At 71.0% G+C, this 46,882-nt stretch carries 48 protein-coding genes, 1 tRNA gene and 2 pseudogenes; 22 read left to right on the top strand and 29 right to left on the bottom strand.

Annotated features, from left to right (window positions below; all coding sequences use genetic code 11):
• Positions 1-310 precede the first annotated feature (310 nt).
• Entirely contained in the window at positions 311-1,291 is a 981-nt protein-coding gene (locus ABFX51_RS26665) for a DHH family phosphoesterase (RefSeq protein ID WP_346055261.1), read from the bottom strand.
• Positions 1,292-1,366: 75 nt separating this feature from the next.
• Here ABFX51_RS26665 and ABFX51_RS26660 point away from each other — a divergent pair, with 75 nt between their 5' ends.
• Positions 1,367-2,389 (top strand): TRM11 family SAM-dependent methyltransferase, encoded by a 1,023-nt coding sequence (locus tag ABFX51_RS26660; RefSeq protein ID WP_346055260.1) that lies wholly within the window; start codon positions 1,367-1,369, stop codon positions 2,387-2,389.
• Positions 2,390-2,435: 46 nt separating this feature from the next.
• Here ABFX51_RS26660 and rbfA read toward each other — a convergent pair whose 3' ends face one another.
• The 6 genes from rbfA to rimP form a co-directional block, all read right to left on the bottom strand.
• On the bottom strand, positions 2,436-2,891 hold the full coding sequence (gene rbfA, locus ABFX51_RS26655) for a 30S ribosome-binding factor RbfA (protein ID WP_091515979.1): 456 nt from the start codon (positions 2,889-2,891) through the stop codon (positions 2,436-2,438).
• Between the two features lie 17 nt (positions 2,892-2,908).
• Positions 2,909-3,202, bottom strand: a complete 294-nt coding sequence (locus ABFX51_RS26650) for a DUF503 domain-containing protein (protein ID WP_091515982.1) — start codon at positions 3,200-3,202, stop codon at positions 2,909-2,911.
• Positions 3,203-3,265: 63 nt separating this feature from the next.
• Positions 3,266-6,205, bottom strand: a complete 2,940-nt coding sequence (gene infB / locus ABFX51_RS26645) for a translation initiation factor IF-2 (RefSeq protein ID WP_346055259.1) — start codon at positions 6,203-6,205, stop codon at positions 3,266-3,268.
• A gap of 154 nt (positions 6,206-6,359) precedes the next feature.
• Positions 6,360-6,659 (bottom strand): YlxR family protein, encoded by a 300-nt coding sequence (locus ABFX51_RS26640; RefSeq protein WP_091515986.1) that lies wholly within the window; start codon positions 6,657-6,659, stop codon positions 6,360-6,362.
• A 23-nt stretch (positions 6,660-6,682) separates the two neighbouring features.
• Positions 6,683-7,708: a transcription termination factor NusA gene (gene nusA / locus ABFX51_RS26635; RefSeq protein ID WP_091515989.1), complete on the bottom strand. Its 1,026-nt coding sequence runs from the start codon at positions 7,706-7,708 to the stop codon at positions 6,683-6,685.
• Entirely contained in the window at positions 7,705-8,241 is a 537-nt protein-coding gene (gene rimP / locus ABFX51_RS26630; RefSeq protein WP_091515990.1) for a ribosome maturation factor RimP, read from the bottom strand. Before rimP ends, nusA begins: the two co-directional genes overlap by 4 nt.
• Before the next feature lie 105 nt (positions 8,242-8,346).
• Here rimP and ABFX51_RS26625 point away from each other — a divergent pair, with 105 nt between their 5' ends.
• Entirely contained in the window at positions 8,347-9,270 is a 924-nt protein-coding gene (locus ABFX51_RS26625) for a ferritin-like domain-containing protein (protein ID WP_346055258.1), read from the top strand.
• 170 nt (positions 9,271-9,440) lie between these two features.
• Here ABFX51_RS26625 and ABFX51_RS26620 read toward each other — a convergent pair whose 3' ends face one another.
• Positions 9,441-10,097 (bottom strand): TetR/AcrR family transcriptional regulator, encoded by a 657-nt coding sequence (locus tag ABFX51_RS26620; protein ID WP_346055257.1) that lies wholly within the window; start codon positions 10,095-10,097, stop codon positions 9,441-9,443.
• 81 nt (positions 10,098-10,178) lie between these two features.
• Here ABFX51_RS26620 and ABFX51_RS26615 point away from each other — a divergent pair, with 81 nt between their 5' ends.
• Positions 10,179-11,615, top strand: a complete 1,437-nt coding sequence (locus tag ABFX51_RS26615) for an MFS transporter (RefSeq protein WP_346055256.1) — start codon at positions 10,179-10,181, stop codon at positions 11,613-11,615.
• Here the strand turns inward: ABFX51_RS26615 and ABFX51_RS26610 are convergent.
• Positions 11,575-12,201, bottom strand: coding sequence for a hypothetical protein (locus ABFX51_RS26610; RefSeq protein ID WP_346055255.1), 627 nt, complete (start codon positions 12,199-12,201; stop codon positions 11,575-11,577). The two genes, ABFX51_RS26615 and ABFX51_RS26610, sit on opposite strands and share 41 nt — an antisense overlap.
• A gap of 23 nt (positions 12,202-12,224) precedes the next feature.
• Positions 12,225-12,812, bottom strand: coding sequence for a TetR/AcrR family transcriptional regulator (locus tag ABFX51_RS26605; protein WP_346055254.1), 588 nt, complete (start codon positions 12,810-12,812; stop codon positions 12,225-12,227).
• Between the two features lie 84 nt (positions 12,813-12,896).
• Between ABFX51_RS26605 and ABFX51_RS26600 the strand changes: the two genes are divergently transcribed.
• Positions 12,897-13,898: a Gfo/Idh/MocA family protein gene (locus ABFX51_RS26600; protein WP_346055253.1), complete on the top strand. Its 1,002-nt coding sequence runs from the start codon at positions 12,897-12,899 to the stop codon at positions 13,896-13,898.
• On the opposite strand, the gene ABFX51_RS26595 is transcribed toward ABFX51_RS26600, so the two are convergent.
• The gene (locus ABFX51_RS26595; RefSeq protein ID WP_346055252.1) at positions 13,882-14,904 is read right to left on the bottom strand and encodes an aminotransferase class V-fold PLP-dependent enzyme; all 1,023 of its coding nucleotides are present in this window, start codon (positions 14,902-14,904) and stop codon (positions 13,882-13,884) included. The two genes, ABFX51_RS26600 and ABFX51_RS26595, sit on opposite strands and share 17 nt — an antisense overlap.
• Positions 14,905-15,032: 128 nt before the next feature.
• Between ABFX51_RS26595 and ABFX51_RS26590 the strand changes: the two genes are divergently transcribed.
• On the top strand, positions 15,033-15,779 hold the full coding sequence (locus ABFX51_RS26590; RefSeq protein ID WP_346055251.1) for a rhomboid-like protein: 747 nt from the start codon (positions 15,033-15,035) through the stop codon (positions 15,777-15,779).
• 11 nt (positions 15,780-15,790) lie between these two features.
• Positions 15,791-16,567: a tyrosine-protein phosphatase gene (locus ABFX51_RS26585; protein WP_091516007.1), complete on the top strand. Its 777-nt coding sequence runs from the start codon at positions 15,791-15,793 to the stop codon at positions 16,565-16,567.
• 6 nt (positions 16,568-16,573) lie between these two features.
• On the opposite strand, the gene ABFX51_RS26580 is transcribed toward ABFX51_RS26585, so the two are convergent.
• The gene (locus tag ABFX51_RS26580) at positions 16,574-17,275 is read right to left on the bottom strand and encodes a FadR/GntR family transcriptional regulator (RefSeq protein WP_091516066.1); all 702 of its coding nucleotides are present in this window, start codon (positions 17,273-17,275) and stop codon (positions 16,574-16,576) included.
• A gap of 144 nt (positions 17,276-17,419) precedes the next feature.
• Between ABFX51_RS26580 and ABFX51_RS26575 the strand changes: the two genes are divergently transcribed.
• Entirely contained in the window at positions 17,420-18,736 is a 1,317-nt protein-coding gene (locus tag ABFX51_RS26575; RefSeq protein ID WP_346055250.1) for an MFS transporter, read from the top strand.
• Here ABFX51_RS26575 and ABFX51_RS26570 read toward each other — a convergent pair whose 3' ends face one another.
• The 3 genes from ABFX51_RS26570 to cysD are packed head-to-tail and all read right to left on the bottom strand — an operon-like array spanning position 18,737 to position 21,975.
• A complete protein-coding gene (locus tag ABFX51_RS26570) occupies positions 18,737-19,246 on the bottom strand; it encodes a pyridoxamine 5'-phosphate oxidase family protein (RefSeq protein ID WP_346055249.1) in 510 nt (169 codons plus the stop codon).
• A gap of 1 nt (position 19,247) precedes the next feature.
• Positions 19,248-21,062 carry an adenylyl-sulfate kinase gene (cysC, locus tag ABFX51_RS26565; RefSeq protein WP_346055248.1) on the bottom strand — a complete coding sequence of 605 codons (1,815 nt, stop codon included), beginning with the start codon at positions 21,060-21,062 and terminating at the stop codon, positions 19,248-19,250.
• A 1-nt stretch (position 21,063) separates the two neighbouring features.
• Positions 21,064-21,975: a sulfate adenylyltransferase subunit CysD gene (gene cysD, locus ABFX51_RS26560; protein WP_346055247.1), complete on the bottom strand. Its 912-nt coding sequence runs from the start codon at positions 21,973-21,975 to the stop codon at positions 21,064-21,066.
• A gap of 59 nt (positions 21,976-22,034) precedes the next feature.
• On the opposite strand from cysD, the gene ABFX51_RS26555 reads away from it, so the two are divergent.
• From ABFX51_RS26555 to ABFX51_RS26540, 4 genes are read left to right on the top strand one after another with little or no spacing between them, the layout of a single operon-like run.
• Complete coding sequence (locus ABFX51_RS26555) at positions 22,035-22,520, top strand: nuclear transport factor 2 family protein (protein ID WP_346055246.1); 486 nt, start codon at positions 22,035-22,037, stop codon at positions 22,518-22,520.
• Between the two features lie 9 nt (positions 22,521-22,529).
• Positions 22,530-23,693, top strand: a complete 1,164-nt coding sequence (locus ABFX51_RS26550; RefSeq protein ID WP_346055245.1) for a hypothetical protein — start codon at positions 22,530-22,532, stop codon at positions 23,691-23,693.
• Positions 23,693-24,469, top strand: a complete 777-nt coding sequence (locus ABFX51_RS26545; RefSeq protein WP_091516023.1) for an SDR family oxidoreductase — start codon at positions 23,693-23,695, stop codon at positions 24,467-24,469. The genes ABFX51_RS26550 and ABFX51_RS26545 overlap by 1 nt, the downstream gene beginning before the upstream one ends.
• Positions 24,466-25,617, top strand: a complete 1,152-nt coding sequence (locus ABFX51_RS26540) for a sulfotransferase family protein (protein WP_091516025.1) — start codon at positions 24,466-24,468, stop codon at positions 25,615-25,617. Before ABFX51_RS26545 ends, ABFX51_RS26540 begins: the two co-directional genes overlap by 4 nt.
• Before the next feature lie 240 nt (positions 25,618-25,857).
• Here the strand turns inward: ABFX51_RS26540 and ABFX51_RS26535 are convergent, their stop codons facing one another.
• From ABFX51_RS26535 to ABFX51_RS26510, 6 genes are all read right to left on the bottom strand, one after another.
• Complete coding sequence (locus ABFX51_RS26535) at positions 25,858-26,460, bottom strand: hypothetical protein (protein ID WP_143250004.1); 603 nt, start codon at positions 26,458-26,460, stop codon at positions 25,858-25,860.
• A gap of 177 nt (positions 26,461-26,637) precedes the next feature.
• Positions 26,638-27,348 carry an SDR family NAD(P)-dependent oxidoreductase gene (locus ABFX51_RS26530; RefSeq protein WP_346055244.1) on the bottom strand — a complete coding sequence of 237 codons (711 nt, stop codon included), beginning with the start codon at positions 27,346-27,348 and terminating at the stop codon, positions 26,638-26,640.
• A gap of 10 nt (positions 27,349-27,358) precedes the next feature.
• The gene (locus ABFX51_RS26525; protein ID WP_346055243.1) at positions 27,359-28,114 is read right to left on the bottom strand and encodes an SDR family NAD(P)-dependent oxidoreductase; all 756 of its coding nucleotides are present in this window, start codon (positions 28,112-28,114) and stop codon (positions 27,359-27,361) included.
• Positions 28,114-29,433, bottom strand: a complete 1,320-nt coding sequence (locus tag ABFX51_RS26520; RefSeq protein WP_091516033.1) for an MFS transporter — start codon at positions 29,431-29,433, stop codon at positions 28,114-28,116. The genes ABFX51_RS26525 and ABFX51_RS26520 overlap by 1 nt, the downstream gene beginning before the upstream one ends.
• A 28-nt stretch (positions 29,434-29,461) precedes the next feature.
• Complete coding sequence (locus ABFX51_RS26515) at positions 29,462-30,340, bottom strand: polysaccharide deacetylase family protein (protein ID WP_346055242.1); 879 nt, start codon at positions 30,338-30,340, stop codon at positions 29,462-29,464.
• A gap of 1 nt (position 30,341) precedes the next feature.
• Positions 30,342-31,361, bottom strand: a complete 1,020-nt coding sequence (locus tag ABFX51_RS26510; RefSeq protein ID WP_346055241.1) for an asparaginase — start codon at positions 31,359-31,361, stop codon at positions 30,342-30,344.
• 155 nt (positions 31,362-31,516) lie between these two features.
• Between ABFX51_RS26510 and ABFX51_RS26505 the strand changes: the two genes are divergently transcribed.
• Complete coding sequence (locus ABFX51_RS26505) at positions 31,517-32,530, top strand: LacI family DNA-binding transcriptional regulator (RefSeq protein WP_346055240.1); 1,014 nt, start codon at positions 31,517-31,519, stop codon at positions 32,528-32,530.
• Here the strand turns inward: ABFX51_RS26505 and ABFX51_RS26500 are convergent.
• The gene (locus ABFX51_RS26500; protein ID WP_346055239.1) at positions 32,490-33,341 is read right to left on the bottom strand and encodes a helix-turn-helix transcriptional regulator; all 852 of its coding nucleotides are present in this window, start codon (positions 33,339-33,341) and stop codon (positions 32,490-32,492) included. The genes ABFX51_RS26505 and ABFX51_RS26500 overlap by 41 nt on opposite strands.
• A gap of 102 nt (positions 33,342-33,443) precedes the next feature.
• Here ABFX51_RS26500 and ABFX51_RS26495 point away from each other — a divergent pair, with 102 nt between their 5' ends.
• The 3 genes from ABFX51_RS26495 (at position 33,444) to ABFX51_RS26485 (ending at position 35,146) form a co-directional block, all read left to right on the top strand.
• Positions 33,444-33,872: a nuclear transport factor 2 family protein gene (locus tag ABFX51_RS26495; protein WP_346055238.1), complete on the top strand. Its 429-nt coding sequence runs from the start codon at positions 33,444-33,446 to the stop codon at positions 33,870-33,872.
• Entirely contained in the window at positions 33,869-34,711 is an 843-nt protein-coding gene (locus ABFX51_RS26490) for an NAD(P)H-binding protein (protein ID WP_346055237.1), read from the top strand. The genes ABFX51_RS26495 and ABFX51_RS26490 overlap by 4 nt, the downstream gene beginning before the upstream one ends.
• 358 nt (positions 34,712-35,069) lie before the next feature.
• Positions 35,070-35,146 (top strand) — tRNA-Ile (locus ABFX51_RS26485).
• A 138-nt stretch (positions 35,147-35,284) separates the two neighbouring features.
• Here ABFX51_RS26485 and ABFX51_RS26480 read toward each other — a convergent pair.
• Positions 35,285-35,470, bottom strand: a complete 186-nt coding sequence (locus tag ABFX51_RS26480; protein WP_143250005.1) for a hypothetical protein — start codon at positions 35,468-35,470, stop codon at positions 35,285-35,287.
• A 104-nt stretch (positions 35,471-35,574) separates the two neighbouring features.
• Here ABFX51_RS26480 and ABFX51_RS26475 point away from each other — a divergent pair, with 104 nt between their 5' ends.
• From ABFX51_RS26475 to ABFX51_RS26465, 3 genes are read left to right on the top strand one after another with little or no spacing between them, the layout of a single operon-like run.
• Positions 35,575-36,423, top strand: coding sequence for a TIGR04222 domain-containing membrane protein (locus ABFX51_RS26475; RefSeq protein WP_091516046.1), 849 nt, complete (start codon positions 35,575-35,577; stop codon positions 36,421-36,423).
• Positions 36,423-37,226, top strand: coding sequence for an MbnB/TglH/ChrH family RiPP precursor modification enzyme (locus ABFX51_RS26470; RefSeq protein ID WP_346055263.1), 804 nt, complete (start codon positions 36,423-36,425; stop codon positions 37,224-37,226). Before ABFX51_RS26475 ends, ABFX51_RS26470 begins: the two co-directional genes overlap by 1 nt.
• Positions 37,223-37,558: an SCO6045 C-terminal-like domain-containing protein gene (locus tag ABFX51_RS26465; protein WP_346055236.1), complete on the top strand. Its 336-nt coding sequence runs from the start codon at positions 37,223-37,225 to the stop codon at positions 37,556-37,558. The genes ABFX51_RS26470 and ABFX51_RS26465 overlap by 4 nt, the downstream gene beginning before the upstream one ends.
• A 53-nt stretch (positions 37,559-37,611) precedes the next feature.
• Here ABFX51_RS26465 and ABFX51_RS26460 read toward each other — a convergent pair whose 3' ends face one another.
• Positions 37,612-38,469, bottom strand: coding sequence for an NAD-dependent epimerase/dehydratase family protein (locus ABFX51_RS26460; RefSeq protein ID WP_346055235.1), 858 nt, complete (start codon positions 38,467-38,469; stop codon positions 37,612-37,614).
• Between the two features lie 141 nt (positions 38,470-38,610).
• Here ABFX51_RS26460 and ABFX51_RS26455 point away from each other — a divergent pair, with 141 nt between their 5' ends.
• Together ABFX51_RS26455 and ABFX51_RS26450 are read left to right on the top strand one after the other, a co-directional pair.
• A complete protein-coding gene (locus ABFX51_RS26455) occupies positions 38,611-39,474 on the top strand; it encodes a LysR family transcriptional regulator (protein ID WP_346055234.1) in 864 nt (287 codons plus the stop codon).
• 264 nt (positions 39,475-39,738) lie between these two features.
• Positions 39,739-40,335, top strand: a complete 597-nt coding sequence (locus tag ABFX51_RS26450) for a TetR/AcrR family transcriptional regulator (RefSeq protein ID WP_346055233.1) — start codon at positions 39,739-39,741, stop codon at positions 40,333-40,335.
• Positions 40,336-40,459: 124 nt separating this feature from the next.
• Here ABFX51_RS26450 and ABFX51_RS26445 read toward each other — a convergent pair.
• Together ABFX51_RS26445 and nfi are read right to left on the bottom strand one after the other, a co-directional pair.
• Positions 40,460-40,672: pseudogene (locus ABFX51_RS26445) on the bottom strand (NUDIX domain-containing protein); the annotation flags it as partial.
• A gap of 21 nt (positions 40,673-40,693) precedes the next feature.
• The gene (nfi, locus tag ABFX51_RS26440; protein ID WP_346055232.1) at positions 40,694-41,353 is read right to left on the bottom strand and encodes a deoxyribonuclease V; all 660 of its coding nucleotides are present in this window, start codon (positions 41,351-41,353) and stop codon (positions 40,694-40,696) included.
• 134 nt (positions 41,354-41,487) lie between these two features.
• Here nfi and ABFX51_RS26435 point away from each other — a divergent pair, with 134 nt between their 5' ends.
• Positions 41,488-41,964: a hypothetical protein gene (locus ABFX51_RS26435; RefSeq protein ID WP_346055231.1), complete on the top strand. Its 477-nt coding sequence runs from the start codon at positions 41,488-41,490 to the stop codon at positions 41,962-41,964.
• A 112-nt stretch (positions 41,965-42,076) separates the two neighbouring features.
• Here ABFX51_RS26435 and ABFX51_RS26430 read toward each other — a convergent pair whose 3' ends face one another.
• Positions 42,077-42,637: a hypothetical protein gene (locus ABFX51_RS26430; RefSeq protein ID WP_346055230.1), complete on the bottom strand. Its 561-nt coding sequence runs from the start codon at positions 42,635-42,637 to the stop codon at positions 42,077-42,079.
• A 605-nt stretch (positions 42,638-43,242) separates the two neighbouring features.
• Between ABFX51_RS26430 and ABFX51_RS26425 the strand changes: the two genes are divergently transcribed.
• A complete protein-coding gene (locus ABFX51_RS26425) occupies positions 43,243-45,285 on the top strand; it encodes a DUF4236 domain-containing protein (protein WP_346055229.1) in 2,043 nt (680 codons plus the stop codon).
• Positions 45,286-45,479: 194 nt separating this feature from the next.
• Here ABFX51_RS26425 and ABFX51_RS26420 read toward each other — a convergent pair whose 3' ends face one another.
• Positions 45,480-45,938: a hypothetical protein gene (locus tag ABFX51_RS26420; protein ID WP_143250032.1), complete on the bottom strand. Its 459-nt coding sequence runs from the start codon at positions 45,936-45,938 to the stop codon at positions 45,480-45,482.
• Positions 45,939-46,075: 137 nt separating this feature from the next.
• Positions 46,076-46,667: pseudogene (locus ABFX51_RS26415) on the bottom strand (integrase core domain-containing protein); the annotation flags it as partial.
• Positions 46,668-46,882 lie beyond the last annotated feature (215 nt).

Genomic DNA, 46,882 nt, shown 5'->3' with positions numbered 1-46,882 from the left:
CGAGGGCACGGCGCAGTTGGCGGAGCGGCCGCCTGGCGCCGCCCCGACACGGGGCGGCGGCGCGAGCGCGGCGCGCTGTGGGGCAGCGGCGGCCGCCTGCCGGGGCCCGGCGAAACGGGGCGGGGGTGCCATTGGTGCGGCGCGAGGGCGGGGCGCACCGCGGAGCGGGACACGGAGGCCCGGTCGGGTGCGGCGGGATGGCTGCGGGGGCGAGCGCGCAGGCCCACCGCGGAGCGGCGGCGGACGGCGAGCGGCGGACGGCGAGCGGCAAGTTCCCGGGCTGCCGCCCGCGAAACCGCCGCCCCAACCCCTACAGCAGCGGGGCCGTCGCCAGGGCGTTGCGCACCGCGGTGAGTACCTCGTCCGCTGAGCCGTGCACCGTGCAGCCCGCTGCGAGGCGGTGGCCGCCTCCGCCGAGGGTGCGGGCCGCCACCGAGACGTCGATCTTGCCGACCGCGCGCAGCGAGACCGTCCACTCGTCCGGCGCCTGCTGCTTGAACACGGCCGCCACCTCCGCCTCCCGGACACCGCGCACGACGTCCACCACGCCCTCGACCTCCTCCAGCCGCACCCCCGCCGCGGCCTCCAGCGTGACGAACGCCGACACCAGGCCGTACCCCTGCGCCGCCTCCGGCTCCAGCCTCGCCGTGCCCAGCGCCGCCGACAGCATGGGCAGCCACGCGAACGGGTGGTCGTCCACCACCTCGCGGGTCAGCCGGTCCGGGTCCACGCCCGCTTCGACCAGCCGTGCGGCCGCCCGGTGCGTGGACGGCTTCGCGCGGCGGAAACCGCTCGTGTCCGTCATCAGGCCCGCGTACAGGCACCGCGCGATCGGCTCGTCCAGCTCGACGCCCAGCTGGTCCAGCAGGTCCAGCACGAGCACCGCCGTCGCCTCCGCCGTCTCGTCCACCACGTGGTGCGTGCCGTAGCGGGTGTTGGACGCGTGGTGGTCCACCACCAGCACCGCTCCCCCGGCGGCCTTCGTCGCCTCGACGCGGTCGGCGAGGAACCCCAGCCGCGCGGGCACCGGGGTGTCGCAGCAGATCAGCAGCGGGCTGCTCGCCGGGACCTCCGCGGCGGGCACCACGAGTCCGCCCACGTCGAGGCCGCGCAGGCTCTCCGGGACTTCGTCGGGGATCGCGAACGCCACCCGCACCACCGCGCCCCGCTGCTGCAGCGCCCGGCCGAGGGCCAGTGCGCTCCCGAGCGCGTCGGCATCCGGGCGGACGTGGGCGAGCAGGGTGACATCGGTCGCGGCACGGAGCAGGTCGAGCGGCGAGGAAAGGCTCATGACGGCAAGCTAGGCCCTCCCGTCACCCACCGCCACCCTCAACGGAGCACTGCGCGCGCAGTACCCTTCTCTGCGATGTTCGACTACGGGATCCTCCTCTACCCCTCGGCCAACCGCGTGTACGCCGACGCCTCCGCCGGCCTGCTGCGGGCCGAGCTGGCCGTGTTCGGCGAGGCGCTGAGCACGCCGCCGGAAGAAGTCGGCGAGCGGCGGCTCGGCGGCGTCACCTACGTGACCTTCTCCACCGCCAAGCGACTGTCCGAAGAGGACATCGCGCTGCTGTCGAACCTCTCGGCGCTCTATGCCCTGTTCGAACTGACCGACGGCCTGCTGCGCCCCGTCGAGGTCACCCCGCTCGACCGGTTCGGTTCGGACCTGCTGACGATCCAGAAGTACCCCGGCAAGACGAACGAGCTGTTCACCAAGCTGTTGCTCAACGTGACGCTGCTGTCCACAACGGACCCCACCGCGTTCCTGCACGGCCCCCTGCACGTGCTGGACCCGTTGTGCGGCCGGGGAACCACGCTGAACCAGGCGATGAACTACGGCCTCGACGCCACCGGGTTCGAACTCGACAAGCGCGATTTCGAGGCCTACGAGCACTTCATCAAAACCTGGCTGCGCGGACGCCGGATCAAGCACACCGCGGAGTCCGGGCAGTTGCGCCGCAACAAGGTCAAGCTCGGGCAGCGGCTGGAGCTGGGCTTCGGGCTCACGAAGGAGCAGTACAAGGCCGGTGACGTCCGGCGGATCACGTACTACAACTGCGACACCGTGACCGCCGCCGGACTGCTCAAGTCCGGTTCCGTGGACGCGATCGTGACGGACGCGCCGTACGGGGTGCAGCACGGCAGCCACCGCCCCGAGGACCTCTCGCGCAACCCGTTGGAACTGCTGGAATCCGCGGTCCCCGCGTGGGTGCGCACCCTGCGGCCCGGCGGCGCGCTCGGCATCTCGTGGAACACGCACGTGGCCAAACGGGACGAGGTGGCCGGGATCCTCACCGACGCCGGGCTCGACGTCCGCGAGCTGCCGGACTTCGCGCACCGCGTAGACCAGGCCATCCAGCGCGACCTGATCGTCGCCCGCAAGGCGTGAAAAAAAGCGGGCCACCCGCGAAGGGTGGCCCGCTTCCGAAAGGACCTCAGTCCTCGTCGTCTTCGTCGTCCTCGCGCGGCGCCTTGTACGGGTCCGGGTCGCCGGCGTGCTGGGCGCCCGCCGAACGGCGCGCCACCTCGGCGTCGGCCTCGCGGGCCTTCGCCAGCACCTCCTCGATGTGCCGCGCCGTGTCCGGCACGGTGTCGGCGACGAACGTCAGCGTCGGCGTGAACCGCACGCCCGTGCCCTGCCCGACCTTCGTCCGCAGCACCCCGCGCGCCGACTCCAGCGCCGCCGCCGCACCCGCGAAATCCGGTGCGGCGTCGAGGCTTTCGCCCAGCACCGTGTAGTACACCGTCGCGTCGTGCAGGTCCGCGGTGACGCGGGTGTCGGTGATCGTCACGTAAGTCAGCCGCGGATCCTTGATCTCGTGCTCGATGGCCGAGGCCACGATCTGCGAGATCCGCTTGGACAGCCTCCGCGCACGCGCCGGATCGGCCATCACATCTCCCCTACTTCCTAGTCTTCCGGTCCGAGCAGCCGGCGGCGCGCGGACAACAGCTCCAGTTCCGGCCTGCCCGCGACCGCCCGCTCGCACTCGTCGAGCACGTCGCGGACGTGCTCGCCGTCCGCCGCCACCACCGCGACCCCGATCAGGGCGCGGCGGTGCAGGTCCAGGTGCCCGGCCTCGGCCACCGACACCTCGAACCGCTTGCGCAGCTCGGCGACCAGCGGCCGCACGACCGAGCGCTTCTGCTTCAGCGACCGGACGTCGCCCAGCAACAGGTCGAACTCACACGCACCGACGTACAACGGGCTCCTCGTGGGCAGGGCCGGGGCCGGTCCCGCAGGACCGGCCCCGGCTCACTCGCGACTTCAGACGCGCGGCTTCTCGCGCTGCTCGTAGGTCTCGACCACGTCGCCGACCTTGATGTCGCTGTACGACCCGAGCGTCAGACCGCACTCGTAGCCCTCGCGCACCTCGACCACGTCGTCCTTGAACCGCCGCAGCGAGCTGACCGGCAGGTTCTCGGCGATGACCACGTCGTCCCGCAGCAACCGCGCCCTGGCGTTGCGCCGGATCTCACCCGAGGTGACCAGGCACCCGGCGATGGTGCCGAACTTCGAGGACTTGAAGACCTCGCGCACCTCCGCCTTGCCGAGCTCGACCTCTTCGTACTCCGGCTTGAGCATGCCCTTCAGAGCCTGCTCGATCTCCTCGATCGCCTGGTAGATCACCGTGTAGTACCGGACGTCGACGCCCTCGCGGGTAGCCCGCTCGGTCGCCTTGCCCTGTGCCCGCACGTTGAACCCGAGCACGATCGCGTCGGACGCCGTCGCCAGGTCGATGTCGGACTCGGTCACGCCACCGACACCGCGGTGGACCACGTTGAGCTCGACCTCGTCACCCACGTCCAGCTGCACCAGGGCCGCCTCGAGCGCCTCGACGGTACCCGAGTTGTCACCCTTGATGATCAGGTTGAGGGTCGAGGTCTCCTTCAGCGCGGAGTCCAGGTCCTCCAGGCTGACGCGCTTCCGCTTGGCCGCGTTCTGCGCGTTGCGCAACCGGGCCTGGCGGCGCTCGGCGATCTGCCGCGCGACGCGGTCCTCCTCGACGACCAGGAACGTGTCACCGGCGCCCGGCACCGAGGTGAACCCGATGACCTGGACCGGCCGCGAAGGCAGCGCCTCCGTGACGTCCTCGTTGTACTCGTCGACCATCCGGCGCACGCGGCCGTAGGCGTCGCCCGCCACGACCGAGTCCCCGATCCGCAGCGTGCCGCGCTGCACCAGCACCGTGGCCACCGGACCGCGGCCGCGGTCCAGGTGCGCCTCGATCGCGACGCCCTGGGCCGGCATGTCCGGGTTGGCCCGCAGGTCCAGCGTCGCGTCCGCGGTCAGCAGGATCGCCTCGAGCAGCTGCTCGATGTTGATGTTCTCGCGGGCGGAGATGTCGACGAACATGGTGTCGCCGCCGTACTCCTCGGCCACGAGGCCGTACTCGGTCAGCTGCTGGCGGATCTTCTGCGGGTTCGCGCCTTCCTTGTCGATCTTGTTGACCGCGACCACGATCGGCACCTTCGCCGCCTGGGCGTGGTTGATCGCCTCCACCGTCTGCGGCATGACGCCGTCGTCGGCGGCGACCACGATGACCGCGATGTCCGTCGACTGCGCACCACGGGCACGCATGGCGGTGAACGCCTCGTGACCCGGGGTGTCGATGAAGGTGATCAGGCGCTTGTTGCCTTCCAGCTCCGTCTCGACCTGGTACGCACCGATGTGCTGGGTGATGCCACCCGCCTCGGTCTCGCGCACCCGCGTCTTGCGGATGGTGTCCAGCAGTCGCGTCTTACCGTGGTCGACGTGACCCATGACGGTCACGACCGGCGGCCGGACCTGGAGGTCCTCCTCGCCGCCCTCGTCCTCGCCGTAGGTGATGTCGAAGGACTCGAGCAGCTCGCGGTCCTCCTCCTCCGGCGACACGACCTGCACGTTGTAGTTCATCTCCGAGCCGAGCAGCTCGAGGATCTCGTCGGACACCGACTGCGTGGCCGTCACCATCTCGCCGAGGTGGAACAGCACCTGCACCAGCGAAGCCGGGTTCGCGTCGATCTTCTCCGCGAAGTCGGTCAGCGAGGCACCGCGCGGCAGGCGGATCGTCTCGCCGCTGCCCTTGGGCAGCCGGACACCGCCGACGCTGGGCGCCTGCATGTTGTCCATGTACTCCTGGCGCTTCTGCCGCTTCGACTTGCGGCCCTTGCGCGAGGGACCACCGGGGCGGCCGAAGGCACCGGCCGTACCGCCGCGGCCACCGCCGCCGCGGCCAGCGCCGCCACCGCGGAAACCGCCACCGCCGGCGGGCGCACCGCCACCGGGGCCGCCGCGGAAGCCGCCGCCACCGGCACCGGCACCGCCGCCGCGGTAACCACCGCCGCCACCGCCACCGGGACGGCCGGCGCCACCGGGACCACCACGGCCCGCACCGGCGCCACCACGGCCACCGCCAGGACCGCCACGGCCCGCGCCGGGACCGGCGGGACGCTGCGTGCGGCCGGGCATCATGCCCGGGTTCGGGCGCGGCGGCATGTTGCCGGGGCTCGGCCGGTTGCCGCCACCGGGACGGGGCCCGGGGGCCGGCCGGTCGCCGCCGGCACGCTCGGCCGGACGCTCGCCACCGGGCCGCGGGCCGCGGTCACCGCCTGCCCCGCCACCGGGACGCGGCGGCGCGGGACGCGGCGCGGGCGCGCCGGAACCGACACCGAAGGGGTTGTTGCCGACCCGCGGGGTGCGCGGACCGGGCTTGGGACCGCCGGGCTTGGGGCCCTGCGGCTTGGGGGGCACCACCGAGCTGCCGCCGCCCTGCGCGGGCGCAGCACCGGGCCGCGGGCCCGGCTGCTGCGGCTTCGGCTCCGCCTTCGCGGCGGGCACCTGCGGCTGCTGCTGCGGACGCGGCTGTTGCTGCTGCGGCTGCTGGGGGGTCTGCGGCTGCTGCTGCGCCGGGGGCCGGGGGCCGGGACGCGGACCGGGCACCGCGGTGGGCCGCGGCCGGTCCTGGGACTCCGGGGTCCTGGCGGGCGCCGGAGCGCCGCCGTTGCCGTTCGACGGACCCGGCACCGGCTTGCGGCCGCCGGACTTGCCGCCGGGCTTTCCGCCGCCGGCGGTGAACGCGTCCCTCAGCCGGCGGGCAACGGGTGCCTCGACGGTCGAAGACGCGGACTTCACGAACTCGCCCTGCTCCTTGAGCTTGGCGAGAACTTCCTTACTGGTGACACCGAGCTCTTTCGCCAGCTCGTGCACGCGGGCCTTGCCTGCCACTGCTCTCCTCAACTGATGAGGCCAGCTGGCGGTAAGGGACCCGCTGACCTCGTCCTATCGTCGCGCGTTCATGGCTTCAGCTTCACGGCTGACTCATGACGGGTCGACCTGCTTCCTTCGTTTCCGTTCGGCCCGGGGAAGGTCCCCGGCCCGCTCAACCGGCGTGCCGCTCGAGGTAGCGCCGCACCGGTGCGTCGTCGAGTGTCCCAGAACTTCGTAACGCTCTGGGAAACGCCCGCCGCCGCCCGGCTTTGGCCAGGCAACCCGGTTCGGGGTGCAGCCACGCACCCCGGCCCGGCAGCCGCCGACGTTCGTCGACGACCACGTGCCCGTCCGCCGCGACCACTCGCAGCAGCTCACCGACCGAAGCCCGCTTCCGGCAGCCCACGCACGTCCGGACCGGTGCCTCCCGGTGTCCGTCGCGCGCGTTACCCGAACGCGGGCTCTCAACCATGTTCGAGTTTAGCCCCTGGCCTGTCACTCAGCCGAACCGGTTGTCGCGGCGCGCGGGGTGTCATCCTGCTCACTTCCCGCGGCGTCGCTGCGGATGTCGATGCGCCACCCGGTCAGCCTCGCGGCCAGCCGGGCGTTCTGCCCTTCCTTGCCGATGGCGAGGGACAGCTGGAAATCGGGCACCACCACGCGGGCCGTCTTCGCGCGCTCGTCCACCACCTGTACGGAGACAACCTTCGCGGGCGACAGCGCATTCCCGACGAAGCGAGCCGGATCCTCGGAGTAGTCGATGATGTCGATCTTCTCCCCGGCCAGCTCGCTCATCACGTTGCGCACGCGGGCGCCGACGGGCCCGATGCACGCGCCCTTGGCGTTGACGCCCGGCACCGTGGACTTCACGGCGATCTTCGAACGGTGCCCGGCCTCGCGGGCGACCGCGGCGATCTCGACCGTGCCGTCGGCGATCTCGGGCACCTCCAGCGCGAACAGCTTGCGCACGAGGTTCGGGTGCGTCCGGGACAGGGTGATCTGCGGGCCACGGCTGCCGCGGGACACGCCCACCACGTACGCCTTGAGCCTGCTGCCGTGCTGGTAGGACTCGCCGGGCACCTGCTCGGCCGGGGGCAGCACGCCCTCGGTGTCGCCCACCTGCACGATCACCATGCCCCGCGCGTTCGCGCGCGCGTCACGCTGGATGACGCCCGCGACGATCTCGCCCTCCTTGGCGGAGAACTCGCCGTAGGTCTTCTCGTGCTCGGCGTCGCGCAGCCGCTGCAGGATGACCTGGCGCGCGGTGGTGGCGGCGATGCGGCCGAACCCCTCCGGCGTGTCGTCCCACTCCTCGTCCACCTCGCCGTTCTCGTCGAGCGTGTGGGCGAGCACCCGGACGTAGCCGGTCTTGCGGTCGATGTCGATGCGCGCGTGCGGCTGGTGGCCCTCGGTGTGCTTGTAGGCCGTCAGCAGCGCGGTTTCGATGGCCTCGATGACGGTTTCGAAGGGGATGTCCTTGTCCCGCTCGATCGCGCGCAGCGCGGCGATGTCCACGTTCACTTCGGCTCTCCCTCCGTCCCGGTCGTGTCGATCATCCCCGAGGCGTCTTGCTCCAGCAGTTTCAGGTCCTCCGTCGGCGGTTGCTTGAACTCGATCTCGATGACGGCCTTCGCCACGTCGCGGTAGCGGACGTCGCGGAGCTGCCCGTCGGCGAGCACGCGGACCGATTCGGGCCCCGCGTGACCCACGCGGCCGAGGAAACCGGCGCCCTCGTGCGGGGTGATCCGCACGAGCCGGTACTTCGCGCGCCGCCAGTGCCGCGGGGTGGTCAGCGGCCGGTCCACGCCGGGCGAGGTGACTTCGAGGGTGTAGGCGCCCGCGATGAGGTGGTCGTGCCGGTCGAGCACGGCGGAGACGACGCGGCTGACCTCGGCCACCTCGTCGAGCCCCACGCCGTCGTCGGCGTCGACGACCACCTTCACCAGCTTGCGGCGCCCGGCCTGCTGGACGTCGAGCGCGTCGAGGTCGAAACCAGCACCGGCCACCGCTTCGGCCACGATCGGCTCCAGCTTGCCGGCGAGTTCTCCTGGCACCTTGGCGCTCTCTCTCCTGTTTGGTCCCTGTCGTGAGGGACCAGCTTAACCGGTTGGCCCCCGGCATCGCCCGTGGTCGTCGCCCTCCTGGCAATATGGCATCACGTGACCCCCCGTACGCGCCGCGACCTGCTGCGGCTGAGCGCACTGGCGGCACTGGCCGTCCCGCTCGCCGCGTGCCGAACCGGATATTCCGACGAGCCCGACCCGCTCGCGTCGCTCGCCGAGCAGGCGAGGGCCGACGCCGCGGCGGCGAACGCGCTGGCGTCGGGTGCGGGGGCGGAAGCGAGCCTGGCCAAGCAGGTCGCGACCGTGCGGGACGCGCACGCGCGGGCGCTGCAGGCCGAAGTGGACCGGCTCAACCGGCCCAAGGCCGCCGTGCACGCCGAGACCCCCGGCGGCAGTGGGCTCGCGGGGCTGAAGGAGCGGCTGGCGACCGCACGCGGGCAGGCGGAGGCGCTGGTGGTGCCGATGGAGCGGTACCGGGCCGGCCTGGTCGCCGCCGTCGCGGCGGGGTGCGCGGGGCTGCAGCAGCTGGACGACCGGCTCGGGCCGGGCGCGGACCCCGGGACCGTCAGCCCGGTGGGCTCCGTGCCGGAGGAGTCGGTCGACCCGCTGCAGAAGGCGCTCGACGCCGAGCACGCCGCGGTGTGGGTGTACGGCCTGGTGAGCGCTTTCCTGCCGGCCAACTACAACGCCGGGGTCGCGGAGGGGGCGGGTGAGCACCAGGACCGGCGCGACGCGTGCGTCCGGATGCTCGACGCGGCCGGTGCGACGCCGCACGGGCCGGAGCCCGCGTACATCACGCCGAAGCCGGTTACGGACGCGACGTCGGCGAAGAGCGTGGTGGCCACGGCGGAGGCGGACGCGGCGAACGCGTGGGCCGGGGTGCTGGCCCGCACGGACGACCAGGGCCTGCGGAAGGTCGCGCTGACCGCGCTGCTGGGCTCGGCCCGCCGCGGCACGCGCTGGCGCCAGGCCGCCGGGGAGAACCCGGCCGCGCTGGCGTTGATCGGCCTGAACGCCTAAGGCGCCCCGGGGCCCGCTTCGCGGGGTGTGGTGGGTGCCGGGGAGAAGCGGGCACTCGCCTGGTCCGGGTCGCCGCCTGACTGCGGTCATCCGGCCTCGGCGCCGCACTGGCGCGAGGCCACCAGCACGCCCCGCCCCACCGGCGTTGACCGGCATCACCGCCACGGCGGTCACCCGGCTTCGGCGCCCTCGCGCGGCTTCGGGGTGGCCAGGTGGGCGATCACCAGCGCCAGCTGGTCCGCGTAGTGCTCGACCAGCTGGGCGGTGTCGGCGTGCCCGCCGAAGATGCCCCGCACCAGCTGGGGGTAGACCGCGAGGGCGTTGCCCGCGCTCATCGCGATGAGCAGCAGCGCCGCCGGGTCGAACCGCTCGTCCAGCTCGCCGGCGCGCTGCCGGGCCCGCATGGCCTCGACCTCCTGCTGCAGGCGCGCGTTGCGCTCCCGACCCGCCTCGTCGTCGTCACCCGTGTCGGCGAGCCCTTCCCAGGCCAGGAGCCGGCCGCCGCGCACGCCGTCCACGCTCGCCCGCACGTACTGCCGCATCATCTCGGCGAAGTCCATGTCGTCGGGGAACGTCCGGGCCTCGTACTCCCGCCAGCGGCGACCGATCTCCCGGTACAGGCCCTCCTTGCCGTCGAAGTAGTAGGCGATGAGCTGCTGGTTCACCCCGGCCCGCGCGGCGATCGCGGACACCCTGGCACCGGCGAACCCCTTCGCGGAGAACTCCTCGGCCGCGGCCTCCAGGATGCGCGCGCGGGTGCGTTCGGGGTCGCGTTGCCGCTCGTGCGGGGCGGGAGCCCGCCGCCGGCCGGTCTTCTCCGTGCTCATGCCCGCATTCTGCCATCCGCGATGAGGAATTAATCATCCATCTGTTTGACAAACTCATGCGCCCTGTTGACACTGCTCGTCATGGAGGAAACGAGACCCGACCGCCGTCGCTGGACCGCGCTGGCCTTGCTGCTGACCGCGGTGTTCATGGACATGGTCGACAACCAGATCGTCACCATCGCGCTGCCGACCATCCAGCACGAGCTGGGTGCCCGGCCCTCGGCTCTGCAGTGGACGGCGACGGGCTACACGCTGGCGTTCGCCCTCACGCTCATCACCGGGGCCAGGCTGGGCGACCGGTTCGGGCACCGCGCCGCGTTCGCGCTGGGCACCGCGGGGTTCGGCGCCGCCTCACTGGTCGCGGGCCTCGCACCGGGTGTGGGCGTGCTGCTCGCCGCCCGCGTCGTGCAGGGGATCTTCGCCGGGCTGATGGTCCCGCAGGTGCTGTCGTTCATCGCCGCGGAGTTCCCCGAGGCCGAACGGGGCCGGGCGATGGGCTTCTTCGGCATGACCTTCCCGCTCGGCGGGCTGGCCGGTCCCCTGCTCGGCGGCGTGCTGACCGAGGCCGACCTCTTCGGCTGGCACTGGCGCACGATCTTCTTCGTCAACGTGCCGATCGCGCTCGCCGCCGCGGTCGGCGCACTGCTGGTGATGCCGCTGCGCGAGCGCGGCCGTGGGGGCGTCGACGGTCTCGGGGTGCTGGTGCTCGCCGCCGCGCTGCTCGCGGTGCTCTACCCGCTGGTGCAGGGGCGTGAACTCGGCTGGCCGGTGTGGACGTTCGTGGTGCTGGTGGCCGCACTCCCGCTGCTCGTGGTGTTCTTCGCGCTGCAACGGGGACGGGAACGGCGCGGGCGCGAGCCGTTGATCCGGCCGGAGTTGTTCCGCCGGCGGGGGTTGTCGGTGGGCGTGCTCGTGATGCTCGTCTTCTACTGCGGCATGGGCGCGTTCTTCGTGCTGACGCTGCACCTGCAGAACGGACTGGGCTACTCCCCGCTGAAGACGGCGCTGACCGTCCTGCCCGCGACCGTGGGCATCGTGGCGGGCAACGGGATCGGCATGCCGAAGGCGCCGGAACTCGGCAGGCGCCTGCCGATGACGGGGCTCGTGCTGCTGCTGGCCGCGTGCGCCGCGTTGATCGCGCTGGTGTCGGCGGCCGGGACGGGCCTCACGCCGTGGCAGCTCGTCGTCCCGGTGCTCCTCTACGGCACCGGGCTGGGACTCGGTTCGTCGTCGCTGACGCTGATCGCGCTGACGGGACCAGGGCCGGACGACGCCGGCGCGGCGTCCGGGGTGCTGAACACGGTGGTGCAGCTGGGGCTCGCCGCGGGTCCGGCCACCGTCGGCACGGTGTTCTTCGGCAGGCTCGCGGCGGACGGCGACTTCCCCGCGGCCACGACGACGAGCCTGCTGGTCGGCGCCGGACTGTTCCTGGTGGCGCTACTGGCCTGTTCCCTGCTGCCGCGAGCGGTGGCGGCGCCTAACCCAGCTGCGGCGACAGGTCCAGCGCCTCGGCGTTGACCCGGCCGAGCGTGCCGTCATCGGCGCGGCCGTCGAAGAACGCGGACAGCACGATCGTCACGCTCGCGCCCGTGGCGCGGGAGGCGTACTTGCCGTCGGCGAGTTTCGGGGCGTTCGGCAGTTTCGCGGTGCCGTCGCGGACGAGGTCGACGACGTTGCCCGTGCCGTCGCGGTCCACGAGCGCCTTCAGCTGCTGCGCCTGCGCCGCGTCGGGCATCGTGACCAGCACGACCGACACCAGGGCGTTCCCACCGCTCGCGGTCGTCGTGTACAGCGCCCGGGAGAGCCTGGCGCACGCGTGCTCGCCGAACCAGCGTTTGACGTCCTCGGTCGACTTGGCCACGCAGTCGGTGGACGCGACCGGCCCCTCGGTGAGGGTGAACGAGAACTGCTTCGCCGGCGGCTGGGCCACCGGGGCCGGGGTGCTGTCGCGCTGGACGAGCCACCACACGAGCCCCGCCACCACGGCGACGGCCACCAGCCCGGCGCCCTTGAGCAGCCAGCCTGCGCCTCGCCGCGGCTGCGCGGGGACGCGCGGCAGGGGCGCCGTGTCCCCACGGCCCGGAGGGTATTGCGGTCCGACCACGAGGGAACACCGTATCGGACGGTTCACCCTGACGTGTGACTGTGGCGCAATCCGTCGAGGGTCAGCCCCAGGTTGCGCCGCCACTGCCCCTTCGGCGTGACCAGGCCGAGCGTGTGGTCGCCGGGCAGCACGGCGGCCAGCAGGAACGCGACGTCGCGCCAGCCGACGTCCGGCCGCAGCACCCCGGCGCGCTGGGCGCGCTCGACCAGTTCCCGCAGCCGCCGCCGGATCCTCGCCAGCGGGGCGGCGAGGTCGAGCGCGGTCCCGCCGAGCGCTTCACGCACCCCGCAGCTCGTGGCCCGCAGCCGCACGTAGTCGTGGGCGAACCGCGCGAACCCCGCCCACGGGTCCGGATCGGTCAGCGCGTCCTCGGCGAGTGCGGCCATCTCGTCGAGCAGGTCGGTGAGCACCGCCTCCAGCAACGCTTCCCGCGAGGACAGGCGGCGGTAGAACGTGCCGATGCCGACGCCGGCCCGCCGCGCGATCTCGTGGGCCGTGACCTCGACGCCGACCTCCGCCAGCGCCTCGCGTGCCGCGTCGACGAGCCGCGCCACGTTCCGCCGCGCGTCCGCCCGCGCCCCGTCCTCCTGCAACCGCTCCACCGCGCCCACGGACCGACCCTAGCAAAGCGGACTCGACAAGTCCGGTTAGGCTTGAAACGGACTCAGCTAGTCCGTTTACTGGAGGTGGACACGATGACCATCAGGGTCGGGATCCTCGGCGCCAGCCCGGACCGCGGCTGGGCGGCGCGCTCGCACATCCCCGCCTTGCGGCGGCTGGACGGATACGAGCTCGCGGCGGTCGGGACGAGCCGGGCCGAAAGCGCCGCCCGGGCGGGGGAAGCGTTCGGCGTGCCCGCCTTCACCGATCCGCGGGCGCTCGCCGAGGCGGTGGACCTCGTCGTGGTGACCGTCCGGGTGCCCGCGCACGCCGAGCTCGTGCGGGCGGCGCTCGCGGCGGGCAAGGACGTCTACTGTGAGTGGCCGCTGGCCCGCACCGCCCGGGAAGCCGAGGAGCTGGCGGCGGAAGCGGAAGCCGCCGGGGTGCGGACGGTTGTCGGCCTGCAGGCCCGCTACTCCCCCGCCCTCGTGCGCGCCCGCGAGCTGCTGCCCTCCCTCGGGCGCCTCACGTCGATCACGGTGTACGCGGCACGGGGCAAGGGCGCGGAGGACGTCGTGCCGGAGTGGACGGCCTACACCTACGACGCCGCGTCAGGAGCGGGGCTGGTCGAGGTGTACGGCGGGCACACCCTCGACGCGATCGCCTTCCTGGGCGGGGAGATCACGGACCTGTCGGCCGCGGTGTCGGTCCAGCGCGCGCACCACGTCACCGACACCGGCCGCTCGATCGACGTCACCGCACCCGACCACTTCCTGGCACACGCCACGCTCGCCGGAGGGGCGGTGGCGTCACTGCACGTGCACGACGGCCGGGTCGGCGGCTCCCGCGTGCGGATCGAGATCACCGGCACCCGGGGCGACCTGACGCTGACCGCCGACGCGGACGGCGACCCGCTCGGCGGCCAGCTGCAGATCAGCCCGCTGCGCGGGATCGACGTGCCGGAGCCGGACCTGCCCGGGGAAGCGGTGAACGTGGCCGGGCTCTACCGCGCGTTCGCGGCCGGTGCGCCGGTGCCCGGCTTCGCGGCGGGCGTCCGGCTGCACCGGCTGCTGGAAACCGCTACCGCACGGCCTTGAGCACGAGGTCCAGGTCGTCGGTGGTGTTGTACAGGTGGAAGCCCACCCGCACCTTGCCCGCTCGGGCGCTGGCGACCACACCCGCGGCGCGAAGGCGTTCGGCGTCGCCGTCGAAGGAGACGATGGCGCTGCCCGCCTCCGGCAGGCCGAGGCGCACGCGCAGGGTGTCGGCCAGCCCGACGCAGTGCTCCCGGACGGACTCCAGGTCCAGCGAAGCCAGGTACGGCAACGCGGCCGCGGCGCCGACGTGCGCGAGCCACACCGGCGAAAGGTCGTACCGCCGCGCGCTCCCGGCGAGCCGCGCCGGCAGGCCGTACAACGCCTGCCACGGGTCCTCCCCCGCGTACCAGCCGGCGGCGACCGGGACGCCGCGGTCGAGCACGCGGGGGTGGACCGCGAGCCACGCCGCCCCGCGCGGCGACATCAGCCACTTGTAGCCCGCCGCGACCACCCAGTCCGCCCAGTCCAGCCGCAGCGGCCGCCAGCCCACCGCCTGCGTCGCGTCGAGCATCACGGGAACCCCCGCGGCCTCGCTCGCCGCACGCAGCGCGTCGAGGTCGAGCTGGGCGCCGTCGGCGGACTGGACCACGCTGACCGCGACGAGGTCGTACCCCGCCACCCGCTCCGGCAGCTGCGCGAGCGGGGCCTCGGTGACGGTGACGCCGCGGTGCGCGTGCGCCGCGAACGGGAACGTGACGCTGGTGAACTCCCCCTCCGCGACCAGCACTTTCGCCCCGTCCGGCAGTCCGGACGCCACCACGCCCAGCAGCTGCGAGACGGCGGCCCCGATGGCGACGCGTTCGGCCGGCACGCCGATCAGGTCCCCGAACGCCTGCCGGGACCGCGCCACCGGCTCGTCGAAGTCACCGGGGGTGGCGGCGCCGCGGCGCCAGTCCTCGACCGCCGCCGCCACCGCGTCGGCCACGGGGGCCGGGGGGACGCCGATGCTGGGGGTGTTGAGGTAGCCGTCCGGGACGTCGAACCCGGCGCCGAAAGCGGTGCGCATGCCCCCAGCCTGCCCGATCCCGGCGAGCGGATCACGGGATTTCGGCGCACAGTGGGAAAGTGCGTCTTCTCAGCGGACTCACAGCGCGCGGCTGGTTGGCTTTCAGGGTGAGCCACCACACTGGCCGCGTGCCCACAGACACGATCACCCCGCACGGCCGTCCGCGGTGGACCACCCGCGCCGCCGTACTGCTGCCCGGTCCCGGCACCACCCCGTTCACGTTCTGGTACCTCGCGGTGCTGCTGGCGACCACGGTGCTGCAGCGCGCCGTGGGCGACTCGGTGTCGGCGGAGCTGCTCGCGGGTGCCAGCACGGACGCCCACAACCTGTGGCACCGCCCCGTGTCCAGCCTGATCAGCAGTGCGCTGTGGATCGACGACTCGGGCTGGCTGGTCTACGTGCTGATCTTCGCGGTGGCGGTCGCGCCGCTGGAACGCCGCGTCGGCGCGGGCTGGACGTTCACGGTCTTCGCCAGCGGGCACGTGCTGGCGACGCTGGCCACGGAACTGCCGGTGATGGTGGCGCTGCGGGAGGGCTGGCTGCCGCCGACGGACGCGCGCTGGCTCGACATCGGCGTCAGCTACGGGTTCTTCGCGACCGCGGGCGCGATGGTGCCCGTGCTGGAACGGCGGCTGCGGCTGCCCGCCGTGGTGCTGCTCGAACTCCTCGTGGGTGTGATCTACGTCGCTGACGAGCCGGGTTCGCTGCTGTCGGTGGTCACGCTCGCGGGGCACGCGATCGCCGTGCACATCGGGGTTCTGGGCTGGTGGGCGTGGTTGCGGCGGCGCGGGCTGACCGGCACGCTGCGGCTGCCCCGGCGCCGCCGTGATCGGGTTCGCCCGGACGCTCCCTTGGCCGGCTCGATCGCGCCGTGAACGATGGGGGCATGCAGTGGCTCGAACTCGAAGGGGCGGCCAACGCCCGTGACCTCGGCGGCCTGCCGACCGCCGACGGCGGGGTGATCGCGGACCGCACGCTGTTGCGCTCGGACAACCTGCAGGGGCTCACACCCGCGGACGTCAAGCTCCTCGTCGAGGACGTCGGGCTGCGGACGGTGGTGGACCTGCGCAGCACGCACGAGGTCGAGTCGGAGGGGCCGGGGCCGCTGCGCGCGGTCGAGCGGGTGCGGCACGTGCACCTGTCCGTCCTGCCCGAGCTCGGCGAGATGACCGACGCGGCGGTGGACGCGTTGTTCTCGCGCCGTGAGCGCACGCTGGAGCGTTACCCGGACGACCCGATGTGCGCGCTGTACCTGGGTTATCTGGAGGACCGGCCGGAAAGCGTGGTGCGCGCGCTGCGGACGATCGCGGACACGCCGGGTGCGGCGCTCGTGCACTGCGCGGCGGGCAAGGACCGCACGGGGGTCGTGGTGGCGCTGTCGCTGACGGTGGCGGGCGTCGAGCGCGAGGCGGTGGTGGCGGACTACGCCGCGAGCGGCACGCGGATCGCGGGGATCATGGCGCGGCTGCGGGCGTCGCCGACCTACGCGCCGGACCTGGAAAAACGCGGCGGCGACGACGAGAAGCACCGTCCGCGCCCGGAAACGATGGAAGCGTTCCTCACCCAGGTCGACGAGCGCTACGGCGGACCGCTGGCGTGGCTGGCGGAACACGGCTTCGGCGAGTCCGACGCCCAGCGGCTGCGGGAGAAGCTCGTGGCGTAGCGCCGGTCAGTCCGAAGTGGACTCACCGGCGTACCGGTGCACCAGTGACTGCGCCTCGCGCAGATGACTCACCGTCAGCTCCCTGGCCCGCTCCCCATCGGATTTCTCGATGGCGGCGAGGATTTCGCCGTGCTCCTCGACGGCCTTGGCGATCTGGCCCGGCAGGCGCAGCGCGGCCCGCCGTTCCTCGCCGACGAGGGACAGCACCGAGCGCAGCAGCCCGGCCACGTCGTCGTTGCCCGCGTTCTCCGCGATGACCCGGTGGAACTCGGCGTCGGTGGCGATGACGCGCAGCATGTCCCCCTTGGCCGCGGCGGCCGCCATCTCCGCCACGTTCGACCGCAGCCGCGCGAGCACCGGCTCGGTGTGCTCCGCCGCCAGCCGCTCCGCGAGCGTCGGCTCGACCATCATGCGGAGGTCGAACAGCCGGTCCACCAGCTGGTCGTGCTCGCGGAACCACGTGCGCAGCTCCCGGTCGGTGCCCTCCCGGTCCCGCACGTAGGTCCCCGACCCCGGCCGGATCGACACGTACCCGATGGAGGCCAGCACCCGCAGGGCCTGCCGGAGCGAACCACGGCTGACGTCGAGCTGCTCGCACAGCTTCCGCTCGGAGGGCAGCCGCGAGCCCGCGGGCAGCTCCCCGCTGTCGATGAGCGCGCGCAGGTGGTCCACCGTCGCGCTCCAGACCTGCTCGTCGCCGGTGCTCACGACGGCATCCTGCCCGATCACCCGCGCCCTGTCGCGCGTCCCGCGGCCCGAAAATTGGTCCTACCAGTTGCTGATCGTCTCTGCTAGCGTCGCCTTCCGACGGTGTGGTCGGACGAGGACCGACCCGGGTGCCCGAGGAGAGGCATGTCCGAGCTGACGTCCGCGGCGTTGCGCAAGGCCACCAGGCGGCTGGTCCCCCTGATGGCGGTCTGCTACTTCGTCGCCTACCTGGATCGCACGAACCTCTCGGTCGCGGCGCTGACGATGAACGAGGAACTCGGGTTCACCGCGACCGCGTACGGCTTCGGCGCCGGTGTGCTCTTCCTCGGCTACATCCTGCTCGACGCCCCGAGCAACCTGATCATGCACCGCGTCGGCGCGCGGCGCTGGATGGCCCGGATCATGATCGTGTGGGGCCTCGTGGCGGCGGCGTGCGCGGCGATCTCCGGCGAGGTCAGCTTCTTCGTGCTGCGGTTCCTGCTCGGCATCGCCGAGGCCGGGTTCTTCCCCGGCATGATCCTGTACCTGACCTACTGGTTCCCCGCCGCGCGCCGGGCCACCGTGACCGGGCTGTTCATGGTGGCGGTGCCGCTGTCGACCGCGCTGGGCGCCCCGCTGGGCGGGCTGTTGCTCGAGCTCGACGGCGTCGCGGGGCTGAGCGGCTGGCGCTGGCTGTACCTGGCGGAGGGCCTGCCCGCCGTCGTCCTCGGCGTCGCACTGCTGTGGCTGCTGCCCGACCGGCCCGCGAAGGCCAAATGGCTCACCGAGGACGAGCGCTCGGCGATCGAGGACGTGCTGACCCGCGAGCAGGCGGCGACCGAGCGCGGCAACCCGCTGCCGGTGCGCAAGGCGTTGTTCAGCGGCCGGACGATCGCGCTCGGCCTGGTGTACTTCGGCATCGCGTTCGGGCTCTACGGCCTCGGTTTCTGGATGCCGCAGATCATCAAGTCCAGCCTGGCGATCAAGGACAACCTCAGCGTCACGCTGCTCACCGCCGCGCCCTACGCGATCGGCGCGGTGGCGATGGTGGTGTGGGGCCGGGCCTGCGACCGGACGGGCAGGTCGTCGACGTACACGATGCTGCCGATGGTGATCGGCGGGCTGGCGCTGGTCGTCTCGGCGTTCCTGACCAGCGCGCCGTGGCTCGGGTACGCGGGCCTTTGTGCTTGCGCGATCGGGGTGATGGCGGCGTTCCCGGCGTTCTGGACGCTGCCGTCGGCCTTCCTGGCCGGTGCGGCGGCCGCCGGGGCGATCGGCGTCATCAACTCGATCGGCAACCTCTCGGGGTTCATCGGCCCGTACTGGGTGGGCTGGATGTCCAGCCTGTTCGGCTCGGCGAAATGGGGCCTGGTCACGATCGGGCTGGTGATGACGGCGGGCGGCGTGCTCGTGAAGTCACTCGGCGACGCGCCGCGCAGGCAGGCTTCGCAGACCTCCGCGCTCGTCACGCCGCAGAACTGATCAGTCGCTGCCGTTCAGGAACTCCGCCGTCGTGCCGCCCAGCGGCATCGGGTCGAGCCCGAGCTTGCGGTGGTCCCACGAACGCGTCCGCTCCGGGTCCACGCGCACGACGACGCGCTTGTTCATCATCATCTCCACGAGCGGTTTCGCCTCGTCGGTGTACGGGCCGGTGTAGCGCTCCCACACGCTGACGCCGACGCGCCAGATGTCGTCGGGGTCGTCGCTGATCACGGCACGGCCCTCGATCGACACGCCACGCAGCTTGTCGTAAGTATGCCCGTCCTCGATGAGCACGGTGATCCGGTCGTCGCGGCGCAGGTTCACGACCTTCTGCGACTTGACCTTCGTCTCGAACCAGATCTTCCCGTCCACGACCGCGTACCACATCGCGACGAGGTGCGGGGTGCCGTTCGGGCCGAGGGTGGCCATCGTGGCGGTGCGGCTGCGCGCCACGAACGCCTCGATCTCGTCGCCGGTCATGCGGATCTGCGCGCGCTGGTTGACGCCCATGTCAGCCGTCCAGGAGGTTCAGGATGGCCGAGGCCATCGTCGTCGGGTCGCCGTCCCCCGGCCGCAGCACGAGTTCCGGCGCCACCGGCGGCTCGTACGGGTCGTCGACGCCGGTGAAGCCGCGGATCTCGCCGGCACGGGCGCGGGCGTACATGCCCTTCGGGTCGCGTGCCTCGCACACCTCCAGCGGCGTGTCCACGAAAACCTCCACAAAGGACAGTCCGGCGTCCTCGTGCGCCGCCCTGGCCTTGGCCCGGTCCGCGCGGTAGGGACTGATCAGCGACACTATCGCCACGATTCCCGCGTCGGCAAACAACTGCGCGACGGCCGTGACGCGGCGCACGTTCTCGGCGCGGTCGGCGGCGCCGAACCCGAGGTCGGCGTTGAGCCCGTGCCGCAGGTTGTCCCCGTCCAGCCGGTAGGCGGGCCGCCCGGCGGCGACGAGCAGGCGCTCCAGCTCGGCGGCGACGGTGGACTTGCCGGAGGCGGACAGCCCGGTGAGCCACACCGTCAGCCCGCGGGTCGGGCGCTCGTCGCGGGTGACGGTCGCCGCGTGCCACACGACCGGCGTCGCGGCCCCGGTGATCATGCCGGCGGCGACGGTGTCGTTGGTGGTGTCGTCGACGAGGATGAAGCTGCCGGTGGCGCGGTTGCGGCGGTAGGGGTCGAACAGGACGGGCTGCCGCGTGCGCAGGTGGACGCGGCCGATCTCGTTGAGCGCCAGCGCGGCGGCGGACTCGTCGCGGTGCAGGGTGTTGACGTCGAGCCGGTAGTCGAGCGAGCGCACCTCCGCCCTGGTCTCGCGCGTGGTGTGCCGCAGGGTGTAGGTCGCGCCGGGGGCGAGCGTGCTGCGGTCCGAGAACCAGCACACCATCGCGTCGAGGTCCTGCCCGCTGTGCGGCCGGTTGCCGGGACGGCAGATCAGGTCCCCGCGCCCCACGTCGAGGTCGTCGGTGAGCCGGATCGTGACGGCCTGCGGGGCGAAGGCCTCGGCCAGTTCCCGGCCACCGGGCGCGACGATCTCGCGCACGCGCGTCCGCAGGCCGGACGGCAGCACGAGCACCTCGTCGCCGGGCTTGAACACCCCGCCCGCGAGGGTGCCGGCGTACCCGCGGAAGTCGTCGCGGCGGATCACGTACTGCACGGGGAACCGGGCGTCGACGAGGTTGCGGTCGGACGCGACGTGCACCTCCTCCAGGTGGTGCAGCAGCGGCACGCCCTCGTACCACGGCATGCTCGTGCTCCGGTGCACGACGTTGTCGCCGTGCAAGGCGGAAACCGGCACGAACGTCAGGTCGGGCACGGACAGCTTCATCGCGAACCGGCGGAACTCCTCGCGGATCTCGTCGAACCGCTCCCGCGACCAGCCGACGAGGTCCATCTTGTTCACGCACAGCACCAGGTGCGGGATCCCGAGCAGGCTGGCGAGGAACGCGTGCCGCCGCGACTGCTCCAGCACCCCCTTGCGGGCGTCGACGAGGATCAGTGCGAGGTCGGCGGTCGACGCGCCGGTGACCATGTTCCGCGTGTACTGCAGGTGGCCCGGGGTGTCGGCGATGATGAAACGGCGGCGCGGGGTGGCGAAGTAGCGGTGCGCGACGTCGATCGTGATGCCCTGCTCGCGTTCGGCCCGCAGGCCGTCGGTGAGCAGCGCCAGGTTCGGGTAGGCCTCGCCGCGGTCGCGGCTGGCGCGCTCGACGGCGGCGAGCTGGTCGGTGAACAACGTCTTGGAGTCGAACAGCAGGCGGCCGATGAGGGTGGACTTGCCGTCGTCGACGCTGCCCGCCGTGGCGAGCCGCAGCAGCTCCTGGGGCATGTCAGAAGTACCCTTCCTTCTTCCGGTCCTCCATGCCCGCCTCGGAAATGCGGTCGTCGGCGCGCGTGGCGCCCCGTTCGGTGAGCCGCGTGGCGGCGGTTTCGGCGACGACCTCCTCGGCCGTCGCGGCGGTGGACTCCACGCAGCCGGTGCACGTCGCGTCGCCCACGGTGCGGAAGCGGACCGTGGCCTCGTAAGGGTGTTCGCCGTCCAGCAGACGCAGGTGCCGCGTGTGCGCGAGCAGCATCCCGTCGCGTTGCACGACCTGACGCCGGTGCGCGTAGTACAGCGACGGCAGCTCGATGTCCTCCGCCGCGATGTAGGACCAGATGTCGAGCTCGGTCCAGTTGGACAGCGGGAAGACGCGGATGTGCTCGCCGCGCCGGTGGCGCCCGTTGTAGAGGTGCCACAGCTCCGGGCGCTGGTTGCGCGGGTCCCACTGGCCGAACTCGTCCCGGAAGCTGAACACGCGTTCCTTCGCGCGGGCCTTCTCCTCGTCGCGCCGAGCCCCGCCGAACACGGCGTCGAAAGCGTTTTCCCGGATCAGGCGCAGGAGCGTCACGGTCTGCAAGCGGTTGCGGGAGGCTCGTGGGCCGGTCTCCTCGGTCACCCGCCCGGCGTCGATGTCGTCCTGCACGCGGCCGACGACGAGCCGCAGGTTGTCCTTCTCGACGGTGCGGTCACGGAAGTCCAGCACCTCGTCGAAGTTGTGCCCGGTGTCCACATGCGACACCGGGAACGGCAGCGGGGCGGGCCAGAACGCCTTGCGTGCGAGGTGCAGCATCACCACCGAGTCCTTGCCGCCGGAGAACAGCAGCACCGGCCGCTCGAACATGGCCGCCACCTCGCGGAAGACGTGCACCGACTCGGCCTCGAGCGCCTCGAGACCCGACAGCTCGTAGGCCGTGGTCACGAGCTCGAAATTAGAACACGTTCTTGCTTTCGGTCAATCCCCGGAGCATGCTGGGCGGCATGGACCTCGGCGTGCTCGAAGACATCAGGCGGGTCAAGCACCGCTACCTCCGCTGTGTGGACCTCAAGCGCTGGGACGACGTCGCCGACACCCTCGCCCCCGAGGCGACGGCGAGCTACGGCACGCCGACCTACGGGGAGCCGATCTCGCTGACCGGGCGCGAGGCCATCGTCGGGTTCCTCCGCGAGAAGCTCGGCGGAAGCCTGATCACCACGCATTTCGCCGTGCAACCGGAGATCGACGTCGACGGCGACACCGCGACCGGGCTGTGGCCGTTCGAGGACACGGTCATCGCGCCGGAGCACCGGATCATGATCAAGGGCGCGGCGGTGTACGAGGACACCTACCGCCGCTGCGAGGACGGCCGCTGGCGCATCACGCACACCGGCTACACCCGGACGTACGAGTTCATGCTGTCCTTCGACGACGTGCCGAGCCTGCGCTTCACGGCGAACCGCTGGGCGTCGGTAGAGAACGCGTTCTAGGGCCGCGCGATGCTGACGGACAAGTTCGCCGCCGCCATCGCGGAGGCCGAGAAGGTCATCGCCGAGGCGCCGCACGTCCGCGACGAACAGGACCTCGTCGAAGGCTACGACTACCTCGCGGGCAGCATCCGCGCCTCGCTGCAGATGGCGTGGGCCTACGAGCGCGACTTCCCGTTCTTCGTCCAGTCCACAGGGCCGTACACGAAAATGGGGTTGGACAACCCCGACACCCTGTACTTCCACTCCTACCTGCGCGACAACGCGGAGTACGTCGTCACGGGCACGCGCGGCACGACGCGTGACCTCAGCTTCCAGATCCTCAACGGCGACTACTCCCCCGTCGACGTGCCGGACAGCCTGACCGCCTTCGACGACCGCGAGATCGAGATCGGCCCGGACGGGGACTACGAAATCCGGTTCGGTCCCGGCAAGGCCGGGCCGAACTACTTCACGCTCGGCCCGGGTTCGGCGATGCTCGTCGTACGCGAGGTGTACAGCGACTGGACCGGCGAAGAACGCGGCACGATCAGGATCGCGCGGGCGGATCACGTGGGTCAGGCACCGCCTCCGTTGACCCGGGACGTGCTGGAGAAGCGGTACGGCGTGGCCGGCAAGCTCCTGCTGTCCCGGCTGCGGACGTTCCTGGCGTTCCCGAAGTGGTTCTACCTGGACCTGCCGGTCAACACGATGACCGAACCGCGTTCGACCCCGGGCGGGCTGAGCACGCAGTTCTCCTCCGCGGGGCACTACGAGCTCGCCGACGACGAGGCGATGATCGTGACGGTGCCGAAGTCGGACGCGCCGTACCAGGGCATCCAGCTCGGCAGCATGTGGTACATCTCGCTGGACTACGTCAACCACCAGACGAGCCTCACCGCCGACCAGGCGCACCTGGACCCGGACGGCAAGCTGCGGTTCGTGATCAGCGAGCGCGATCCCGGCGTGGTGAACTGGCTGGAGCGCACCGGGCACCGGCGCGGGTACGTGCAGATCCGCTGGCAGCGGCTGTCCCGCGCGCTCGGGCCCGAGGACGGGCCGGAGGTGTCGGTGGTCAAAGTGGACGATCTGCCCGCGCGGTTGCCCTACTACGACGAGGCGAAGATCGCGCCGGACGGGTTCGCGGCGCGCATCGCGGCCCGGCAGGCCGCCGTCGCGAGGAGGATGCTCGGCTGATGTTGTTGCGGGACAAGGTGGTCGTCGTGTCCGGCGTCGGGTCCGGGCTGGGCCGGGCGATCGCGGTGCAGAGCGCGCGGGCGGGGGCGGACGTCGTGCTGGCGGCGCGGACGGAGTCCCGGCTCGCGGAGGTCGCCAAGGAGGTCGCGGAGATCGGTCGGCGGGCGGTGGTGGTACCGACCGACATCGACGACGAAGCCGCCGCGCGCCGGCTGGTCGAGTCCTCTGTGGACGCTTTCGGTCGAGTGGACGCCTTGGTGAACAACGCCTTCGCGATGCCACCGATCACCGGGCTCGCCGAAGTCGGACTGCCCGAGCTGCGGGCGGCACTGGAGACGAACGTGCTAGCCACGCTCCGGCTGACCCGGTTGTTCGTGCCGGAGCTGGAGAAGACCCGCGGCTCGGCGGTGATGATCAACTCCGCGGTGCTGCGGCACTCGCGGCAGGGGTTCGGGCCGTACAAGACGGCGAAGGCGGCGCTGCTGGCGGTCGCGCAGGCGCTGGCGACCGAGCTCGGGCCGCGCGGGGTGCGCGTGAACTCGGTGGCGCCCGGCTACATCTGGGGCGACCACCTGAAGTTCTACTTCGCCTACCTGGCCCAGCAACGCGGCGTGACGGCGGAACAGGTTTACGAGGAGACGGCCGCGACGATCGACCTGCGGAAGCTGCCGGAGCCCGAGGAGATCGCCGACGCGGTGGTGTTCCTGGTCTCGGACCTGGCGCGCGCGATCACCGGGCACTGCCTGGACGTCAACGGCGGGGAGTACCACTCATGACGCGCGAGAACGTCGGCACGGTCGAGGATCTCCACGCCTCCGCCACCCGGTTCACGGGCCTCGACGACTTCGGCGACGACGACTACCGCGAAGGCCTCGCGGTCCTGCTGGAGTCGTACGAGCGCGACGCGTCACTCACGCCGTTCGGGCGGCGGGTCAAGCGCGCGTTCCTGCGGGGCGCGCTGATCGCCCGGCTGCTGAGCGAGGCGGCGTGGAAGCGCTTTCCCGAACACGCGGACGTCCCGATCGAGCGACCGATCTTCGTCACGGGCCTCCCCCGCACGGGCACGACGGCGTTGCACCGGCTGCTCACCGCCGATCCGGCGCACCAGGGGCTGGAGGTGTGGCTGACGGAGGTCCCGCAGCCTCGCCCGCCGCGGGCGACGTGGGCGGACAACCCGGTGTTCCAGCGGATCCAGGCCGGGTACGAGCAGCACCACGTCGAGCACCCGGAGTTCCTCGGCGCGCACGAGATGTCGGCGGACCAGGTCGAGGAGTGCTGGCAGCTGCTGCGGCAGTCGGCGAAGTCGGTGTCCTACGAGTGCCTGGCGTACCTGCCGACGTACTCGGAGTGGTTGCGGCGGCAGGACTGGACGGACGCCTACCGGCGGCACCGGCGGAACCTGCAGCTGATCGGGTTGCCGGACAAGGACCGGCGGTGGGTGCTGAAGAACCCGAGCCACCTGTTCGCGCTGGACGCGCTGATGGCTGTGTACCCGGATGCGCTGGTGGTCCAAACCCACCGCACGCCGTCGACGATCATCGCCTCGGTGTGCAGCCTGAACGAGCAGGCCGCGGCGGAGTGGTCGACCGTCTTCCACGGGGAGACCGTGGGGCGCACGCAGTTGGAGCTGTGGTCGCGCGGCGCGTCGGAGTTCCTCGATGCCCGCAAGCGCTATGACGCGGCCCAGTTCTGCGATGTGGACTACGCGGATTTCATGGCGGACCCGGTGGGCACGGTCGAGGGGATTTATCGCCATTTCGACTTGCCGTTCACGCCGTCCGCGCGGGCGGAGATGACGCGGCTGCAGCGGGAAAGCGCTTCCCGCCCCGGCCACCGGTACGCGCTGGAGGATTTCGGGTTGACCGTCGAGCAGGTCGATGAACGCTTCGCGCGCTACCTGGAGGCGCACGCCCCGAACAGGTGATGGGGCGCGGGTCTCGCTACCTGCGCGCGCCTTCACGACGTGACGTGACCCAAACCCCACTACCTGCGCGCGCACGCCCTCACGACGTGCCCGGCCCGGATCCCGCCACCTGCACGCCCGTGCCCTGACGACGCGACCCGGCCCGAACCCGCTACCTGCGCGCGCACGCCCTCACGACGTGCCCGGCCCGGATCTCGCTACCTGCTCGCGCCTTCACGACGTGACGTGACCCAAACCCCACTACCTGCGCGCGCACGCCCTCACGACGTGCCCGGCCCGGATCTCGATGTCCAGCCACACCTCTTCGGCGAGCGCTCCTCGCACGACTGCTTCCTCCGGTTGTGTGAGCGCGAGCCACACGAGAAGGTCGGCAGCGTTGGCGGGCTCGTCGTCGACCAGATCCGGCTCGCGCCCGGGCGCGAGGTAGCAGCGCAGCGACCACGGCGGCCGGGCCAGCTCGGCCAGCAGGTGCCGCTCGTGCTCGACGTAGGACACGACGAGGTCGTCACCACTCAGCTTCTCCGGCCGACTCGGATCGACGTGGATGCGCACCGGCCGCCGGGCGTCGGGTTCCGGCACCGTCACAGCGCCGGAACCACGTCCGCAGTACGACCCCGGCGCCACCCACGGCCGCACGGCGTCGGCCAGCTCGGTGAGCCCCGCACACGCGACGGTCCGCCCGGTCGGGGCCGATACGAGCCAGCCGCCGGGCCGGGCCTGCACGCGCAGACCCGGCCGAGCAAGCGCTTTTACCGCGCCCGCGACCGCACCTCGGGCAGGCACGCTGGCGAGGAAGGGGCGGGCCCAGTCCACTGCGCCGTGCTCACCGCAGGCTCCGCACATCCCGCCTCCTTTCGCTCCTCGCCCTTCCGCGGCGGACGACGCCCTCACACCCGGCGATCCCGCTCGGCCGGACGGTATCGCCGAGCCTGTGAGCCTCAGCAGGCGACGGAGCCCAGGCCACCGCGCCCGGACCGCGCACCACGAGGCCAGGGACGGAGGCAAGCCCCGGAAAGCCCCTCACGGCATCACGTCACCCGAGTTCGGACCCAGCGTCTGTCCACAGTAGAGGTTCCCACCCGGATCGCTGGCCAACAGAACAGCCGTGGGCGCGACCTCCTCCGGCCGCCCGAAGCGGCCCAGCGGCAGTTCCGCCCGCTTCGCCGCCTTCCAGTCCTCCGTGATGCCCTCGACCATGGGCGTCTCGATCGGGCCCGGCGCGATCGCGTTCACCAGCACGCCCCGCCCCGACACCTCCAGCGCGAGCGACTTCGTCAGCCCGATCACGCCGGCCTTCGCCGCCGCGTAGTGCGCCAGCCCGTGCCCGCCCTTGATGCCGAGCTGCGAAGCGATGTTGATCACCCGCCCCTGCCCGCGTTCGACCATCCGCGGCACGACGTGGCGGCAGCACAGGAACACGCCCGTGAGGTCCACGGCCAGCGTTTGCGACCACGTCTCCAGCGACATCTCGGTCAGCGGCGACTCGGTGAGGATCCCGGCCGAGTTGACCAGGATGTCGATCTCCCCGAGCCGCTCGGTGGCCGTCGCGACGGCCGCGGCCACCGAGTCCTCGTCGGTCACGTCGATCGGCACCGAGTCGAACGCCGCGCTCTCCGCCCGGTCCGCCACGACGACGCGCGCGCCTTCCTTCACGAACGCGCTCGCGATGGCGTGCCCGATCCCGCTCGCGCCGCCGACGACGAGCGCGGTCCGGTTTTCCAGCAGTGACACCAAATCCTCCCTACGCCGGCATTCGCACGGTCAGCCCGCCGTCCACTGTGATCGTCTGCCCGGTCACGTACGACGCCTCCGCCGACGTCAGGAACCGGATCACGGCGGCGATCTCCTCCGGCCGGGCCGGGCGGCCGAGCGGGATGTCCCGGCCGGCGCGCTCCAGCCCGTCCGGCCCAAGCGAGTTGACCGGGTCGAGCGACTGCGGCGTCACGACGTAGCCGGGCACGACCGTGTTCACCCGGATCCCGCGCGGCGCCAGCTCCACCGCCACGCTCCGGCTGAGCCCGAACACCCCGGCCTTCGCCGCGCCGTAGTGCGCGTGCTCGCCCCAGCCGTAGACACCACCGGCGATCGACGACACCGCGACCATCGCGCCCGGCCCGCTCATCCGCGCCGCCGCGGCGCGGAACACCCGCAGCACGCCGGTGAGGTCCACCTGCAGCAGGCCGTCCCACGCCGCGTCGTCGAGGTCCGCGAGCGCGGCCTTGCGCAGCACCCCGGCGTTGGCGACGGCGAAGTCCAGCCGCCCCCACTCGTCGAGGGCACGCTGCGCGAAAGCGTCCACTTGGGACGAGTCGCGCACGTCGACCTCGTGCACCACACACTCCCCACCGGCCTCCTTCACCGCGGCGACCGTCTCCTGTGGATCGTGCGGATCACCGGGGAACGTGCCGACCACGGTCCGCACGCCCCGTTCCGCGTAGGCGACGGCCAGCGCGCGGCCGATGCCGCTCGCGGCGCCGCTGATGATCGCGACCTCCATCACGCCTCCAGCGTCTTGACCTTGCGGGCGGCGAACATCACCAGTCCCGACGCGAACGTGCCCACCGCACCGACCAGCAGCGCCGCCGTGTTCCAGTTCGAGCCCGAGGCGAGCATCGCCGTGGTGATCACCCCGGCGAGGATCGCGCCCGGCTGGGAAAGCGCGTTCAGGAAAGCGGTTCCCGTGGCGCGACAACGGGTGTCGTAGCACTCTCCCATGTAGAACAGCAGCGCCGCGTACGGTCCGATGAGGAAGAACATCCCCAGCGAGTACAGCGTCACCACCGCGACGGTCCCGCTCGCGACGGTCAGCGTCAGCGTGAACAGCACACCCGAGATCAGCCAGCCGATCGCGATCACGTTCCGGCGGCCGAAGCGGTCACCGATCCAGCCGTGGAACACGTACCCGAGGTAGCCGATCGCGTTGATCACGATGAGCATCACCAGCGAGCCGGTGAAGCTGACGCCCTTGCCCGCCGTGAGCACTGTCGTGCCGAGCACGCTGAACACCTGGATGCCGAACCAGTTGACCAGCCACGCGAACCCGAGCACCAGCGTGTTCCGCAGCGCCGCGCCCTTGAAGATCGCCGCCAGCGGCGCCGACGGCTCGGCCGACACTCCGTACTCCCCCGCCAGCGCGGCCGCCTCGTCGGCCTTGCCCTGCTTGCGCAGCGCACGCAGCCGCTGCTCCAGCTCGAACTGCGGGCTCTCCTTCAGCCCGCGCCGCGCCAGCGCGATGACGACCGCGGGGAACACGGCGAGCAGGAAACAGCCGCGCCAGCCGACCAGCGGCAGGAAGATCGCGACGAACGCCGACGCCAGCAGCACGCCAAGCGGCCACCCGCCCTGCACGAGGCTGTAGATCAGGCCCCGCCGCTTCTTGATCTTCTCGTCCTCGGTGACGGCGTAGATCTCGTTGAGGTACGTCGCGTTCACCGCCTGCTCGGACAGGCCGAGCCCGCCGAAGGCCCGCACGCCGACGAGGTACCCCGCACCGGGGGTGGCGGCGCTGAGCGCGGAGGCGACGGCGGTGCCGGAGACCGTCAGGATCATGCCGCGGCGGCGGCCGATCCGGTCGACGATGGGTCCCACCGCGAGCGCCACCACCGCCGTGCCGACGGAGACCAAAGTGGACACGAGCGACGCCGTGGAGTCGCTCCAGCCGAAGTGCCCGCCGATCTCCGGGAGCAGGGTGCCGAACAGGATGTAGTCGTAGACGGCGAACAGCCAGGCGAAGAACGCGATGATCGTCGCCCGGCGGGTGGCCTTGACCCCGACGCGGGGGAAGGAGCGCACACCGGTGGAAGGCGCAGTGGTCATGAGAGTGCCCTTCTGGGGAGGGTAGTGCTCAGGAACGGGGGAAACGCGCGAGGAAGTCGTCGGCGATCTCGTCGAAGGTCGACCAGCGCACGCCTTCGTGGCTGTTGATGTGCTCGATGAGGCGCTCGAGCATGAGCAGGTTCTGCGGGCGGCCGGAGACGTCCGGGTGGATGGTCATGGTGAACACGCCGTAGTCCAGCTCGCGGTAGACCCAGTCGAACTGGTCGCGCCACATCTGTTCGAGGTCACGCGGGTTGACGAAGCCGTGACTGTTGGCGCTGGCCTTGACGAACATCATCGGGGGCAGGTCGTCGAGGTACCAGTTCGCCGGGATCTCGACGAGGTTCGTCTCCTCGCCGCGGACCAGCGGCTTCATCCACTCCTCGGCGGGCTTGGCGTAGTCGATCTTCGTCCAGCTGTCGCCGACGCGCACGTAGTACGGCGTGAAGTCGTTGTGCATCAACGAGTGGTCGTACTTGATACCGCGTTCGAGCAGCAGCTCGTTGGTGACCGGGGAGAACTCCCACCACGGCGCGACGTAGCCGGTCGGCGCGCTGCCGGTGAGCTTCTCGATCAGCTCGATGCTGCGGTCGAGGATAGCGCTTTCCTGCGCGCGGGTCATCGCGATCGGGTTCTCGTGCGAGTACCCGTGCGCGCCGATCTCGTGCCCGGCGTCGACCACCATCCGCGTCTGGTCCGGGAACGTCTCGATCGAGTGGCCGGGGATGAACCAGGTCGTGCGCAGGTCGTTGTGCTCGAACAGCTTCAGCAGGCGCGGGACGGCGACCTCGCCTGCGAACATGCCGCGCGAGATGTCGCAGGGCGAGTCCTCGCCGCCGTAGGAGCCGAGCCAGCCGGCCACCGCGTCGACGTCCACGCCGAAGGCGACACGAATTTCCTTTGCCACGTCAGTACTTCCTTCCGAGAGACAGGGGGTTGCGGGCGCCGAAGGGGTTCTCGGCGTGCCGGGTCAGTTCCTCGGCCACGCGCACCGGATCGCGGTGGGCGGCCAGCAGGGCGGTCAGCAGGATGCGGGCCTGCGACGGGCGGAGCATCCCGGTGGGGACGGCTCCCGCCTCGACGAGGTCCACGCCACCGCCGTTGCCGTAGAGCGCGGCGACGGGCCCGGCGTGGACACGGGTGGACAGGGCGACGACGACACCGTCGGCGGTCAGCCGGGCGACGGCGTCGCGGATGCGCGGGTTGCCGTTGCCCGCGCCGGTCGCTTCGAGCACGACACCGGTCGCGCCCGCCGCGACCACGGCGTCCAGCGCGGCGGTGTCCACGCCGGGGTAGAGCGCGACGATGTCGACCCGCGCGTCGAGGCCGGTCAGCTCGACGCGCGGGCCGCGGGCGGGGGCCGCGGTGAACAGCACCGCGCCTTCGCGGACCTGGCCGACGGGACCGGCGTCGGGGGTGGAAAACGCCGCAGCGGCAAGGGTTTGCGTCTTGCGCGTACCCCTGGCGGCGAACACCGCCCCGTCGAAGGTGATCAGCGCGCCGCGGTCGCGGGCCCGTTCGTCGGCGGCGACGGTGATGGCGTCCGCGAGGTTGCGCGGGCCGTCGGTGTCGGCCGCGTCCGCCGGCCGCTGCGCGCCGGTGAACACCACCGGACGCGGGTCGTCGTGCACGAGGTCGGCGAGGAAAGCGGTTTCCTCCATGGTGTCCGTGCCGTGCGTGACCGCGACGCCGAGCACGCCCGGTTCGGCCAGCGCGGCGCGGATCTCCCGCGCGATGAGCGCCATGTCGGCGGGGGTGAGCAGGTAGCTGCCGACGCACAGCACGTCCCGGCCCTCGACGGGGACCGGCACGTTGAACGGCAGGCGGTCGAGCAGCGCGGACACCGCGTCGCTGGCGAGGCTCGCACCCCGCCCGTTCTGGCGCGACGCGATCGTTCCGCCCGTCGACAACACCACGACCTTGCTCACCATACCTCCTCGGAGTGACCACGGCGGTCACCTTCAGCTACCCAATCGTTTGGCCCAAACGTTTGGGTATCATGCACACGAGGAGGGGCCGCGGTCAATCAACTCGCTGTTACGATCGGGAAAGGCTCTGTAAACCCGCCGGGAGGCAGCGCGAAGTGGGCACGGAGAAGCAGCGACCCGTCACCCTGCGCACCCTGGCGGACCAGCTCGGGCTGCACGTCTCCACGGTGTCCCGGGTGCTGCACGCGAAGCCGGACGAAGGCGCGCGAGCGGCGTCAGGCGCGACGGTGGAGCGGATCCGCAAGCTGGCCGACGAGCTGGGCTACCGCCCCAACCCGCACGCGACGAGCCTGCGGACGCGGCGGAGCAACCTCGTCGGCGTGCTCGTGCCGCGCCTGTCGGACATCGTGCTCGCGACGATCTACGAGGGCATCGAGGAAGCGGCGGCGGAGCACGGACTGTCGACGTTCGTCACGAACACGCGGGACGTGCCGGAGGTGCAGCGGGCGCGCACCGAAATGGTGCTGGGCCGCCGCGTGGACGGGCTCATCTTCGGTGATGCCTACGCCGACGGGGAATTCCTCGCTTCCGTCGCCGCTCGCGGTGTCCCGTTCGTGCTGGTGAGCCGCCGCTCGGGCGAGTACCCGTCGGTGACGTGCGACGACTACGAAGGCGGCAGGCTCGCGGCGGAACACCTGTTGTCGCTGGGGCATTCGCGGGTCGCGGTGATCGCGGGCGAGCCGTACGCCAGCACGGGAATCGACCGGACGGCGGGTTTCGTGGACGCCTTCGCGGCGGCCGGCTGCCCCGTGCCGGAGTCCCGCATCGTCCACACCCCGTTCGACGCGCGCGGCGGCCGCCTCGGCGCCGAGCGGCTCCTGGCGGAACGCCCGTCGGCGATCTTCGCGGTGAACGACTTCGCGGCAATCGGCGCCATCGGCGCGGCACGCGACGCGGGGCTGCGGGTCGGCGAGGACATCGGGATCGTGGGCTTCAACGACACTCCCTTGGCGGCCGAGCTGCCGGTCCCGCTGACGACGGTGCGCTCCCCCATGCACGAGATGGGGTACCGGGGGTTGTCGTTGCTGGTGCGTCTGATGGCGGGCGAAACCGTCGAGCCGGAAAGGCTTATGCCGAAGCTGATGGTGCGTGCTTCGACGACGGGGTGACCTCTGTCCCCTTTGGACTGAGGCGAGCCAGCGCGGCCGCGCTGGGGCTGCCCGGCTCCGCGGTGTACATCACCAGCCGGAGGTCGGTTCCGGGCACCAGCAGCGTGTGGCAGTCCAGCTCCAGTTCGCCGAAATCGGGATGGCGCAAGCGTTTGCGCAGCGTCGGGACCGGTTGCACGTCGTGCTCGCGCCAGCCGGCGGCGAACTCGGGGTTGTGTGCGGCGTAGGCGTTGACCAGCTCGGCGAGCACGCGGTCGGCCGGTCTGCGGGCGCTGGCCGTCCGCAACTGCGCGGCCGACTGCCGGGCGAAGCGGCCCGGCTGTCCTGAACAGACCGTGCCGCCCAGGCGCATGGCGATCCGCAGGACGTTGCGCTCCGCCACGGGCAGCTCCGCGAACTCGGTGATCAACGCGGCGGCGGCGTCGTTCCAGGCCAGGATGTCCTGCCGCTCGTCGGCCAGGTACGCCGGTACCGGGCCGAGGCGGTCCAGCAGCAGGCGGGCGTGGGCGGGCACCTCGGCGCGTTCGTCGTCCGGCCCGGGCGGGACCTGGCCGGCCAGGCGGGCGAGGTGCTCGCGTTCCACGCCGGTCAGCCGCAGCGCCGTGCCGAGCGCGGCCAGCACTTCGGGGGACGGGCGCGGCGCGCGGGCCTGTTCGAGACGTTCGTAGTAGCTGACCGACACCCCCGCCAGCGCGGCGACTTCTTCGCGCCGCAGGCCGGGGGTGCGGCGGCGGCCGGTCGCCGGTAGCTGGTTCGGCCGCAGCGCTTCCCGGCGGCGTCGCAGGAAGTCGGCCAGTTCCCCTTTGCTCATCACGTTCATCGTGGCACGGGGCGGCGTCGCCAGCCACGGACTGGCAGTCCGTGGCTCAGCTGGGTGTGCCACGGTGCCGGACGGTCCGTGACTGTGGACGACATGACTCAACCCGAAGACCTGGTCCAGAAGATGCTGGATCTGCTGCTGGCCAAGGACATGAACGCGGTCGCCGACCTGTGGGCGGAGGACGGGGTCGCGGAGTTCCCGTTCGCCGCGGGAGCCTCGCCGCGGCGGCTGACGGGCCGCGAGGAGGTCCGCCGGTACCTGGCGGACTACCCCGAGCGGATCGACGTGCGGGAGTTCCCGGCGCTGACGGTGTACCGCACGGATCACCCGGACACGATCGTGGTCGAGCTGACCGCGACCGGCCTCACCGTTCGTACTGGGGAGCCGTACCGGTTGGACTACATCGTGGTGGTGACGGTGCGGGACGGTCTCATCACGCGGTACCGGGACTACTGGAGCCCGCTGGCCGCGGCGTCGGCGGCCGGGGTGCTGCCGGAGTTGCTCGCGTCGGTCGCCCGATGAGCGCGGTACTGGTGACCGGCGGCACCGGGAAGACCGGGAGCGAGCTGGTCAGGCTGCTGCGGGAGCGCGGGGTCGTGGCCAGGGTGGCGTGCCGCAAGCCGCCTGCGGGTGATCCGGACGCAGTCGCCTTCGACTGGACCGACCCGGCGACGCACGCTCGCGCGCTGGAGGGCGTGGACCGGGTTTTCCTGGTGCCACCGGTGAACAGCGTCGACCCGGTGCCGGTCGTCGCCCCGTTCCTGGCGGAGGCGGAACGGCGCGGGGTGCGGCGGCTCGTGCTGCTCGGAACGGCCATCGTGCTGCCGAACTCGCAGGAGTTGGCGGCCGAGGTGCGGGCGCGGCCGGGCTGGGTGGTGCTGCGCCCGTCGGGGTTCATGCAGAATTTTTTGAGCCCGCACCCGCTCGGCGAACGGATCCGCCGGGACGGCGAGATCCGCACGTCGGCCGGCGAGGGCCGCATCGGCTGGATCGACGCGCGCGACATCGCGTCGACGGCCGCCGTGCTGCTGTCCTGCTCCGACATTGACCCCGCGGAGCCCCGCGACCACCTGCTGACCGGCCCGAAGGCGCTGAGCTACCCAGACGCGGCGGCGATCATCTCGGCCCACACGGGCCGGCCGGTCCGCGTGGTGCACGCGGACAGCCGGGAGCTGTCGGCGCACTACCAGGCGGCCGGCGTGCCCGCCGCGTTCGCGGAGGCCCTCGTGGCGGTGGAGGCCCGCGTGCGAGCGGGCCGGGAGGACCAGGTGACCACGACGGTCCTCGACCTGACCGGGCACGCGCCCAGGTCGTTCGCGGAGTTCGCGCAGGAGCACGCGGGGGCGTGGTTGGCCGGGTGAGTTGGGGTGCGCCTCCGCGCTTGATGCCGCGGAGGCGCACCCGGGTGTTTGGTGTGCCTGTGGCGTTGGCCTGCGGGGCGGGCCCGGAGGCGGTCAGCGCCTTGACGCTCGGGGCGCGTGCCCGGCACGCCCGGGTGCGGGCGGGTCGGCGTGCCCGGCACGCCCGGGTGCGGGCGGGTCGGCGTGCCCGGCACGCCCGGGTGCGGGCGGGTCGGCGTGCCCGGCACGCCCGGGTGCGGGCGGGTCGGCGTGCCCACCTGCGGACCAGTCGGCACGCCCGCTGTCGGGCGCAGCCGGGTGCGTGCGGTATGTTGACGAACAACTCATAACGGCCGGGGTGCGCTCGCCCTGTGCCCTGGGGCCGGTAGCTCAGTTGGTTAGAGCAGGGGACTCATAATCCCTTGGCCGCGGGTTCGAGCCCCGCCCGGCCCACCAGCTGCGACCAAGCATGATTGCCAGAGAACTAGAACGCTTCGTCGACCTTGAAGATCGCCTCTTCTGGATTCGTCATCGCCGAATTGCTGTTCTCCGACTCGAACGTTCGCATTTTCAGTGGCCAACGCCAGAACGTGCTCACCGCGACGCCAAATACGCCCAGACGTTGAGGCCGATCACCACGACCAGCGCTCCGCACCACAGCAGCCACCAGCCCAGCGCCGCGTGCCGCGCCACGAGCCCGAGCACACCGGCGGCGAGGATCCCGACCGTGCCGACCGCGGTGAACAGCGACACGGCACTCGTCCGTGGATGGTCCTTCATGCGCTCGGGGTACCCACCCGGTCCCCGAGTCAACAAGATCACAGCTCGGGACGAGCACCGGGTTTTCGCTCCGGAACGGCCGTTCCGGAGGTTAGGCTCCGCGCATGGAGCCATGGGGGTTGTCCGGACCGCAGTTCACCGGCCTGTACTTCGCGGCCGTGGTGGCCGGGATCCTGCTGACCTTCCTGCTGCGGCGGCTGGTGGCACGGCGCCCGGTCCCGCCGGCGCAGAGCAAGCTGAGCCTGCGGGAGGCCGCGTACCTCGCGGGCGGCCCGCGCCGCGTGCTGGACTCCGCGGTCGCCACGCTGCTGAAGGCCCAGCGGCTGCGGGCGCGGCGCGGCGGGTGGCTCCAGGCCGTCGGCAAGGAGTCGAGCGAAGCCGACCTGGCGCGCGCCGTGTACGACCACGTCCGGGAGTACGGCGAGCGATCGCTGCGCCAGGTGCGTTCGGCGCTGCGACGCCATCCGGAGGTACGGGAAACGCGTGCCTCGCTCGTGGAACGCGGACTGATCGTTCCACAGGCGTGGTCGCGTGCGCTGCTGTGCGCGCTCCCGCTGCTCGTGGTGCTCGGGGTCGGCATCGCCCGGCTGGTCAACGGCGTCCGGCTGTACCGGCCCGTCGGCAACCTGATCCTGCTGCTCGTCTGCGCCGCGATCGCCACGTTCGTCGCGCTCTGGCCACGATCGCCGTGGCGCAGCCGGGCCGGAGCAGAGGTGCATACCGCGATGCGCAGCCGGAACCGCTCGAAGAACCTCCCGGTCAGACTGCCCAGTCTGACCGGCGCGGCCGCGGCCGTCGCCATCGGCGGCATCGCCGCCTATCCGAACCAGGCCATCGCCCAGGCCCTCGGTGCGTCCAGCTCATCGGGCTCCTCCGGGGGCGACTCGTCGTCGTTCAGCTCGTCGTGCAGCAGCGGTTCCTCGTGTGGCGGCGGAGGCGGGTGCGGCGGCTGATGGGCGCGCTGGGTGTCGGGATCGGCTGGCGGCCGGAGCTCGACCTGACGGTGGAACGACTGCCGGGAGTGGACTTCGCCGAGGTGGTCGCCGAGAACCTGCGGCCGGACCGGCTGCCGGAATCCCTTGTACTGCTGCGAAAACGCGGGCTCCCCGTGCTGCCGCACGCGGTTTCGCTGTCGCTGGGCGGTGCCGCGCCGGTCGAGATGAAGCGCGTCGCGCACCTGGCCGCGCTGGCCGAAGCCCTCGAAGCTCCCCTGGTGAGCGACCACGTGTGTTTCGTGCGGGCGGGTGGCCTCGACTCCGGGCACCTGCTGCCGGTGCCCCGCACCCGCGAGGCGCTGGACGTGCTCGTGGCCAACGTGCGCGCGGCTCAGAAAGCGCTTCCCGTGCCGCTCGCGCTGGAGAACATCGCCGCCCTGTTGGACTGGCCGGACGCGGAACTGACCGAAGCGCAGTTCCTCACCGAGCTGACCGAGCGCACCGGCTGCCTCCTCCTGGTCGACGTGGCGAACCTGTACGCGAACGCGCGCAACCTCGGCAGCGACCCGGAACGCCTGCTCGACGAACTGCCGCTGGAGAGGCTGGCGTACGTGCACATCGCGGGCGGCGTCGAGCGCGACGGGGTGTACCACGACACGCATGCCCATCCGATCCTCCCCGAGGTCCTCGAGCTGCTCGAGGAGCTGGCGGCACGCACCGATCCGCCTGGTGTCCTGCTCGAACGCGACGACGACTTCCCGACCGACGACGAGCTCGCGGCCGAGCTGGCGGCGATCCGCGCGGTGGTGACCCGGCCGTGACGGAGCCCCAGCGGGAACAGCTCGCCGCGGCTCAGGCGGCCCTCCTGCGTACGCTGCTCGCCGGTGCTCCCCCGCCGCCGGGCTTCGACCCCGTCCGGCTGGACGTGGAAGCGGCGGCGCTGCGGGAGAAACGTGGGCGCGTCGTGGCGAAACTCGCCTTCCGGGAGTGCCGGCTGCTCGGAGAGCGCTTTCCGGCGTTGTTCGCCGAGTACGCGCGGGCTCATCCGCGGCAGGAGGGCGTCCGCGCCCGGGAGGACGCGCGAGCGTTCGTGGCGTGGGCCCGCCGCGAAGGCCACCTCAAGCGATGGCCGTGGGCCCGCTTCCGGCGCTGACCGCCGTGCGGCTCTCCCGCGGTAGTGATGCTGCCCTGGTTGGTACTCCCGGCTCATCCCGCTGCGAACTCGGTCAGCGGATCGGTGTGCGCAGGCGTCCAGCCCAGCTCGCGCTGCGCCTTGGCGGGGGTGAGCTGCTGGTCGAGGGCGAACGCGTCGGCGATCGGGCCCATCTGCTCGCGGGCCTGCTCAAGGCTGAGGGAGACGGTCTTCCCGTCGAGCCCGGCGGCGTGGGCGCAGGCCTCGGCGACCTCCTTGGCCGTCGGGTTGACCCCGCCCACGCCGAGGTACACCGAGCCCGCCGGAGCCGACAACGCCGCCACGTACAGCCGGGCGAGGTCGTCGAGGTGGACCAGTGCCCAGTGGTTGCCGCCGTCGCCGATGTAGGGGATCGCGCCGCTTTCCTTCCCCGGCTGGACGAAGAAGATGTCGATCAGGCGGTTGTCGCCCCCGTAGAGCAGGCCGGGCTGGACGATGACCGGTCGTCCGCCGTCGGTGGCCCGGGCCAGCACCGCGTTCTCGACGGCCTGCCGCCAGGCCACGACGGCCGGCGGGTTCCACGGTGCGGTTTCGTCCTGGACCCCGTCGGTGTCGCCGTAGACCCAGCTGCCGCCGGTGTGCACGTAGGTGCCGCCCCCGACGCCGTCCTGCATCGCGGTGGCGGCCGCCAGGTCCTCCTCGCCGCTGGTGGCCTGAGCGAGGTGGATCACCGCTTCCGCCCGCGCCGCTGCCTGGTTGAGCACGTCGAGGTCGGTCAGGTCGCCACGGACCGCGCTCGCCCCGGCGGCGACCACGGCCGCCTCGGCACGCTCGCTGCGCGCGAGCGCCTCGACGGTGTGCCCTTGCCGTACCAGCTCGCCGATCGTCGCGCGGCCGATGTAGCCCGAACCGCCCGTGAGGAAGAACTTCATCGCTGTCCCATCACTCGTGTTCCGTTCCTCCTCCACGGTGACCCGGGCAGCCGGGGTGCGTCCAAGACCCGTTCCGCGCGCTGTGATGCCGCAACGGCATCACAGACCTGCGATGATGGGCGGGAGCGGAGGTGCGTCGACGTGGACTTCGACTTGCGGAAGCTGCGATATTTCGTGGCGGTGGCCGAAGAGCTGCACTTCGGGCGGGCCGCCGCGCGGCTGCACATCGCCCAGCCGGCGTTGTCGCGTCAGATCCGCGCCCTCGAGGACGAGCTGAAGACGCCGCTGTTCGTCCGCGACCGCCGGAGCACGGTCCTCACCGCAGCGGGTGAACAGCTCCTGGCGGATGCCCGGGGCCTGCTCGCGGCGGCCGAGGCCGTGCACCGGAGGGTCTCGGCCGCGGCCGAGGCGAAGCCGGTGCTCACCGTGGGGTTCATGCCGGGCATCGTGGTCACCCCCGCGATGCAGGAACTGGTCCGGCGGCGGCCGGACGTCAGCGTCCGGCTGCTGCGCACCAGCTGGCACGACCAGGTGGAGGTCGTCCACGACGGCCGCGTGGACGTCAGCATCGTCAGACTGCCGGTCGACCAGCGCGGGCTGACCGTGCGACCGCTGTTCACCGAACCCCGCGTCGTGATGGTGCCCTCAGGGCACCGGCTGGCCGGCAAGGAGTCCGTGTCGGTCACCGAACTCGCCGACGAGCACCTGCTGCAGGACCCCGACGCCGTCCCGGAGTGGCGCGACATCGCCCTCGAACTGCGCAAGCCGGACCGCCCCGAAGTGCCTCGCATCAACAGTGTCGAAGAGAAACTGGAACTCGTCGCCGCCGGAGCGGGGATCAGCGTGATCCCGTTGTCGACGGCGACGTTCTACACCCGCCCGGACGTCATCGGCATCCCGGTCGAGGACATCGGGCCGAACCAGGTGTGCCTGGCTTGGCTCGCGACGCGCCGGTCGCCGCTGATCGACGCTTTCGCCGCCGCCGCGGCAAAGCTGGTGCCCTAGTCTCGGCAAGCGCTCCCGGCGGCCTCTACGAACACCATGCCGCGGTGGGACGCTTCCGGCCAACGGCACCCGAACGGGCATGCAGCACGATGACACGGTCAGCTCAAAACAAACCGGGACGACCACACCCCCGGAGCTGACGCTCGAGGCTTCCGGCTCCTTGCCGGAAGGGAGCCGGAAGCCTCCCCGGTGCCAAGCCGTCGCGGTCATCAAGACCGAACGTTCGCCTCGTACACTGGGAGCGACCAGGAAGCAGGTGACCAGGTGTCGGAAGCACGTGCCCGGCTGCTCGGCACAGCCAGCCGGCTCTTCTACGCGGAGGGGCTGCACTCGGTGGGCATCGACCGGATCGTCGCCGAGGCGAAGGTCACGCGGGCCACGCTCTACCGGCACTTCCCCAGCAAGGACGACCTGGTCGTCGCCTACCTGACCGCCGCGGACGAACTGATCCGGAGCCAGATCGACTCCGTGCGCGCTGCCGGGCACTCCCCCGCGGACACAGTCCGGGCCGTCGCCGGGACGATCACCGACGGCATCCGCTCCGACGGGTTCCGCGGGTGCGCGTTCCTCAACGCCGCCGCCGAGTACCCCGACGTCGATCACCCGGTCCACCAAGCAGTCCTCAAGCACCGGCAGTGGTTCCTCGACACGATCACCGAGCTGATGGCCGCCACCGGCGAGACCACACCCGAGCCGCACGCCCGACACTTCGTCATGCTGCGCGACGGCGCGATGGCGGCGGGTTGCCTGTCCGACCCCGCGCCGGTCTGCGAGACCTTCCTGCTCGGCGTCGAAGGGATCCTGAAGTACCGGGATGCGTCCATAGTGGACCAGGCCGCGGTGAAGGCGCGCCTGCACTGACAGTGGGATACGCCGGCACCGCTTGCCAGAGCCGGTCCAGCGGCACCCCGCCGATCACTGCGGTCGTCGCCGCGTGCAGCAGTTCCGCGCCATCCGGGGCCGACGAGCTGAACAAGAACACCTGCGACGCGTCCGTGGCCTTCGCGCCGAGTTCCTCCGCCAGTTCCCGGTGCAGAGCCGCCTCCACCGAGGCGTCGGTCTCCTCGACGCCACCACCGGGGGCGGTCCAGTACGGCGCCTGACCCGGCTTGGTCCGCTTGATCAACACCCACCGGCCACTGTCGTCGATGAGGATCGCCCGCGCAGCGCGACGTCCGGCGGTCACGTGTTCCGACATGTCATCAGCTTGAACGAAAACTCAACCCCTGGCGAGCTTCGACTCGTGGTCCGCGGCCCTGATGGGCTCCGGCAGCCGATAGCGCGGCGAAAGGTCGAGGACGATCTGCACGGCCGTGTCAACGGACACCTTGTGCCCGGGCGAAACGAAGATCGGTTTGACTCCCGGACGTGTGCGCAGCACGTACCCCACCACCCGGCCGTTCATGTGCACCGGGGACCGATCGCCACGGTTTTGGCCTGGCTCCGAGTACTCGCCCATCATCGGATTCTTCGCCACGCCGATCGTCGGAAGATCCAGCAGCAGCCCGAGGTGACAAGCAAGGCCGAACGACCGCGGGTGCGCGATACCGTTCCCGTCGCAGAGGACGACATCAGGTGCGGCGGATAGCTTCCGCAGCACCTCGACCAGAACCGGTACTTCGCGGAACGCGAACAGCCCTGGGACATAAGGGAATTCCGAACTCGCTTCAGCGACCGCGCTCTCGACGACGGAGAAGTCGGCCACGTCGAGCACGGCAGCGGCACCGAAGGCTCGATCCGACGACGAGCGATAGGCCACATCCACACCCATCGCAGTCCTTATCGGCCCGTGCAGGTCATCTTCAATGCGGATGTGCCGCCGGAGTTCGTTCTGGATTTCGACCGCTTCGGCTTCATCGCGAGGCAATGTAGTCGTCAACTCGTGGAAGGGAGTCGACCCGCAGGACCGAAACACGGTCGAAGAGTAACAGTTGTCATACAGATGATGATCAGCACCCCCAGCGGCAGGGGTACCTGGTAAGAACGGCGACCGGATCGACAGGAAGTGACACCATGCCCGTTGTTGATGCTCGTCAGTTCTATTGGTCAGCGCCGCCGTTCGAGGAGCAGCCGCTCTTCCGCGCACCCGAGGAGGTGATGACGGGCTGGACGGAGATTGCCAACCAGGCTCAGATCGAACTGGAAAGGTTCGGCCTGCCAGCAACAGTGATGAGGGCCGAGGAAGATTTCAGTGTCGCGTCCCCCGGGGTGCAAATCCTCGTATGTAGCGCGCGCCCGTTCGGAGTTGTCCTAAACTGGGAACCACCCATCGCCGGAACACCCGAATTCACGAAAGTAGTGCTCGACGGAGCGGTCAATTCCCCACTACTGACCTATGTCGCCAAGGGGCGAATAGCGATGCTGGACGCAAGTGCGGCGATATTGAACGCCGCGGGCTTCATAACCATGAAAGATTACGCCAACGGGGACGGTAGCACTTACGACTACCGGGTCTTGTTCGCGCCGAAGGCCTCGATCATCGAACGCTGACCGCGGGTGGGCACCGGATGAGCGAGGGCAACCCAACGCATCCACCGGCGACAGAGATCTTCTACCCGATACGAGGCCAGTCACGTCGTCCCACCTGCTTCGCATGGGACCATCAGGTAGCCGCTTCCACAGTCCACTCCTTGAAGAGCTTTGCGAGCCGCTCCCTGGTCTGCGCGGTGAGGATACCGCGCGCATCGTCAGCAAGTGGTTTCAACGCGTGCTCACGCACTTCGTCGTGCCCCTCAGGCGCCGGACAACTGAAGACGGCGAGGATCCGCAGCGACCGGATGGCATCGTCACCGGTCAACAAACTCAGCAACGGGACTTGAGCCACCGCGGCCCCCTTGAACGCAGCCCAGACTTTGTCGACCATGATGTCGATCACGACGTCAGTGACTACTGAACGATATTTCTGCATCGAAGATTTCCGAATCGCGTCCTTGACCAACTGCTTTCCCCGCTCCGGGATCTTGTCGAGCGCGGTGTTGAACTTCACGGTTACCTGAACGAGACCGATGAACAGATCACACCACCCGTGGTGCGCGAGTTGACGCGCCACCTCCCTGACGTCTGGAACCGTGCCGCGGAGTTCTGCCACGATCGCTTCCCAGACACCCGTCATCGCCTCGGCGAAGATCTCCACCTGCTCGATCGACGACGGCTGGGCTGACACGGCAGCACCTTCGGGCGACCGCCCTCCAGGTGAGGAGGTTGGATAATTCACACTGCGAGACTCGACCCGCTGCGGCGGGACACCGGGCAAATCGCTCCCGCTGTCGGACACATCGCCTTCCGGCAAAGTTGACACCGATTCCTCATCTATCGCCGCGCCCCGTACGACAGGTCGGCCAGGTTCCCGCCCCGAGATCTCCCTGGTATCCCCACTTCCACTCGCAGACTCGGCCGCCAGGCCGGACAACGAGCGACGGCTCCGATGTGACGCCAACCAGCCCGCCACTTCGAGCCTCGCGAAATCCGCAACCGCGGCTCGGACATGCACGTTCGAGCGGGCACGACCGGGTTTGTAGTACTTTTCCCACTTGATCGCTATCTTTTCTTTTTTTACCTGCCGATCCCGCACATCGCCTTTCGCCAGCCCGAGCCAACCTTCCCAGCCGTGCAACGAGCCCCCGCAGCCGGAACAGGCACACGCATGCCCCACAGCCTTCGCGCAGTTCTCGTTGTGGTTACCATTCCGCGATGCCAATACAGACACCCCCAGGAGTAGCACTTCCCTGATCGTCCGCAACGCAGAGGCGGTTTTCGACCGCCACTACGGTGAAGGTTTCGCTTACCCTCAGTGAGGCCCTCCAGCAGCACTCTGACCTGGCACCCACCAGCGGTACTACAGCACGTATTTGCCATCCGGCGGTAACGCGGACATCCCAACGGACGACCCATGGTCGGAAGATCCGTCGTGGGAAGCCGGTTATGTCGTTCTATTTGCGCACGAGTGTCAAACTCGGTCCTGTTCGCGTGAACATGTCACGTTCCGGGCTCGGAGCTTCGGTGGGCGTTCCCGGTTTCCGGGTCGGCGCCGGTCCACGCGGCTCGTACATCTCGCTTGGCGATGGCCTCGTGTCGTACCGCGCGACCGTCCGCCCAAGCCGTGGTTCGACGAAGCGCCCCACGCCGGCCGCACGTCCGCTTCCCGGCCTCCCATCGCCTGGCGACGTCGTCCTGTCCGACGTTTCCGGGGCGACCACGATCGAGATGGCCGAGGTCGGTTCGAGCGAGCTCGTCACGCAGCTCAACGACGCGGCACGGTCTCCCCTGTTCTGGCCGTGGAGCCTGGCGCTCGCACTCGTCCTGACAGTGCTGTCCCCCTGGGTGCTCCTCGCCGGGGTACTGCTGACCGTGTGGCTGTTCTGGAAGGACAGGGTGCGGCGCACGGTCGTGGCCTTCTACGACGTGCAGGGCCCGGAGGCGACCCGGTTCCAGCGGCTCGTTGATTCCTTCGGACAGGCTCGGACGGCACAGCGCGCCTGGCACGTCGTCGCCTCCGGCGCGGTGTCGACGACCCACCAGCACAAGACGAACGCGGGCGCTTCCGCACTCGTGAAGAGAGTCCCGTTGACCATGGGAATCGGAGGCCCCCGGCACCTCTCGTCGAACATCGCCATACCGTCGCTCACCACACCCCGGCGCTCGATCTACCTGTTGCCCGACAGGGTGCTGGTCCGGGACGGCCGGCACTACGCCGACATCGCCTACGGCAGTCTGCGGTCCGAGGCGGCTCTGCAGCGGTTCATCGAGGACGGTTCGGTGCCCTCGGATTCCCTCGTTCTCGGCCACACCTGGCAGTACGTCAACGTGAAGGGCGGGCCCGACCGCCGGTTCAAGAACAACCGGAAGCTGCCCATCCTGCAGTACGGACGGCTGTCCCTGACCGGCAGCGGTGGTTACCAAGCGATCTTCGACTTCTCCACTCCGCGCGCGAGTTCGGTCCTGGGGGAGTCCCTCACCGCGATGTCCGCCGCGCTCGTTGCTCCTGCTCCGCAGCGGCAGCCCGCGTCCGGCGGTCCTTCGCCTTCCGTACCTTCGATCGATCTCGATCGACTTGTCGAGAACGGCGCGAAACCGTTGCCCCGGCGCCGTCTGTCTGCTCAAGGACGGGTGAGTGTCGTAGGTGAGTCGCACTACCAGGAAGCACTGCGCCGTGCCGTCGGCGGCGCTGCCGCGGGAACGGAGCCCGAGCGGCATTTGCCGGTGGTCGCGACACTCGTACCGGAGCCCGAGAACCGCCACGATCCGTGTGCCGTCCGAGTGGACGTCGTGACTGGCGCGGGTACTGCCACGGTCGGTTACCTTTCCCGTTCCGACGCCCGCGCCTACCAACCCCCGCTGCTCACGATGCTGCGTCAGGGGCGAATCGGCACTTGCCCGGCGAAAGTGACCGGGGGCGCTGCCGGCCGCTCGTACGGGATCTACCTCCACCTCGCGGACCCACAAGCGCTGCTGCTCCACAACCTCGTGAGCGACTCCGACCTCCTCGAACCCGCACGGCTGGTGACCGTGATCCGCGAAGAAGATCACCAGGAGACACTCGCGCCCTACCACCGAGCTGACTCACCGCGGACTTTCCTCGCCGCCGAACTCGTCTCGTCGACTGTGTCGCGCGGCAAGTACGAGGGCGCCTACGCCGTCGAAGTCAGACTCGACGGGGCGCGAGTGGGCGAGCTGACCGCGGCGATGAGTGCCCGCTACCAGAATCTGATCGTCGAAGCCGAGACCAGAGGTACTCAGCCGATGTGCGAGGCGATGCTGACTCACGGCGCACGCGGTTACCAGATCGATCTCCTCCTCCCGAATGTTCGGTGAGGCGGACCACCACTCCGCGTGAAGGTCTTCACACACGACCATGACGGTTCCGCCCGTCATCTTGATCTCGTGCGAGCAGCCGTGAGGCTGTTGAGGCGGCACGCATGCTTGACCTTGTCCGGCAGGAGTGACAGCTCGACCGCCGACTTCGCCTGCCCTGTCTCGCGAAGCAGGATGTGGCCTATGCGATGGCATCAGCGAGCTCCGCTGACGAAGACGCCCCACGCCTCTACTTCCAACACGTCCCCCTCGACATCGACCACGAGTGCGCCCGTCCAATCCCTGGTGGTTGCGACAAAACCGTTTCCGTCGGCGCGCGCCAGTGGGGTCAGGTTCGACGCGAGGAAGGGCCAACCGCACACCAGCAGGCCGGTCTGCGCGTACTCGCCGAAGAGCACGAACACCGGCTCCGCCGGCCCGGCGAGCCACGACGGCTGAACGCCGGGACGCAAGGTGTCCCGGACGGAACCCGACTCGGGTGCGACAGCGACCAAGGTGCCATACCGTTGCGCGCCGAACTCCTGCTTCCACCGGTCGACGAGCAGCTGACTGTCCACTGGGGACATCCAGCTCGCAGCACCCGTGTCGATCCCCGCGCGGGCCATTGCCTCGACCAGGGCTGTTCTCGGGGCGGGATCACCTTCGGGCGCCATGGCTGAAACTCTAGTCCCGCAAGGTCGGCCTCGAGGTGGAGCAGGACGGCGAGGTCGTGCACGTCGAGATCCTCCAGCGCGACCGGGCGCCCTGGTTCCCGCTTCGCACCGGTGGCCGCTAGGTGCACTTGGGCATTGGGTGGTAGTCGGCTGGTGGGTGGGTGGCCGCCGAGTGCGCTGTGGCGTCGTTGAGTGTTGTAGGGCTCGAGCCAAGTGCAGGGGCGGTGGTTCGGTCGGCGTGGCTGGTGAAGACCCGCCGGTAGGCCCACTCGGTTTGCAGGGTGCGGTTGTAGCGCTCCACTTTGCCGTGTTGCCAGGGGCTCGCCAGCCACCGCCGTCGGGAATCCGACCGATCTTCTTCACGTCCATGTGCACCAGCTCACCCGGCCGGTCCCGCTCACACCGCATCGCGGTGGTCTTGCTCGCCCGGACCACCGGCACGCCCAGCTCAGCACCGATCCAGTCCGGGCCCCGACGCTCCCGCTACCGGAGCTCGACGATCCGCCGCTCGGTCTGCACGCTTGCCCGTCGTGGCGAGGAATGCGGTCGTGAGGACCGGTCGTGCAGCCCGGCTTCGCCCTCGGGGGCGAGCCGGTCCAGCCACGTCTTGACGCATTTACGCGAAATTCCCATCGCCTTCGCGATATGCGACTGGGGCCACCCGGCGCGATAACGCTGGACGATCAGCAGTCTGCCCGGAAACGTCGTGCGGGCATTACGGCGAGACATCCGACTTGGCGTGGGTCCTGGACAAGCCACACCCCAACCGGAGGCTCTCCCCACGTCCAATACCGCTAAGTTAGGCGGTTTGGGTGAGGAGTCGGATGCGTGGTGGCTGGGGGTATGTGGTGGTGTGGTGGTGGGGTTTTTTGGTTTTGTCGCGCGTCAGACTTTGTGGCTCAGGGGTTATGTAGGTTCCTGAGCAGGAGGTATGACGATGAGCC

Origin of the sequence: Amycolatopsis dongchuanensis (assembly GCF_039542405.1) — a bacterium.
Classification (GTDB): domain Bacteria; phylum Actinomycetota; class Actinomycetes; order Mycobacteriales; family Pseudonocardiaceae; genus Amycolatopsis_E; species Amycolatopsis_E sacchari.
This window is presented reverse-complemented; position numbering and strand designations above follow the sequence as displayed.

What these genes read in the sequence shown, in the direction of transcription:
- ABFX51_RS26575 (WP_346055250.1), top strand. Translation starts at nt 17,420, where the DNA reads ATGTCCGAGCTGACGTCCGCGGCGTTGCGCAAGGCCACCAGGCGGCTG.
- ABFX51_RS26555 (WP_346055246.1), top strand. Translation starts at nt 22,035, where the DNA reads ATGGACCTCGGCGTGCTCGAAGACATCAGGCGGGTCAAGCACCGCTAC.
- ABFX51_RS26435 (WP_346055231.1), top strand. Translation starts at nt 41,488, where the DNA reads ATGCCCGTTGTTGATGCTCGTCAGTTCTATTGGTCAGCGCCGCCGTTC.
- ABFX51_RS26540 (WP_091516025.1), top strand. Translation starts at nt 24,466, where the DNA reads ATGACGCGCGAGAACGTCGGCACGGTCGAGGATCTCCACGCCTCCGCC.
- ABFX51_RS26420 (WP_143250032.1), bottom strand. Translation starts at nt 45,938, where the DNA reads ATGGCGCCCGAAGGTGATCCCGCCCCGAGAACAGCCCTGGTCGAGGCA.
- ABFX51_RS26495 (WP_346055238.1), top strand. Translation starts at nt 33,444, where the DNA reads ATGACTCAACCCGAAGACCTGGTCCAGAAGATGCTGGATCTGCTGCTG.
- ABFX51_RS26470 (WP_346055263.1), top strand. Translation starts at nt 36,423, where the DNA reads ATGGGCGCGCTGGGTGTCGGGATCGGCTGGCGGCCGGAGCTCGACCTG.
- ABFX51_RS26665 (WP_346055261.1), bottom strand. Translation starts at nt 1,291, where the DNA reads ATGAGCCTTTCCTCGCCGCTCGACCTGCTCCGTGCCGCGACCGATGTC.
- ABFX51_RS26475 (WP_091516046.1), top strand. Translation starts at nt 35,575, where the DNA reads ATGGAGCCATGGGGGTTGTCCGGACCGCAGTTCACCGGCCTGTACTTC.
- ABFX51_RS26490 (WP_346055237.1), top strand. Translation starts at nt 33,869, where the DNA reads ATGAGCGCGGTACTGGTGACCGGCGGCACCGGGAAGACCGGGAGCGAG.
- rbfA (WP_091515979.1), bottom strand. Translation starts at nt 2,891, where the DNA reads ATGGCCGATCCGGCGCGTGCGCGGAGGCTGTCCAAGCGGATCTCGCAG.
- ABFX51_RS26520 (WP_091516033.1), bottom strand. Translation starts at nt 29,433, where the DNA reads ATGACCACTGCGCCTTCCACCGGTGTGCGCTCCTTCCCCCGCGTCGGG.
- ABFX51_RS26620 (WP_346055257.1), bottom strand. Translation starts at nt 10,097, where the DNA reads ATGAGCACGGAGAAGACCGGCCGGCGGCGGGCTCCCGCCCCGCACGAG.
- ABFX51_RS26600 (WP_346055253.1), top strand. Translation starts at nt 12,897, where the DNA reads ATGACCATCAGGGTCGGGATCCTCGGCGCCAGCCCGGACCGCGGCTGG.
- ABFX51_RS26545 (WP_091516023.1), top strand. Translation starts at nt 23,693, where the DNA reads ATGTTGTTGCGGGACAAGGTGGTCGTCGTGTCCGGCGTCGGGTCCGGG.
- ABFX51_RS26595 (WP_346055252.1), bottom strand. Translation starts at nt 14,904, where the DNA reads ATGCGCACCGCTTTCGGCGCCGGGTTCGACGTCCCGGACGGCTACCTC.
- ABFX51_RS26460 (WP_346055235.1), bottom strand. Translation starts at nt 38,469, where the DNA reads ATGAAGTTCTTCCTCACGGGCGGTTCGGGCTACATCGGCCGCGCGACG.
- ABFX51_RS26570 (WP_346055249.1), bottom strand. Translation starts at nt 19,246, where the DNA reads ATGGGCGTCAACCAGCGCGCGCAGATCCGCATGACCGGCGACGAGATC.
- ABFX51_RS26525 (WP_346055243.1), bottom strand. Translation starts at nt 28,114, where the DNA reads ATGGAGGTCGCGATCATCAGCGGCGCCGCGAGCGGCATCGGCCGCGCG.
- ABFX51_RS26640 (WP_091515986.1), bottom strand. Translation starts at nt 6,659, where the DNA reads ATGGTTGAGAGCCCGCGTTCGGGTAACGCGCGCGACGGACACCGGGAG.
- ABFX51_RS26550 (WP_346055245.1), top strand. Translation starts at nt 22,530, where the DNA reads ATGCTGACGGACAAGTTCGCCGCCGCCATCGCGGAGGCCGAGAAGGTC.
- ABFX51_RS26480 (WP_143250005.1), bottom strand. Translation starts at nt 35,470, where the DNA reads ATGAAGGACCATCCACGGACGAGTGCCGTGTCGCTGTTCACCGCGGTC.
- ABFX51_RS26500 (WP_346055239.1), bottom strand. Translation starts at nt 33,341, where the DNA reads ATGAGCAAAGGGGAACTGGCCGACTTCCTGCGACGCCGCCGGGAAGCG.
- ABFX51_RS26585 (WP_091516007.1), top strand. Translation starts at nt 15,791, where the DNA reads ATGCAGTGGCTCGAACTCGAAGGGGCGGCCAACGCCCGTGACCTCGGC.
- cysC (WP_346055248.1), bottom strand. Translation starts at nt 21,062, where the DNA reads ATGCCCCAGGAGCTGCTGCGGCTCGCCACGGCGGGCAGCGTCGACGAC.
- ABFX51_RS26615 (WP_346055256.1), top strand. Translation starts at nt 10,179, where the DNA reads ATGGAGGAAACGAGACCCGACCGCCGTCGCTGGACCGCGCTGGCCTTG.
- ABFX51_RS26660 (WP_346055260.1), top strand. Translation starts at nt 1,367, where the DNA reads ATGTTCGACTACGGGATCCTCCTCTACCCCTCGGCCAACCGCGTGTAC.
- ABFX51_RS26535 (WP_143250004.1), bottom strand. Translation starts at nt 26,460, where the DNA reads ATGTGCGGAGCCTGCGGTGAGCACGGCGCAGTGGACTGGGCCCGCCCC.